The organism is uncultured Litoreibacter sp. (assembly GCF_947487515.1).
In the GTDB taxonomy this organism is placed as follows: Bacteria; Pseudomonadota; Alphaproteobacteria; order Rhodobacterales; family Rhodobacteraceae; genus Litoreibacter.
The window spans coordinates 676,624-732,657 of the sequence record NZ_CANKWO010000003.1; the positions used below are offsets into that span (position 1 = coordinate 676,624).

At 57.3% G+C, this 56,034-nt stretch carries 56 protein-coding genes (2 of these 56 cut by a window edge); 28 read left to right on the forward strand and 28 right to left on the reverse strand.

Annotated features, from left to right (window positions below; genetic code table 11):
* The 4 genes from glpX to Q0746_RS13270 all read right to left on the reverse strand — a co-directional run.
* On the reverse strand, positions 1–219 hold the beginning of the coding sequence (glpX, locus tag Q0746_RS13255) for a class II fructose-bisphosphatase (protein ID WP_298261014.1). 750 nt of this gene lie to the left of the window's left edge; 219 of the gene's 969 nt are visible here — the first part of the coding sequence; its start codon is at positions 217–219; its stop codon lies off the left edge, out of view.
* A 54-nt stretch (positions 220–273) separates the two neighbouring features.
* A complete protein-coding gene (locus Q0746_RS13260) occupies positions 274–954 on the reverse strand; it encodes a ceramidase domain-containing protein (protein ID WP_298261016.1) in 681 nt (226 codons plus the stop codon).
* A 6-nt stretch (positions 955–960) separates the two neighbouring features.
* Positions 961–2,244: a homoserine dehydrogenase gene (locus tag Q0746_RS13265; RefSeq protein WP_298261018.1), complete on the reverse strand. Its 1,284-nt coding sequence runs from the start codon at positions 2,242–2,244 to the stop codon at positions 961–963.
* Positions 2,245–2,318: 74 nt separating this feature from the next.
* Positions 2,319–2,618 carry a hypothetical protein gene (locus Q0746_RS13270; RefSeq protein ID WP_298261020.1) on the reverse strand — a complete coding sequence of 100 codons (300 nt, stop codon included), beginning with the start codon at positions 2,616–2,618 and terminating at the stop codon, positions 2,319–2,321.
* A 107-nt stretch (positions 2,619–2,725) separates the two neighbouring features.
* On the opposite strand from Q0746_RS13270, the gene Q0746_RS13275 reads away from it, so the two are divergent.
* Positions 2,726–3,361 (forward strand): TetR/AcrR family transcriptional regulator, encoded by a 636-nt coding sequence (locus Q0746_RS13275; RefSeq protein ID WP_298261022.1) that lies wholly within the window; start codon positions 2,726–2,728, stop codon positions 3,359–3,361.
* Between the two features lie 15 nt (positions 3,362–3,376).
* Complete coding sequence (locus Q0746_RS13280) at positions 3,377–4,276, forward strand: exonuclease domain-containing protein (RefSeq protein ID WP_298261024.1); 900 nt, start codon at positions 3,377–3,379, stop codon at positions 4,274–4,276.
* Positions 4,277–4,328: 52 nt separating this feature from the next.
* Here the strand turns inward: Q0746_RS13280 and glyA are convergent, their stop codons facing one another.
* On the reverse strand, positions 4,329–5,624 hold the full coding sequence (gene glyA, locus Q0746_RS13285) for a serine hydroxymethyltransferase (protein WP_298261026.1): 1,296 nt from the start codon (positions 5,622–5,624) through the stop codon (positions 4,329–4,331).
* Positions 5,625–5,807: 183 nt separating this feature from the next.
* Between glyA and Q0746_RS13290 the strand changes: the two genes are divergently transcribed.
* The gene (locus Q0746_RS13290; protein ID WP_298261028.1) at positions 5,808–6,575 is read left to right on the forward strand and encodes an NAD kinase; all 768 of its coding nucleotides are present in this window, start codon (positions 5,808–5,810) and stop codon (positions 6,573–6,575) included.
* Here Q0746_RS13290 and Q0746_RS13295 read toward each other — a convergent pair.
* A complete protein-coding gene (locus tag Q0746_RS13295) occupies positions 6,572–7,648 on the reverse strand; it encodes a cupin domain-containing protein (protein WP_298261030.1) in 1,077 nt (358 codons plus the stop codon). The genes Q0746_RS13290 and Q0746_RS13295 overlap by 4 nt on opposite strands.
* Before the next feature lie 135 nt (positions 7,649–7,783).
* Between Q0746_RS13295 and Q0746_RS13300 the strand changes: the two genes are divergently transcribed.
* On the forward strand, positions 7,784–10,078 hold the full coding sequence (locus Q0746_RS13300; RefSeq protein ID WP_298261032.1) for an NADP-dependent malic enzyme: 2,295 nt from the start codon (positions 7,784–7,786) through the stop codon (positions 10,076–10,078).
* 59 nt (positions 10,079–10,137) lie between these two features.
* Here Q0746_RS13300 and tyrS read toward each other — a convergent pair whose 3' ends face one another.
* The gene (gene tyrS / locus Q0746_RS13305) at positions 10,138–11,391 is read right to left on the reverse strand and encodes a tyrosine--tRNA ligase (RefSeq protein ID WP_298261034.1); all 1,254 of its coding nucleotides are present in this window, start codon (positions 11,389–11,391) and stop codon (positions 10,138–10,140) included.
* Positions 11,392–11,458: 67 nt separating this feature from the next.
* Here tyrS and Q0746_RS13310 point away from each other — a divergent pair, with 67 nt between their 5' ends.
* A complete protein-coding gene (locus Q0746_RS13310) occupies positions 11,459–12,571 on the forward strand; it encodes an anhydro-N-acetylmuramic acid kinase (RefSeq protein ID WP_298261036.1) in 1,113 nt (370 codons plus the stop codon).
* Between the two features lie 81 nt (positions 12,572–12,652).
* Here the strand turns inward: Q0746_RS13310 and eno are convergent, their stop codons facing one another.
* The 3 genes from eno to Q0746_RS13325 all read right to left on the reverse strand — a co-directional run bounded on the left by eno (position 12,653) and on the right by Q0746_RS13325 (position 15,993).
* Positions 12,653–13,930, reverse strand: coding sequence for a phosphopyruvate hydratase (gene eno, locus Q0746_RS13315; protein ID WP_298261038.1), 1,278 nt, complete (start codon positions 13,928–13,930; stop codon positions 12,653–12,655).
* Positions 13,931–14,053: 123 nt separating this feature from the next.
* Complete coding sequence (locus tag Q0746_RS13320; RefSeq protein WP_298261040.1) at positions 14,054–15,559, reverse strand: sulfotransferase family protein; 1,506 nt, start codon at positions 15,557–15,559, stop codon at positions 14,054–14,056.
* A gap of 26 nt (positions 15,560–15,585) precedes the next feature.
* Positions 15,586–15,993, reverse strand: a complete 408-nt coding sequence (locus tag Q0746_RS13325; protein WP_298261043.1) for a Fur family transcriptional regulator — start codon at positions 15,991–15,993, stop codon at positions 15,586–15,588.
* Positions 15,994–16,287: 294 nt separating this feature from the next.
* Here Q0746_RS13325 and Q0746_RS13330 point away from each other — a divergent pair, with 294 nt between their 5' ends.
* Together Q0746_RS13330 and Q0746_RS13335 are read left to right on the forward strand one after the other, a co-directional pair.
* Positions 16,288–17,625, forward strand: a complete 1,338-nt coding sequence (locus Q0746_RS13330) for a DEAD/DEAH box helicase (RefSeq protein ID WP_298261045.1) — start codon at positions 16,288–16,290, stop codon at positions 17,623–17,625.
* A 3-nt stretch (positions 17,626–17,628) separates the two neighbouring features.
* Positions 17,629–17,898, forward strand: a complete 270-nt coding sequence (locus tag Q0746_RS13335) for a methionine synthase (RefSeq protein WP_298261047.1) — start codon at positions 17,629–17,631, stop codon at positions 17,896–17,898.
* A 44-nt stretch (positions 17,899–17,942) separates the two neighbouring features.
* Here the strand turns inward: Q0746_RS13335 and ssb are convergent, their stop codons facing one another.
* A complete protein-coding gene (gene ssb, locus Q0746_RS13340; protein ID WP_298261049.1) occupies positions 17,943–18,464 on the reverse strand; it encodes a single-stranded DNA-binding protein in 522 nt (173 codons plus the stop codon).
* Positions 18,465–18,636: 172 nt separating this feature from the next.
* Here ssb and Q0746_RS13345 point away from each other — a divergent pair, with 172 nt between their 5' ends.
* Positions 18,637–19,263: a lytic transglycosylase domain-containing protein gene (locus tag Q0746_RS13345; protein WP_298261051.1), complete on the forward strand. Its 627-nt coding sequence runs from the start codon at positions 18,637–18,639 to the stop codon at positions 19,261–19,263.
* Here Q0746_RS13345 and aroB read toward each other — a convergent pair.
* Together aroB and Q0746_RS13355 are read right to left on the reverse strand one after the other, a co-directional pair.
* The gene (aroB, locus tag Q0746_RS13350; RefSeq protein ID WP_298261053.1) at positions 19,252–20,370 is read right to left on the reverse strand and encodes a 3-dehydroquinate synthase; all 1,119 of its coding nucleotides are present in this window, start codon (positions 20,368–20,370) and stop codon (positions 19,252–19,254) included. The two genes, Q0746_RS13345 and aroB, sit on opposite strands and share 12 nt — an antisense overlap.
* A complete protein-coding gene (locus tag Q0746_RS13355; RefSeq protein WP_298261055.1) occupies positions 20,367–20,924 on the reverse strand; it encodes a shikimate kinase in 558 nt (185 codons plus the stop codon). The genes aroB and Q0746_RS13355 overlap by 4 nt, the downstream gene beginning before the upstream one ends.
* Before the next feature lie 249 nt (positions 20,925–21,173).
* Here Q0746_RS13355 and Q0746_RS13360 point away from each other — a divergent pair, with 249 nt between their 5' ends.
* Positions 21,174–22,751 (forward strand): hypothetical protein, encoded by a 1,578-nt coding sequence (locus Q0746_RS13360; protein WP_298261057.1) that lies wholly within the window; start codon positions 21,174–21,176, stop codon positions 22,749–22,751.
* 14 nt (positions 22,752–22,765) lie between these two features.
* Complete coding sequence (locus tag Q0746_RS13365) at positions 22,766–23,686, forward strand: site-specific tyrosine recombinase XerD (RefSeq protein WP_298261059.1); 921 nt, start codon at positions 22,766–22,768, stop codon at positions 23,684–23,686.
* A gap of 1 nt (position 23,687) precedes the next feature.
* On the opposite strand, the gene Q0746_RS13370 is transcribed toward Q0746_RS13365, so the two are convergent.
* Positions 23,688–24,491 carry a metallophosphoesterase family protein gene (locus tag Q0746_RS13370; RefSeq protein ID WP_298261061.1) on the reverse strand — a complete coding sequence of 268 codons (804 nt, stop codon included), beginning with the start codon at positions 24,489–24,491 and terminating at the stop codon, positions 23,688–23,690.
* A gap of 79 nt (positions 24,492–24,570) precedes the next feature.
* Between Q0746_RS13370 and Q0746_RS13375 the strand changes: the two genes are divergently transcribed.
* The 12 genes from Q0746_RS13375 (at position 24,571) to Q0746_RS13430 (ending at position 38,293) form a co-directional block, all read left to right on the forward strand.
* On the forward strand, positions 24,571–25,878 hold the full coding sequence (locus tag Q0746_RS13375) for an HlyC/CorC family transporter (RefSeq protein ID WP_298261063.1): 1,308 nt from the start codon (positions 24,571–24,573) through the stop codon (positions 25,876–25,878).
* Entirely contained in the window at positions 25,875–26,819 is a 945-nt protein-coding gene (locus Q0746_RS13380) for a nucleoside hydrolase (protein WP_298261065.1), read from the forward strand. Before Q0746_RS13375 ends, Q0746_RS13380 begins: the two co-directional genes overlap by 4 nt.
* Entirely contained in the window at positions 26,816–28,231 is a 1,416-nt protein-coding gene (locus Q0746_RS13385) for a protein adenylyltransferase SelO (RefSeq protein ID WP_298261067.1), read from the forward strand. The genes Q0746_RS13380 and Q0746_RS13385 overlap by 4 nt, the downstream gene beginning before the upstream one ends.
* Before the next feature lie 111 nt (positions 28,232–28,342).
* Positions 28,343–29,605, forward strand: coding sequence for a sodium:proton antiporter (locus Q0746_RS13390; RefSeq protein WP_298261069.1), 1,263 nt, complete (start codon positions 28,343–28,345; stop codon positions 29,603–29,605).
* Positions 29,606–29,696: 91 nt separating this feature from the next.
* Complete coding sequence (locus tag Q0746_RS13395; protein ID WP_298261071.1) at positions 29,697–30,377, forward strand: DUF533 domain-containing protein; 681 nt, start codon at positions 29,697–29,699, stop codon at positions 30,375–30,377.
* 357 nt (positions 30,378–30,734) lie between these two features.
* Positions 30,735–32,627 (forward strand): propionate-CoA ligase PrpE, encoded by a 1,893-nt coding sequence (prpE, locus tag Q0746_RS13400; protein WP_298261073.1) that lies wholly within the window; start codon positions 30,735–30,737, stop codon positions 32,625–32,627.
* Between the two features lie 186 nt (positions 32,628–32,813).
* Positions 32,814–33,203, forward strand: coding sequence for a cytidine deaminase (locus tag Q0746_RS13405; RefSeq protein ID WP_298261075.1), 390 nt, complete (start codon positions 32,814–32,816; stop codon positions 33,201–33,203).
* 3 nt (positions 33,204–33,206) lie between these two features.
* On the forward strand, positions 33,207–34,520 hold the full coding sequence (locus Q0746_RS13410; protein ID WP_298261077.1) for a thymidine phosphorylase: 1,314 nt from the start codon (positions 33,207–33,209) through the stop codon (positions 34,518–34,520).
* Positions 34,517–35,656 carry a phosphopentomutase gene (locus Q0746_RS13415; protein ID WP_298261079.1) on the forward strand — a complete coding sequence of 380 codons (1,140 nt, stop codon included), beginning with the start codon at positions 34,517–34,519 and terminating at the stop codon, positions 35,654–35,656. The genes Q0746_RS13410 and Q0746_RS13415 overlap by 4 nt, the downstream gene beginning before the upstream one ends.
* Positions 35,653–36,627, forward strand: a complete 975-nt coding sequence (locus tag Q0746_RS13420; protein ID WP_298261081.1) for an adenosine deaminase — start codon at positions 35,653–35,655, stop codon at positions 36,625–36,627. The genes Q0746_RS13415 and Q0746_RS13420 overlap by 4 nt, the downstream gene beginning before the upstream one ends.
* Positions 36,624–37,262, forward strand: coding sequence for a uracil phosphoribosyltransferase (gene upp, locus Q0746_RS13425; protein ID WP_298261084.1), 639 nt, complete (start codon positions 36,624–36,626; stop codon positions 37,260–37,262). The genes Q0746_RS13420 and upp overlap by 4 nt, the downstream gene beginning before the upstream one ends.
* Positions 37,263–37,354: 92 nt before the next feature.
* A complete protein-coding gene (locus tag Q0746_RS13430) occupies positions 37,355–38,293 on the forward strand; it encodes a hypothetical protein (protein WP_298261086.1) in 939 nt (312 codons plus the stop codon).
* Positions 38,294–38,309: 16 nt separating this feature from the next.
* Here Q0746_RS13430 and Q0746_RS13435 read toward each other — a convergent pair whose 3' ends face one another.
* A complete protein-coding gene (locus tag Q0746_RS13435) occupies positions 38,310–39,326 on the reverse strand; it encodes a hypothetical protein (protein WP_298261088.1) in 1,017 nt (338 codons plus the stop codon).
* A 110-nt stretch (positions 39,327–39,436) separates the two neighbouring features.
* Positions 39,437–41,062, reverse strand: a complete 1,626-nt coding sequence (locus Q0746_RS13440) for an AMP-binding protein (protein WP_298261090.1) — start codon at positions 41,060–41,062, stop codon at positions 39,437–39,439.
* A gap of 95 nt (positions 41,063–41,157) precedes the next feature.
* Between Q0746_RS13440 and Q0746_RS13445 the strand changes: the two genes are divergently transcribed.
* The 3 genes from Q0746_RS13445 (at position 41,158) to Q0746_RS13455 (ending at position 43,452) form a co-directional block, all read left to right on the forward strand.
* The gene (locus Q0746_RS13445; RefSeq protein ID WP_298261092.1) at positions 41,158–42,084 is read left to right on the forward strand and encodes a DMT family transporter; all 927 of its coding nucleotides are present in this window, start codon (positions 41,158–41,160) and stop codon (positions 42,082–42,084) included.
* Positions 42,081–42,725: a sulfotransferase family 2 domain-containing protein gene (locus Q0746_RS13450; protein WP_298261094.1), complete on the forward strand. Its 645-nt coding sequence runs from the start codon at positions 42,081–42,083 to the stop codon at positions 42,723–42,725. Before Q0746_RS13445 ends, Q0746_RS13450 begins: the two co-directional genes overlap by 4 nt.
* Before the next feature lie 112 nt (positions 42,726–42,837).
* Positions 42,838–43,452 carry a Hint domain-containing protein gene (locus tag Q0746_RS13455; RefSeq protein WP_298261096.1) on the forward strand — a complete coding sequence of 205 codons (615 nt, stop codon included), beginning with the start codon at positions 42,838–42,840 and terminating at the stop codon, positions 43,450–43,452.
* Between the two features lie 17 nt (positions 43,453–43,469).
* Here Q0746_RS13455 and Q0746_RS13460 read toward each other — a convergent pair whose 3' ends face one another.
* The 11 genes from Q0746_RS13460 to Q0746_RS13510 all read right to left on the reverse strand — a co-directional run bounded on the left by Q0746_RS13460 (position 43,470) and on the right by Q0746_RS13510 (position 52,614).
* Positions 43,470–43,943 (reverse strand): tRNA (cytidine(34)-2'-O)-methyltransferase, encoded by a 474-nt coding sequence (locus tag Q0746_RS13460; protein ID WP_298261098.1) that lies wholly within the window; start codon positions 43,941–43,943, stop codon positions 43,470–43,472.
* Positions 43,944–44,109: 166 nt separating this feature from the next.
* Positions 44,110–44,466, reverse strand: a complete 357-nt coding sequence (locus Q0746_RS13465) for a hypothetical protein (protein WP_298261099.1) — start codon at positions 44,464–44,466, stop codon at positions 44,110–44,112.
* Between the two features lie 64 nt (positions 44,467–44,530).
* Positions 44,531–46,720 carry a 3-hydroxyacyl-CoA dehydrogenase NAD-binding domain-containing protein gene (locus tag Q0746_RS13470; RefSeq protein WP_298261101.1) on the reverse strand — a complete coding sequence of 730 codons (2,190 nt, stop codon included), beginning with the start codon at positions 46,718–46,720 and terminating at the stop codon, positions 44,531–44,533.
* A gap of 11 nt (positions 46,721–46,731) precedes the next feature.
* Positions 46,732–47,943 carry an acetyl-CoA C-acetyltransferase gene (locus Q0746_RS13475; RefSeq protein WP_298261103.1) on the reverse strand — a complete coding sequence of 404 codons (1,212 nt, stop codon included), beginning with the start codon at positions 47,941–47,943 and terminating at the stop codon, positions 46,732–46,734.
* Positions 47,936–48,277 (reverse strand): hypothetical protein, encoded by a 342-nt coding sequence (locus Q0746_RS13480; protein ID WP_298261104.1) that lies wholly within the window; start codon positions 48,275–48,277, stop codon positions 47,936–47,938. The genes Q0746_RS13475 and Q0746_RS13480 overlap by 8 nt, the downstream gene beginning before the upstream one ends.
* An 18-nt stretch (positions 48,278–48,295) precedes the next feature.
* Positions 48,296–48,766, reverse strand: coding sequence for a membrane protein insertion efficiency factor YidD (yidD, locus tag Q0746_RS13485; RefSeq protein ID WP_298261106.1), 471 nt, complete (start codon positions 48,764–48,766; stop codon positions 48,296–48,298).
* Between the two features lie 73 nt (positions 48,767–48,839).
* The gene (locus tag Q0746_RS13490) at positions 48,840–49,466 is read right to left on the reverse strand and encodes a glutathione S-transferase family protein (protein WP_298261108.1); all 627 of its coding nucleotides are present in this window, start codon (positions 49,464–49,466) and stop codon (positions 48,840–48,842) included.
* Positions 49,463–49,675, reverse strand: a complete 213-nt coding sequence (locus Q0746_RS13495; RefSeq protein WP_298261110.1) for a hypothetical protein — start codon at positions 49,673–49,675, stop codon at positions 49,463–49,465. The genes Q0746_RS13490 and Q0746_RS13495 overlap by 4 nt, the downstream gene beginning before the upstream one ends.
* Positions 49,676–49,722: 47 nt before the next feature.
* Positions 49,723–51,501, reverse strand: a complete 1,779-nt coding sequence (locus Q0746_RS13500) for an acyl-CoA dehydrogenase C-terminal domain-containing protein (RefSeq protein ID WP_298261112.1) — start codon at positions 51,499–51,501, stop codon at positions 49,723–49,725.
* Positions 51,502–51,533: 32 nt separating this feature from the next.
* Positions 51,534–51,935 carry a MerR family DNA-binding transcriptional regulator gene (locus Q0746_RS13505; RefSeq protein ID WP_298261114.1) on the reverse strand — a complete coding sequence of 134 codons (402 nt, stop codon included), beginning with the start codon at positions 51,933–51,935 and terminating at the stop codon, positions 51,534–51,536.
* A gap of 307 nt (positions 51,936–52,242) precedes the next feature.
* Complete coding sequence (locus Q0746_RS13510) at positions 52,243–52,614, reverse strand: MerR family DNA-binding transcriptional regulator (protein ID WP_298261116.1); 372 nt, start codon at positions 52,612–52,614, stop codon at positions 52,243–52,245.
* Positions 52,615–52,776: 162 nt separating this feature from the next.
* Here Q0746_RS13510 and Q0746_RS13515 point away from each other — a divergent pair, with 162 nt between their 5' ends.
* The 3 genes from Q0746_RS13515 to Q0746_RS13525 are packed head-to-tail and all read left to right on the forward strand — an operon-like array spanning position 52,777 to position 55,021.
* Complete coding sequence (locus Q0746_RS13515; protein WP_298261117.1) at positions 52,777–53,214, forward strand: PaaI family thioesterase; 438 nt, start codon at positions 52,777–52,779, stop codon at positions 53,212–53,214.
* A 3-nt stretch (positions 53,215–53,217) separates the two neighbouring features.
* Positions 53,218–53,709 carry a PaaI family thioesterase gene (locus tag Q0746_RS13520; protein WP_298261119.1) on the forward strand — a complete coding sequence of 164 codons (492 nt, stop codon included), beginning with the start codon at positions 53,218–53,220 and terminating at the stop codon, positions 53,707–53,709.
* Positions 53,699–55,021 carry an MATE family efflux transporter gene (locus Q0746_RS13525; protein WP_298261121.1) on the forward strand — a complete coding sequence of 441 codons (1,323 nt, stop codon included), beginning with the start codon at positions 53,699–53,701 and terminating at the stop codon, positions 55,019–55,021. Before Q0746_RS13520 ends, Q0746_RS13525 begins: the two co-directional genes overlap by 11 nt.
* On the opposite strand, the gene Q0746_RS13530 is transcribed toward Q0746_RS13525, so the two are convergent.
* On the reverse strand, positions 55,018–56,034 hold the 3' portion of the coding sequence (locus Q0746_RS13530) for a quinone-dependent dihydroorotate dehydrogenase (protein ID WP_298261123.1). 42 nt of this gene lie beyond the right edge of the window; 1,017 of the gene's 1,059 nt are visible here — the last part of the coding sequence; its start codon lies off the right edge, out of view; its stop codon occupies positions 55,018–55,020. The genes Q0746_RS13525 and Q0746_RS13530 overlap by 4 nt on opposite strands.

Here is a 56,034-nt window from a genome sequence, read left to right on the forward strand (position 1 = left end):
CATGGGCGCTTCGTCGCGTTCCCCTTCGCCGATGACCACGACACCCGCGATCTCCAGCATATTCAATTGCTCGCGCATCGCGTTGACGGCGGCTTGGTCAGCAGCCTTTTCGTCGCCGCGCCCGATAAGCTTGGCTGAAGCCAGTGCGGCGGCTTCGGAAACACGGGCGAGGCCCAGCGACAGCATACGGTCTTGGAATTGGTCGGAAGAGACGCTCATGGAAATATCCTTAGTTGGCAGTTATGTCCCGTTTAACGAGGGACGGGCGCGGGTTCAAGGATGCGCGGCGCGATGCCGGATCAGGGCTTGCAAGAGCAGGGCAATCATGACCCCGTTCAAAATGTGCCACATGAAGTGGGTGCCGACATGCAGGGCCTCGCAGGTATGAAAGTCAACGGTTCGAAACCCAAGGGACACGATGAAGATAGCGGTGGCGGAGACGAACCAATATCGCAACGGGTGGTTGCGCTTAAGGGAGAGGACCGACAGCACCAAGAGCGCAATGACCGCGGGCAGGTATTGCTCCGAGCCATTGCTCCAAGAGGCCTGTGTCGCTTGTGCGGTGTCGGCGGTGTCGAAGGCCAAAGTGCCAACAATAACGGCCGCGGCGATCCCGAGCGCAATGATAGCGATCCGTCTTGGTGGAACCCCCGCCCTGATGTGGATGCAGGCCATTATATAGACCGCAACGAAGGTCCAAATGGGAAGCGTGTCCGCAAGTTCGGACCATGCGTTCGCATAGGTGTGAAACAGAAACGACCCAATCCCGATACAAAAGGCAAGCGCTGTCAGCGCGACAAGAATGGGGCTCTGCGTGCCGGTGTTTCGCATGGTTCGCCACGCCCAAAGGGCCGCAATGATGAAGGCGGCGTTTGAGGCAGCATTCCACGGCTCCGCCCAAAACTCTGGACTAACCCGTTCGCAATAGATGTCGACTGGGGCGGTCCAGTTCACAAGGTTCTAGACCTCTTCGATCCGCAATGCCACGGGTTCGGAGGCCAGAACTTCTGTCTTGGGCAGTTTGGCCAATGCATCTTCCAATGCGTCACGCGACGTGGTGTGGGTGACGATCAAAACGGGCGCTTTGTCGTCCACGTGATCGTATTGGCGCATCCGGTGGATCGAAACGCTTGCGTCGCCCAAACAGGTCGCGACTTTGGCCAAGGCTCCGGGTTTGTCGTGAAGGGTCATGCGAATGTAGTAGGGGGCTGGCGCGCCCGAGTTCGCAGAGGGGGTTGTTCGAAGCGTGTCGGCAGGTTGACCGAAAGTCGCAAGGCGAAGGCCGCGCGCAACGTCGATGACATCCGACAAGACCGCCGAGGCCGTCGGGCCTTCACCCGCCCCTGCGCCCCGCAGCACGATTTGCCCGACATGGTCGCCTTCTAGGACAACCATATTGGTGCCGCCCTCCAACTGCCCCAGAGGGGACGTCGCGGGGACCAAGCAAGGGGACATGGATTGCACAAGCCCGCGCCCAGTCATCTGTGCAGTGCCAAGCAACTTGATTTTGTAGCCCATATCGGCGGCTTGGTGAATGTCCTCGATGGTGACGCGCCCGATGCCTTCGAGCTGCACCCCGTCGAATTTGACTTGTGTGCCAAAGGAAATGGCAGCCAACAGCGCCAACTTATGAGCCGCGTCAATGCCGCCGACATCAAGTTCGGGATCTGCCTCAAGGTAGCCAAGCCCGTCGGCTTCGGCAAAGGCTTCCTCATAGGTGAGATTGGCGTTTTCCATGCGGGTCAGGATGTAGTTGCACGAGCCGTTCATCACGCCCATGACGCGGGTGATGTCATTGCCCGCCAAGCCTTCGGTCAGCGCCTTAACAACAGGAATGCCACCTGCGACGGCGGCCTCAAAGCGCAGCACGCAGCCTTCGCTTTCGGCCAAAAGAGCCAGCTCTTGGCCGTGTTCCGCCATCATGGCCTTATTCGCGGTGACCACGTCCTTGCCAGCCTTCAAGGCGGCCTCGGTCGCGGCTTTTGCGGGGCCATCCGCGCCCCCCATCAGTTCCACAAAGACGTCAACGTCATCACGGGTGGCCAGCTGCACCGGATCGTCTTCCCACGCGTAGCCGTCCAAAGCCACGCCGCGATCTTTCTTAGAGCGGGCCGAAACGGCGGTAATCACGATTTTGCGTCCGGTGCGGGCCTCTAACAGCGCCGCCTTTTGACGAATTATGCGGACGACGCCGACGCCGACGGTTCCCAGTCCTGCAATGCCAAGGCGTAGAGGGTCAGACATAGGGAGGGCTCCGTCAAAATAAGGTGTTTCGCGCTGGTTAGCGTGTATTTCAAAGGGGTGCAATGCAGGGTCGCTTAGGTCGGGCGATCCTTGACGGCATTCAGCAGGCGCAAGCGCGTCGCCCCGTCTATGATGGTGCGCCCCTTAAGGGCACTGGCGCGGGCTTTCAGGCGGGCCACACGCGCAGCAAGGGCGTCGGTTTGCACTTCTATGGTGCTTCCCGCAGAAGAGCGGGCAATCAGATCGGGCAGGGGATGCAGGGCTGGGTAGTCCGCGTTGCGCGCCGCCTCGCCGATCGTGTCATCAATAGCGGGCAGTTTGGCGGTGCATGCAGGAAGCAGCGCGAGAACAAGAACAGATAAGGTGCAGCGCATTGAGAAACGTCCGATATAAACTGAGCCGCACAATAGGCCGAGGCGGCAGGGGCGTCCAGCGCCACATATAGGGTTGATGTGAACGTGTGTTCAGATAGGGTGATGGAATGGCACGTAAAACTGGTTCACATTCCGACATCACCGGCCCGCGCGTACGCGCCGCGGCGCTGAAACTTTTCGCAGCCCACGGGTTTGCAGCGGTCTCCATGCGCCAAATCGCGGCGGAAGTCGGCGTGCAGGCGGGGGCGTTGTATCTTTATACCCCAGACAAGCAATCGCTGCTGTTCGATTTGATGCGCGATCACATGCAAGATGTGTTGAATGCTTGGGCCGCTGAAGAAAAGCCGGAAGGTCCGGTTAAAGAGCTGGAGGCCTTTTCGCGCTTCCACATCCGCTTCCATTTGGGGCGGCCTGAAGAAGTCTTTATCTCCTACATGGAATTGCGCAATCTGGAGCCGGACAATTTTGAGGCACTGGGGGCCATGCGCCGCACCTACGAAGGCGTTCTAGAAGATATTTTGACGCGGGGGCAGGACGAAGGGCTATTCGACGTGGATGACGTCAAGCTGACCACATTGGCGCTGATAGCCATGTTGAACGGCGTCACCAGCTGGTACAAACCGGACGGTCGCCTGTCGTTGGCACGGGTGGAAGCGATCTATTCCGACATGGCGGGGAAATCCGTGCGCATGCCCCGTTGGAAGGAACGTCAACGCAAAGCTGAGGCGACGCAAATCGCATAATTGAGGGCTGTTGGCATGTCGTTTTCCAACGAAGCACGCGCCAGTCTTGACCACTTGACCGAACTGCCAAGTGGCAACTTCCGGTTTGTGGCGCTGGATGTCGAGACTGCGAATGCCGAAGCGGGAAGCATTTGCCAGATCGGCCTTGCCTGTGTGCAGCAAAATAACGAGGTTCAGTCCTTTTCCATGCTGGTGAACCCGCGCGGGACGTTTGAGCCGTTCAATGTGCAGCTTCACGGAATTTCGGCTGACATGGTGAAGGATGCGCCTGAATTTCCCGATGCCCTGAAGCAGATTTTGCCACTTCTGACGGCCCATCACTTAATCCAGCACAGCAGCTTTGATCAAAAGGCCATAGCATCGGCTTGCCGCGCCCACCGCTTGCCGACACCGGATTTGCGCTGGGATGATAGCGTAAAAATTGCGCGCCGCGCTTGGCCTGAATTGAAGGGCAATGGCGGCCACGGGTTGGCGAACCTAAAAAAGGTACTTGGGCTTGAGTTTTTGCACCATGACGCGGGCGAAGATGCGCGCGCCGCCGCTCAGGTTGTGCTTCTTGCGGAGGACCGGTTGGGCGTGCCCTTTGCGGATCTGATGACGCCAGCGCCCAAATCGCGCAGCAAGACCAACCCGAAGCGCGAGGCCAACCCTGACGGGCCGTTCTATGGGGCGATTGCGGTGATTTCCGGTCAACTGAACATGCCACGGGAGCGGGCCGCCAACTTTGCCGCCAAGCTGGGTATGGCAGTGCGCCCACGGGTGACGCGTCACACGACACATTTGATTGTCGGCGACGATTTTATGCCGCTGTTCACTGACAAGGGGGCGGATGCCGCTGCGGTGAACGACCATATTCAGGTGTTGGCAGAGGAGGAATTCAAGGCCCTTCTGCGCGCAGCAGGCCAGAACGTATAAGCCCCTCGCATATAGCGAAGGGCTTACACCATTGATAAAGCTGATCGACCGACTACAGGTTCGGATAGATCGGGAATTTGGCGCAGAGATCCAAGACTTTGGCCTTCACCGCAGCTTCGACATCGGCGTTTCCATCTTCCCCATTGGCCGCAAGGCCGTCGACGACCTCAACGATCAGATCAGCGATCTGCCGGAACTCGGCTTCCATGAAGCCACGGGTCGTGCCCGCCGGGGACCCAAGACGGATGCCGGAGGTAATAGTCGGCTTTTCGTCATCAAAAGGGATGCCGTTTTTGTTGCAGGTGATGAAAGCGCGCCCCAGAGCCTTTTCAGTCGCGTTGCCCTTCACATTCTTGGGGCGAAGATCAACCAGCATGACATGGGTGTCGGTGCCGCCCGTCACAATGTCCAAACCACCTTTGATTAGTTGGTCGGCCATAGCTTGCGCATTGGCGACGACCTGCTTTTGGTACTCTTTGAACTCTGGGCGCAAGGCTTCGCCAAAGGCCACGGCCTTGCCCGCGATGACATGCATCAATGGGCCACCTTGGATGCCTGGGAAAATCGCTGAGTTGATCTTTTTGGCCAGCGCTTCGTCGTTGGTCAGGATCATGCCGCCACGAGGGCCGCGCAACGTTTTGTGGGTGGTGGTGGTCGCAACATGGGCATGCGGGAAAGGCGAGGGGTGCTGACCACCGGCCACCAGACCGGCGAAATGAGCCATGTCCACCAGAAGGAACGCCCCCACTTTATCTGCAATTTCACGCATCTTGGCGAAGTTGATCTGACGCGGAATAGCGGAGCCACCGGCGATAATCAGCTGTGGCTTGTGCTCTAGCGCCAAGGCTTCGACTTGGTCGTAGTCCAGTTCCAGCGTGTCGGCGCGCACGCCGTATTGGATGGCGTTGAACCACTTGCCCGACTGGTTTGGCTTGGCCCCATGCGTCAGGTGACCACCGGCGTCCAGCGACATGCCCAAAATGGTATCGCCGGGTTTGATCAATGCTTGGAATGCGCCTTGGTTGGCCTGCGAGCCGGAATTCGGCTGCACGTTCACAAAGTCACAGCCGAACAGCTGCTTGGCACGATCAATGGCGAGGTTCTCGGCCACATCGACGTAGTGGCAGCCGCCGTAGTACCGGCGCCCAGGATAGCCCTCGGCGTATTTGTTGGTCAGAACGGAGCCTTGGGCTTCCATCACAGCGCGGCTTACGATGTTCTCGGAGGCGATCAATTCAATTTCGTCGCGCTGGCGACCCAGCTCGTTGGTGATGGCGCCGAAAAGCTCGGCGTCACGGGTTTCAATGCTTTCGGTGAAAAAGCCGTCATCACGGTGAGTGGCGTTCATGGTAGATCCCTTCCTTAGGAGGCAGCGCAAGAATTGAGGGCCTTTTAAGGGCAAATTACCAGAACCTAAAGCCATCAAAGCGACGGGTTGACGGCTTCTTACGCCCCAAAGTTGCCTATGATGTGCTTGTGTTTCCCGACAACCCACGCGAAGGTCTTGGAAAGACATGGAAACTTGAGCTTGATGATCGACGTAAACAAAATATCATTTCTGGCATCTGAGACGGATGTCGCCTGCGAAGCGCGCGCGGCCTTGATCGAGCGGTATGGCGACACGCCATTGGAAGACGCCGAAGTGATCGTGGCGTTGGGCGGCGACGGGTTCATGCTGCAAACTCTGCATAGCACGCAGCATCTTGATACGCCTGTATACGGGATGAATTGCGGAACCGTTGGGTTTATGATGAACGAGTATCAAGAACCCAACTTGCGCGCACGGTTGTCCGAAGCCGTGGAGGAAGACGTAAACCCCCTGCGCATGAAAGCGATCCGCGAAGACGGCACAGTCCATGAGGCCTTGGCCATCAACGAGGTGTCGCTACTGCGTGCAGGGTCGCAAGCGGCCAAGCTTCGCATCTTTGTAGATGGGCGCGAACGGTTGGAAGAACTTGTGTGTGATGGGGCGTTGGTGTCGACGCCTGCTGGTTCCACCGCATACAACTACTCGGCTCACGGGCCGATATTGCCCATCGGCTCCGAGGTGCTGGCATTGACGGCGATGTCTGCGTTCCGGCCGCGAAGATGGCGAGGGGCCTTGCTTCCCACGGCGGCAAAGGTGCGGTTTGACGTGTTGCAACCGAAGAAGCGCCCTGTCATGGCGGACGCGGATGGTCGGTCTGCGGGCAATGTTGTCTCGGTGGAAATCACCTCCGAGCCGAATGTCATACACCGAATTCTGTTCGATCCGGGCCACGGGCTGGAGGAACGCTTGATCCGCGAGCAATTTGCCTAAAGCGTGTTGAATGCCCCAGGCAAAGACACCTCGAGCAGCTCAAGGTCGTCTGACGCATCCATATATTTGGTCTTCATATCAGGTGGGATGACGAAGGCGTCCCCCGCCTGCAAGGAGTAGGGCTCTTTTCCTTCGCCGTGCAGGGTCATGCTGCCTTCCATGACGAAGGTGAACAAAATATCGGCCGTGTGGCTGGTCCAATCCGACGCGCCAGAGGCTTTGACAACCTGTACACCGGCCACCCCATTTGTGTTCTGCGCAATCGTTGTGTCGCGGCAGGTAAAGCCCTTGATCCGAAACGGCATCCAAGTGGCGTCTTCGGCCTTATGGTGCACAAACTTTTGCCCCTGAAACTCGCGGTCGGGGTTCACGCGGTCGTTGGGCAGCTCCATGTCGTGGTCAATGGTTGTGACATGCTCAGCTGGTACGCCAATCTCGATTACTTCTATGTTGTCGGAGGCGTAGAGCACGCGGTGGCGTATCTCGGGGGGCTGGATCACACAATTTCCTGCGTGTAGCCTGAATGGCGCACCCTGATCTTCATACACAAGGTCGACCCAGCCCCGATAACAAAAAATCAGCTGAAACCCGACCGTGTGGTAATGCACCATATCTGGCACCGGCCCGCCGTCGGGAATGCGAATATGCGACGCGATGATTGACCCACCCAATCGGTCAGGGATCAAGTCACGATACTGCATACCGGCGCGCCCGATGATCCATGGGGCCTGATCCGCGAGGCGGCGCACAACGAAAGCATGTTGAGTGTCGGGCATCGTCAATGGGGGGTGCCTGTCTTCGATTTCAATTTTTGTGCCATTGGGCGCCGTTAGTTGGCGTTCTCCGTTAGCAAATTCGTTAGGATTGTCAGTCAGGATGCGCAGCGTTCCAGCGGGCTCCTGCGCGCCTTTTTCGATGCGTAACCGAAGCCCATAACCCGAAAACACCGCGACCGTAGGATCGTCAGCGGGGTAAATCATGTCCATCCTCATGCCCAGCACTTTGGTATAAAACGGGATATCGTCTCGTAGCTCTCGGGTGGGCAGGCGAATTTCGGCAATGATGTCTGACATGTAACCTCCAGCTCAACACAGACTGGGCTTAGGCCGGAAGATATGCAAGTCTTGCTTCGCAGTGCGAATTACGCGACATAGTGAGATAGATTTCAAATTAGTTTAACATTAAACTAATTTTCAGGGAGAGACCGCATGACAGAAAAACGCAATGAGAAAGAGCGCCAGAATGCTCTTCGGCAGGCGGCCCTAGATTATCACCGCTTCCCTAAGCCTGGAAAGCTGGAAATCCGTGCGACCAAACCCTTAGCCAACGGGCGGGACCTGTCGCGCGCCTATTCTCCCGGAGTGGCGGAAGCCTGTCTTGAAATCAAAAGCGATCCCGATACCGCACAAGATTACACCTCGCGCGGAAATCTGGTTGGCGTGGTGTCCAACGGAACAGCCGTCTTGGGCTTGGGGAACATTGGTGCGCTGGCGTCCAAACCCGTTATGGAAGGGAAGGCGGTCCTGTTCAAAAAATTCGCCAATATCGACTGTTTCGACATCGAGTTGGATGAAAAGAACCCCGAAAAACTGGCCGAAATTGTCTGTGCATTGGGGCCAACCTTCGGCGCAATCAATCTGGAAGATATCAAGGCGCCGGACTGCTTTATCGTAGAAGACATCTGCCGCGAGCGCATGGATATTCCGGTTTTCCACGATGACCAACACGGCACCGCCATCGTTGTGGGGGCTGCGGCGACCAATGCCTTGAAGGTCGCAGGCAAGGCGTTCGAGGACATCAAGATTGTCTCCACCGGCGGCGGCGCGGCTGGGATTGCCTGCTTGAACATGTTGCTGAAATTAGGCGTGAAGCGTGAAAACGTCTGGCTGTGTGACATCGCCGGATTGGTGTACGAAGGCCGCACCGAGGAAATGACCCCGCAAAAGGCTGCATTCGCCCAAAAGTCAGACCTGCGGAGCCTGAGCGACGTGATCGCCGGCGCTGATATGTTTCTGGGCCTGTCGGGGCCGGGGGTGCTCAAACCAGAAATGGTGGCAGAAATGACGTCGCAGCCGATCATCTTCGCGCTCGCGAATCCGACGCCGGAAATCATGCCCGATGACGCCCGAAAAGTAGCGCCGGATGCGATAATTGCGACTGGGCGAAGCGACTACCCAAATCAGGTAAACAACGTTTTGTGCTTCCCCTTCATCTTTCGCGGCGCGTTGGATGTTGGAGCCACAACGATCAACGATCAGATGAAAATTGGCTGCGTGGAAGGCATCGCTGCCCTCGCGCGTGCCACGACCTCTGCTGAGGCCGCCGCGGCCTATCAGGGCGAACAGCTCACCTTTGGCGCGGATTACCTGATTCCCAAGCCCTTTGACCCACGCTTGATTGGGGTCGTGGCCTCCGCGGTGGCGAAGGCTGCGATGGAAAGCGGTGTGGCGAAGCGCCCTTTGGAGGATATCGAGAGCTACAAAGCAGAGCTTGATGGCTCTGTGTTTAAGTCGGCTATGATTATGCGCCCTGTGTTTGAGGCGGCGCGAACAGTATCGCGCAAAATTGTCTTCACCGAAGGGGAAAGCGAGCGTGTTTTGCGGGCCGCAAACGCGATGCTGGAGGATACAACTGATAAACCGATCCTCATTGGCCGCCCCGAAGTGATAGAGCGTCGTGCGGAACGTGCGGGGTTATCGATCAAGCCCGGTCGTGACTTTGAGCTGGTGAACCCCAATGACGACCCGCGGTATCGCGATTATTGGCAGACCTACCACCGGATCATGGCCCGCCGAGGTGTAACCCCTGATCTGGCGCGCGCGATCATGCGGACCAACACCACGGCGATTGGCGCAGTCATGGTTCATCGCGGTGACGCAGATAGCTTGATTTGCGGGACATTCGGTCAGTTTTTGTGGCACTTGAACTATGTGTCACAAGTATTGGGAGATGCCGAGCTACACCCCGTGGGAGCGTTGTCCTTAATGATCCTTGAGGATGGCCCACTGTTCGTCGCCGATACACATGTTCACCCCGAACCCACCTCCGAGCAGATTGCAGAGACCGTGATCGCTGCGGCCCGCCATGTGCGGCGTTTTGGGGTAGAGCCGAAAATAGCGCTTTGTTCGCACTCGCAATTCGGCAATTTGGAGTGTGACACCGGCCGCAGAATGCGCGGGGCTTTGGCGATACTGGACGCTCAGCCACGTGACTTCGCCTATGAGGGTGAAATGCACACCGATGCGGCATTGGACCAAGAGCTGCGTGCGCGAATTATGCCTGAAAGTCGCTTCGAAGGGGCGGCGAATGTGCTCGTATTCGCGAACACTGATGCCGCGTCTGGGGTCCGTAACATATTGAAAATGAAGGGCGGGGGGCTAGAGGTTGGCCCGATCTTGATGGGGATGGGCAACAAGGCCCATATCGTCACGCCGTCTATCACTGCGCGTGGTCTGCTGAATGTTTCAGCCATCGCAGGCACACCGGTCGCGCATTACGGATAGCGTGGCCTGCGTCGGGCGAGCTGGGGGCGCGCAAAGATGCGCATCCCCAGTGGTCTACACTACTTTTCCAAGGTGACTAGAGCGTGACGTTTTTTACCCGCTGACAGTTTTATGGGGGTCGCCAACAGATCCGCTGTGATGAACAATCCGGTTTCGGTCAGGGGCGCGTCGTTCATCTTGGCGCCATTGTCCGCAATGAGCCGTTTGGCCTCTTTGCCGGATCCCGCGAGCCCCGAACGCACGATCAGTTGCACGATGGAAATTCCCTCCCCCAGTTCGTCCGCCGTTAAGGCAAGGGTAGGCAAGCTGTCGCCCGTGCCGCCCTTTTCGAACACCTCGCGCGCCGTGGCTTCGGCTGCAATCGCCGCGTCACGCCCATGCAAAAGCGCGGTCACCTCATTTGCCAAGGTGACTTTCGCCTCGTTGATCTCTACGCCTTCAAGTGCGCCAAGACGGTTGCATTCCTCCACCGGCATCTCCGTGTAAAGCTTCAAGAACCGGCCAACATCCGCGTCAGTTGTGTTTCGCCAGAATTGCCAAAACTGGTAGGGGCTGAGCAGATCACCATTCAGCCAAACTGCGCCATCTTGGCTTTTGCCCATTTTCTTACCGTCGCTTGTGGTCAGCAAAGGGGAAGTCAGACCAAAAATCTGGCCGTCCAGAATGCGCCGTGTCAGATCAATCCCGTTGACGATATTTCCCCATTGATCCGAGCCGCCCATTTGCAATGCGCAGCCGTAGCGACGGTGCAGCTCCATGAAGTCATAAGCCTGCAAAATCATGTAGTTGAACTCTAGGAACGACAAGGATTGTTCACGGTCCAAACGCGACTTGACGCTTTCAAAAGCCAGCATGCGGTTGACCGAGAAATGGCGGCCAACATCACGAAGAAAGTCGAGGTAGTTCAATCCGTCCAGCCATTCAGCGTTGTTTTTCATCATGGCGTCGGTTGGCGCGTCCCCAAAGGAGACGTAATGCGAGAACACCGATTTGATGCCTTCAATGTTTTGATCGATTTGCGCGGGAGTCAGCAAAGGGCGCTCATCCGCACGAAAGCTCGGATCGCCGACTTTGGTGGTGCCGCCGCCCATCAAAACAATGGGTTTGTGGCCAGTTTTTTGCAGCCAGCGCAGCATCATGATCTGGATCAACGACCCGACATGCAGTGACGATGCGGTCGCATCAAAGCCGATATATGCAGGGACCACACCCGAGGCCAAGGCCTCGTCCAAGCCTTGATAGTCGGTGCAATCGGCTAGAAAGCCACGCTCCATCATGACAGATAGGAATTCAGATTTGGCATGGTAAGTCATTGGGGTATCGTCCCTGTGAAACAGTATCCTGCGCCTTATAGGCGTGAGGGGCACGAAGGGGAAGACATTGAAGATCACCGGTTCAATTTGGGCGCTTGGCGCGATGTCGGGAACCTCTCTGGATGGAGTGGATGCGGCTTTGCTGTTCACAGATGGCGAGGTGATATCGGCCTTCGGTCAAAGTGACTACCGCGCCTTCAGCGCAGCTGAGCGCGCTTCGATTGCAAGGGCTTTGGGGCAATGGCCGGATGGGGCGGATGTAGCGCAAGCCGCTGAAACCGTTGAGACAGTTCATGCGGCGCTCTTGTCACGTATGATGCGGGCGGACCCTGAGCAATCCCCACAAATCGTCGGGTTTCACGGCCAAACCTTAGCCCATGATCCCGACCGCCAGCGCACACATCAAACAGGGGATGGCGCGTTGCTAGCGCATATATTGCAATGCCCCGTTGTCTGGGATTTCCGCAGTGCTGATGTGCAGTTGGGCGGGCAGGGCGCGCCCTTGGCGCCGTTCTTTCATTTTGCCTGCGCTCAGTATTTGTCTCTAACGGCCCCGACGGTGTTCCTCAATCTGGGGGGGGTGGGCAACGTCACCTATGTCGACCCGAGCTATGATGCCCCCCAAGACACAGGCGCGTTGCTGGCCTTTGATACGGGGCCCGCGAATGCTCCGATCAATGATTTGATGCAAGCGCGTCAAAATCTGCCCTATGATCAAGACGGCTCTCTTGCAGCACAGGGGCACGTTGACGCGACAACCGTCGAGAGCTTCATGTCGCACGCCTATTTCCACAAAGTGCCGCCCAAATCGTTGGATCGGGACGATTTCACACAGCTTCCTCCCATGGTCGCCAAGCTTTCGGATGCAGACGCTGCGGCCACTTTGGCCGAATGCTGCGCCGCTTCGGTGGCCCGCGCGATGGAGCATATGCCAAAATCCCCCGCGCAAATTCTGGTGTGCGGAGGAGGGAGGCGAAATGCGCATATCATGGCCCGCCTCAAGGCTTTGACCGGCGTGCAGGTTCAAGACGTTGATGAATATGGCTTGGATGGCGACATGCTCGAGGCGCAGGCCTTTGCCTATCTCGCCGTCCGCGTCGCGCGTGGCTTGCCGACAAGTTGCCCAAGCACAACCGGCGTTGCGGCAAATGTTGGTGGAGGAACGGTCAGCCAACCCTAGGGGGCGAAACCAACCGCAGCATTGCGCTGCGATCGGTGATTGTCATGTACCGCGCGTACGTTAAGGGCACGCGGGTGTCAGTTATCCTTTGAGGATTGAACGACCGGCATATTCAGCCGTCTCGCCCAGCATCTCGTCGATGCGGATCAACTGGTTGTATTTCGCCAAACGGTCAGAGCGCGACAGCGAGCCGGTTTTGATTTGGCCACAGTTGGTCGCCACGGCGAGGTCCGCGATCGTTGCGTCCTCGGTCTCGCCCGAGCGGTGCGACATCACGTTGGTGAAACCCGCGCGGTGCGCCATTTCTACGGCTTTCAAAGTCTCGGTCAATGTGCCGATCTGGTTCACTTTGACCAGCATGGAGTTGGCAGAACGCTTCTGGATACCTTCGGCCAGACGGGCTGGGTTGGTTACAAACAAATCGTCGCCAACCAGCTGGATTTTGTCGCCAAGTTTCGCGGTCAGGGCGGCCCAACCGTCCCAATCGTCTTCGCCCATGCCGTCTTCAATCGAGATGATCGGGTAGTCCGCAACCAAAGCCGCCAGATAGTCGACGTTCTCTTCGGAAGACAAAACTTTGCCTTCGCCTTTCATGTCGTATTTGCCGTCGCGGTAGTATTCGGTCGCGGCACAATCAAGGGCAAGATGGATGTCTTCGCCTGGCTTGTAGCCAGCTTTTTCGACGGCTTTCAGGATGAAGTCCAAGGCTTCGCGTGACGACGAAATCGCTGGTGCAAAGCCGCCCTCGTCGCCGATCCCTGTGGAATAGCCGCCGTCGGACAGCTCTTTTTTCAACGTATGGAAAACCTCTGACCCCATGCGCACGGCTTCGCGGATGTTTTCCGCAGCGACTGGCATGATCATGAATTCTTGGATGTCGATCGGGTTGTCAGCATGCTCGCCGCCGTTGATGATGTTCATCATTGGAACCGGCAATACCCGCGCCGAGGTGCCGCCGATGTAGCGGAACAAAGGCTGCGAGGTGAAATCGGCTGCGGCTTTCGCGGCTGCCATGGAGACACCCAAAATGGCGTTTGCGCCCAAGCGGCCTTTGTTGTCTGTGCCGTCCAGATCAATCATCAATTCGTCAAGGCCAACTTGATCCAGCGCGTCTTCGCCCAGCAGGTTTTCCGCCAACTCACCGTTCACCGCAGCAATCGCGTCCAAAACGCCTTTGCCCATGTAGCGCGACTTATCACCATCACGTTTTTCGACCGCCTCATATGCGCCCGTTGAAGCGCCCGATGGAACCGCTGCACGACCCATTGTGCCGTCCTCAAGCATGACGTCCACCTCCACGGTCGGGTTGCCCCGGCTGTCGAGGATTTCGCGGGCGTGGATGTCGATAATTGTGCTCATAGCAGGGGCTTCCTTAGCGTCAGATTACAGTTGTGGCAGGGTATAGAGGCGCAATGTGACAAGGGCAAGTCACGTGCCGTTAGCGCTAACGAAATAATGTCGCGGCAAGCGAGACTAGCGGTCCTACCGGCGCGCGCCCAATCCATCCAAGAGAGGCCCGAGGTGGGCCTCGTAGTTCCGCCACGCTTCAGAACTGCCTTGGTACATAGCGCGTCGCACTTGGGTTGAGGACACGGTCATAACCGCCCGTTTGTTCTTGTGAAATTCGAGACAGCCGTCTTCCCAATCCACCCCAGTAAATTCCAACAAACGTTCGGTTTGCCGTTTTTGGTTTTGGGTCAGATGTTCGTAGTCCATGTCCAATATCCGCCCTGGAAAGCGTTCATGCCAGAAAGCCATAAGATCTTGGTACATGTGGTAATATTGGGCAATATTTGCCATTGAATGCTGGTAGCTGTTCCCCGTGGTTGCAAATCCGTGGCGGAAGATTGACCAGCACACAGCGCGTGCATCACGAGAACAATGAATGATCTTAGCCTCGGGCAGGGCTTTGAGGATGAACCCGATCCAACGGAAATTCAGCGGCAGCTTGTCGGTCACGATTGGGGCGTCCGTTTCAATGTCGCCTATTCCACCAAGATATCCTGCGCGTATCTCGCGCAGGAGGGGCTCGCTCATGGGTTGCTCAAAGATACGGGCCCGTTGCAGCACATTCTCCAGCAGGTCCAGCTCTCCGGCCCCGTGTACCTGCGAATGGCTTGCTAGAATTTGTTCGGTCAACGATGTGCCGGAACGCGGCATCCCAACAATGAAAACAGGCCGTGGCGAAGCCGTTGGTATCCGCAGTTCAGGCACTGATTGACCGAAGGTCGCCTTCAAGCTTTGAAACAACCTTTGATCAGCAACGGGCGAATAGGGTGTATGGGCGTCCAACACCGCGTTCGCCTTCTCGAAATAGTCAAACGCGCGGTCATAGTCGGCCATGTCGTCATATGCCTTGCCCAACGCAAACCCCAAAGAGCCTTTGCCGGTAGGGTCCAACGCGTCAGAGGACCAAAGTGTCTCCATCTCTTGGATGTGCGGATTATCAGCGGTGTACTTTTGGCATACAGACAAATTTCGATGAGTTGGGGCGAAGTTCGGCGATAGGTCTATGGCGCGGCGTAACTCTTTGGCGGCGGCGTCATAGTCGCCCAAATGCAGCAACACATCCCCTTTGTTGGAAATGGCTTCGACGTAATCCGGCATCAGGGCAATGGCGCGGTCTAGTAGGGCAATTGCATCCTTGCTGCGGTTCATATCCTTCATCAGACAGCCCAGATTGTTCAAAGCCTCTGCGTAGTTCGGGTTCTGTTCAATCGCTGCTAGGTAATGCGTTGCGGCTTCCTTGAGACGGCCAAGATCACCTAACACAACCCCCAGGTTATTTTGCGCCTCGGCATAGTCCGGTCGCTGGGCAACTGCTGCCCTGAGGGGGGCCAAAGCGTCGACCAGCCGGCCCATCTTCGCCAAAATTAAGCCCGTCAAGTTTTGCGTGATTGGGAAGTCTGGGAATAGCTTGTCCAATGCCTGCGCCTTCGCCAGCGCGTCCTCTAATGCGCCGTCTTGGAAGGGTGCGACAATTTCCATCAGTTGTTCTTGAGTGGGGCGCGTGATCATGTGTCTTTTACCCCGTAAAGTTCAAGCCGGTGGCCTTTCAGCTTGTAGCCAAGGCGATTTGCGATTTTTTCTTGAAGCTCTTCGATTTCGGGGTCCACGAACTCGATCACCTCGCCGGTTTGCATGTCAATGAGGTGGTCGTGATGGTCGCGCTCGGCGTCTTCATAGCGGGCGCGCCCGTCGCCGAACTCCAGCCGTTCCAAAAGACCAGCTTCTTCAAACAACTTGACGGTGCGATAGACAGTGGCAATTGAGATACCTGCATCCAAAGCAGACGCCCGCGCGTGCAATTCCTCCACGTCAGGGTGATCGACAGCCTCTTCCAAAACCTGCGCGATCACGCGGCGTTGTCCAGTCATCCGTAAGCCGCGTTCTGTGGAACGGCTTATAATGGATTTTGCCATGTCGTCGGCCCCCTTCGTCTTTTGGGTGCATTTTAGGCGCGGCAGAGCGCTTCCTCCAGCCCTAATACGGGCTCAGGCTTGACTTATGTTGGCACAAGGCGCATTTGCCCTCCAAGCTTGCGCAATTATGGTGCCGCGTGAGTTCCGCATATTCGCGGGGCATCGCACCGCCGCAGCACACACGTTCCCGAAATTCACGCGAATGGGTCCGGTGGAGGAGACGCCTCCACGACCATTTTAACGCGACCCTGCCGCCTTTTGGGCGCGGGGCCACATGTCACGAGAGGACATGACTTGAATAAGTTTGAAGCATTGGGGATTTCCCCGAAAATCGCCGAGAAGTTGGAAGACAACGGCATAACAACACCAACGCCGATCCAAGAAGAGGCCATCCCGATCATCCTGACCGGCCGCGACGTCATGGGCCTTGCCCAAACCGGCACGGGTAAGACGGCGGCTTTTGGTCTGCCAATGATCCACAATCTGGTAAAAATTGGCACGAAGCCTGCGTCACGTACTGTGCGTGGCCTCATTCTTGCGCCCACCCGTGAGTTGGCCAAGCAAATCTGCGACAACCTGAAGATGTTCCAAGGCGGCGGACACCTGAAGATCAATATGGTCGTCGGCGGTGTCTCGATAAACCCGCAGAAAAAGGCGCTAGAGCGCGGGACCGACATTCTGGTCGCAACACCAGGGCGACTGATCGATCTGCTGCAACAAAAGGCGGTTGTGCTGGGGGACGCCCAGTATCTGGTGCTGGATGAGGCGGATCAAATGCTCGACATGGGCTTTATCCATGCGCTGCGCCAAATCGCACCTTTGCTGCCGAAAGATCGTCAAACGCTGTTGTTCTCGGCCACCATGCCGAAACTGATGGAAGAGTTGGCCGCGACCTATCTGGATCATCCGCGCCGCGTCCAAGTCGCAGCTCCGGGTAAAACCGCTGACAAGATCACGCAATCGGTTCACTACATAGCCAAGGCGGCTAAGAACGATTTGCTGCTTGAGCTGATGGACAAGCACCGCGATGACCTCGCACTTGTGTTCTGCCGCACCAAGCATGGTGCGGAAAAGCTGATGAAGCTTCTGGACAAGAAGGGCTTTGCGGCCGGATCCATCCACGGCAACAAGTCGCAAAACCACCGTGATCGTTCCTTGGCGGCGTTCAAGGCGGGGGATTTGAAAATCCTCGTGGCGACCGATGTGGCCGCGCGTGGTATCGACATTCCTGGTGTGGGGTTTGTGTATAACTACGACCTTCCGAATGTGCCCGAAAGCTATGTCCACCGCATTGGACGGACCGCGCGTGCAGGCCGCGAGGGCGAGGCGATTGCATTTTGCGCGCCCGACGAAATGGGCGAGCTGAAGGACATCGAGAAGCTGCTCAAAATCACCATTCCATTGGGTGGTGGTCGTCGCTGGGAACGCCACGAAGAGGAAAAGAAGCCCGCACGCGGAGGCGGCGGCAATCGTGGTGGCGGTCGCCCGGGTGGTGGTGGAGGCGGTCGTCGCGGCCAAGGCAAGCCGAAGCCTGCAGGCGGCGGTGGCGGCGATGCCCCATCCGGTGGCGCGCCGAAACGCAAGCGCAATCGTCGTCGTCGGGGGCAAGGTCCGGCAAACGCTGCGGCGTAAGTTATGAGCACCCTTCAAAAGGTCATGGCGATTATTATGACCCTAGTCACAGTCTGCTTCGGTGGGCTGTGGGCGCTGGGCTATATGTACACCATGGCGATGGCCTGTGCGTTCGGAAACCCCTCAGGCAATTGCTCCCCTCCCTTGCCTTGGCAAATGCATGGTGAAGACCTGCAGATTTTTGTTTTGGTTCCGGGGGCGATATTCTTGGGATTGCTCGGTGTGACAATACTGCTCTGGCGATCCAAGCCGGACGCCGACAGCGAGACATGAAAAAGGGGCCGCGAGGCCCCTTTAATTTTGTGCAGTTCTAATTTTTAGAACGGGATTTCGTCGTCGATATCGCTGGACGGGCTGGGTTGTCCGCCGCCACCGCCAGAGGGTCCGCTGTCATAGCCGCCACCCATCGGGTCGCCACCATAACCGCCGCCACCACCGCCACCAGCGTAGCCGCCGCCACCACCGCCGCCGCCTGAACCGCCACCATTCGGGCCGTCGAGCATGGTCAGCGTGCCGCCAAAGCCTTGCAACACAACCTCGGTGGAATAGCGGTCAGCGCCGCTTTGATCTTGCCATTTGCGCGTTTGCAGCTGGCCTTCGATGTAGACTTTGGAGCCTTTGCGCAAATATTGCTCTGCGATGCGGACCAAACCCTCTTGGAAGATCGCAACAGAGTGCCATTCGGTTTTTTCACGACGTTCGCCGGTGTTGCGGTCTTTCCAAGTCTCGGAAGTGGCGATGCGAAGGTTGCAGACCTTGCCGCCGTTTTGGAAATTTCGAACTTCTGGGTCGCGCCCCAAGTTGCCGATGAGAATGACTTTGTTAACTGAACCGGCCATATGCTTGCGTCTCCCGAATCTTGCTTTTGTGAACTTATACACGTCGGTATTTGGTTCATGGAAGACTTACAACCACACTCTGTAGTGGGCAGGAATTTGCGCAGGGGGTGGTTAATACATTTGAAACATCTATATTGCGCAAACGTGCTGGTGGTGAATGGAACTGAAAACTATGCGTAAGCTATTGGTGGCATTGATGGCATTTTCGATTGCCGCGCCGGTTTTACCGGACATGGGGCAGGCTGAAGGCTTGGTTGCTTCGGGATCCAGCAGCAATCGTGGATCGCTTTTCAAATCTCAGGCGCGCCTATTGGATGGGCGCTTGTCGAAGCAGTATAAATCATCTGCCAAGTTGCGGCCGGGCAGGGCCTCTTTGGCCTCTCTCAATAGCGGCTCTTTGCGATCGACATCGATCCCCCGCTACACCGGCTCACAGAAAAGCACCTATTTGGGGGATGCGAAACGTGCTGCGCGCAAGCATGGAATCCCACAAGATTTGTTTTTGCGTCTGATCCAACAAGAAAGCGCATGGAAGCCGCAAGTGGTGTCCCACGCAGGCGCAATTGGTCTGGCGCAATTGATGCCGGGAACTGCGCGGCTGTTGAAGGTGAACCCGCGTGACCCCAAGCAAAACCTAGAAGGTGGCGCGCGCTACCTGAAGCAAATGTACCGCAAATTCGGCAGTTGGCGTTTGGCGCTTGCGGCTTATAACGCTGGCCCTGGAGCGGTTGAAAAGCACGGCGGCGTGCCCCCCTACAAAGAAACGCGCAACTACGTGCGCAAAATTCTAGGAAGCTAGGGCGTCACTTAGGGTCGCTTTGACGATCTTGGGGTCCACCTCTGACGTGACAAACGCCTGTCCTATGCCGCGGGTCATAATGTAGTTCAGGGTGCCTTGGGTGACCTTTTTGTCTTGGCCCATCAGTGTCATCAAGGCCGCTGCGTCTGGCAGGTCACCTTCTATATCGCTGAGATCGGTTTTCATGCCCATGTCCTTAAGGTGGGCACGAACACGGCTTGGGTCTTCTTGCGAACACAGACCAAGGCGGGAGGAGACCTCAAACGCAAGCGCGCAACCGATGGCCACCCCTTCACCGTGCAACAATCGGTCAGAGTACCCTGTGGCGGCCTCTAATGCGTGCCCGAAAGTGTGCCCCAAGTTGAGCAAGGCTCGGTCACCTTTTTCGGTTTCGTCACGCTCTACGATATCGGCCTTCATCTGGCACGACCAGCGCACGGCTTCGATCCGCTTGGCAATATCGCCTTTGGCCAGAGCCGGCGCATTGCCTTCAAGCCAGTCAAAGAATGCGGCATCGCCCAAAAGTCCGTATTTTACGACTTCGCCGTATCCCGCAAGGAAATCACGCTCGGTCAAAGTTCCAAGTACCGCAACATCCGCCAGAACCAAAGAGGGCTGGTGAAACGATCCGATCAGGTTTTTCCCATGAGAGGAATTGATCGCAGTTTTTCCGCCTACAGAACTGTCCACCTGTGCCAGCAAGGACGTCGGTATCTGCACGAAACGTACCCCACGGCGCAAAATGGCCGCGGCAAAGCCAACCAAATCCCCGATGACGCCGCCGCCAAAGGCCACGACCATATCACCGCGCTCTACCTTTTGCTCCAGCAGCCATTCAACCGTTTCGGTCAGGTAGCGCCAGCATTTGGTGGCCTCCCCTGAGGGCAGGGTCAGATGCACCATCTCCACTCCTGCGGCACGTAAGCCATTGCGCAAGCTGTCCAAATGCAGGGGCCCCACAGTGTCATCCGTGATAACGGCAACCTTTGGGCGCGACAGAAATGGGGCGACCCAATCGCCTGCATTAGCCAGCAACCCGTGGCCGATTTCTATGCGGTAGCTGCGCTCGCCCAAGGCAACTTGGACGGTTTCATGCGGTTGGCTCATGTGTTGGTCTCTTTTAGCAGGTTAGCGGTGTTCAGCGTTTCTATGACCTTTTGCGCCATATCTTCGATGGAGTACTCGGGCTGGGCTTCGACGAACATCGCCGCTTGTTCATAGATCGGGGTGCGGGCGTTAAATATTTCGGTCAATGTGGCCAGCGGGTTGTCTGTCTGCAACAAGGGGCGTGTCGTTTTATGCCGTACGCGCGACCATAACAGTTGCAAGTCCGCCTTCAGCCAGATCGCCACGCCTTTTTCGGCAATCAGCGCACGGTTTGTATCACTTAGAAACGCCCCGCCACCGGTTGACAGAACCGCAGGCTCACCCTCCAGCAGCCGCGCTATGACCTCCGTTTCCCGCGCACGGAAAAACGCCTCGCCATCGCGCTCGAATATCTCGGCAATCGAGCGATCAGCTGCCCGCACCAGTTCTTCATCGCTGTCGATGAACGGGACGTCCAAGATACGTGCGACGGCCCCGCCTATGGCGGTTTTTCCGGCGCCCATCATGCCCACGAGGACCAAGGGGCGGGTCAAAGTCATGGTTTTCGGTGGCATTCTCTCGCTCAATTTGTCGAATTCTGTCCTGAATGGCGTGAACTTGTCGGAAAAGCCATATATGATTCACTCAACAGGTACAAAAGACGGCACTAAAAAGTGCCCAGACAAAAGGCAGACGCAGCGTGGTAAGGCTTTTAAAAGCTCTGATTTTTCTAATCGTGATAGGTGTTATCGGCATAATCGGCTATGCGTATCTGGGCGATCTTAGCCCAAGCCGAGTCGAAGTGAATCAACCGGTTACTTTGGATGCGAATTAGAAAGACGGCAGCATTCTTGGCCATTTTTGGCTGCATGGCGACCTCAGTTGGGGGGCTGCGCGCCGAAGAGCCATTGTCAGCCATCGATTGGTTGTCAAATGCCGTCGAAGCACCCAAGGTCGTAGTCCCGCCGGTCATTCCACAAGCAAAACCCGTGGACGATGTGTCGCGCAACGCCACCCCAGAGGCCGTTGTCACCACCAAGCTGGGCGCGCCAAGCCGCGATGCGGTCGGCCTTGTTCCCAGTTCGGTCACGGGCTTGCCAACCCGCTTTTGGGGGACGAGCAGCTCGCAGTCTCTTGCGGCGGAGCTGAACAATTTACGTCCCGACCTGCCTCCGCCGCTTGCCGAACTTATACGGCGGGTGCTGTTGGCGGAATTGGCCCCGCCCATCGACAGCGGATCAGCCGAGGTGTTGTTCCTTGCGCGGGTCGATGCGTTGCTTGCTTTGGGCGCGTTGGATCAGGCGAAAGCGCTGCTGGACCGCGCGGACCCCGGAACGGTTTCGCTGTTCCAGCGCTGGTTTGATGCAAGCTTGCTGATTGGCGATGAAGATGCCGCCTGCGCACGCATGTTGCGTCAGCCCGATTTGTCGCCCACCTATCCGGCCCGCATATTTTGTATGGCGCGTGCCGGTGACTGGACGGCTGCAAATTTGACCCTGAGTACCGCTAAGGCTCTAGACGCCATTCCCCTAGCAGAGGACGCGCTACTCGCGCGGTTTCTAGACACTGAGCTGTTTGAGGGGGAAGCGCCCTTGCCGGTACCCACCCGCGTCACGCCTTTGGCCTTCCGCATGCATGAAGCGATCGGGGAGCCCTTGTCGCTGTCCACATTGCCCAACGCTTTCGCCTTTGCAGCCCTTTCGGAGAATGGCGGCTGGAAGCCACGGATCACGGCCGCCGAACGTCTGGCCCGTACGGGGGCCATTCCCCCTTCAAGGCTTTTGGCCAGCTATAGCGAGCGCCAGCCCGCCGCCTCTGGTGGGGTTTGGGACCGTGCCGAAGCCGTGCAAGCCTTTGAAGTGGCGCTGATCGCGCGTGACCCAAATGCTGTCGCGACACAATTGCCCAAGGCCGTTCGCACGATGCGCCGCGCAGGTTTGGAGCCTGCATTGGCGGCGATGTTTGGCGAAGCATTACTGGGGCTGCCTTTGCCCGAAGCGACGCGGAAGGCTGCGACCCGATTGATGATGTTGTCCCCCGCATATGAAGCGGCGGCGCAGGCTGACGTTCTGGCCACCGACACGGCCGAAATTTGGACAGCGGTTGCAACAGGCGACACGGCGGCGCTGTCGCGTTTGCAACAAACCGGACATCTGGACGCGGTGGAAACAGCTGTCGCGGCAGCCTTTACCACGGATGAGATATCAACACCGATGGGGGCGTTGATAGAGGGCGGCAATCTGGGATTGGCAACCCTCAGATCGGTCAAGATGATGGAAGACGGCACCAGCGCTGACCCCAAGGCCTTGGAAGACGGCCTGCGCAGCCTGCGCCGTTTGGGGCTGATTGACATAGCGCGACGCATGGCATTGTTCGTCTTGATCACGCGGCCTGGCGAGTGATCCTTTCGGCGGATATGTCGCGTTGGATCCAGACCTTTCTGGATGCCCAAGCCGCTGAATTGGATGCCTCCGAGAACACTTTGCTGGCCTACGGGCGTGATTTGATCAGTTTTGCCGAATGGCTGACCGACCGTGGGCCTACCTTCGAAACCGCTTCTCGGGCGGATGTGGAGGACTATTTGATCCATTGCGACGATCAGGGGCTTGCACAATCCACGCGGGCGCGAAGACTGTCGGCCATCAAGCAAATTTACCGGTTCGCCTATGAGGAAAACTGGCGAGAAGACAATCCGTCGATCCAGATTAAGGGGCCAGGGCGCAAGAAGTCCCTCCCCAAGACGCTAAGCGTGGAGGAAGTCGACAACTTGCTTGGTGCGGCGCAAACCTCTGCGCGCAGGCAGGAAGACCGGTTGCGCAACACCTGCTTGATGGAGCTTCTCTACGCCACAGGCATGCGGGTTACGGAGCTGGTGACCTTGCCCGTCTCCGCCGCGCGCGGCGATCCGCGCATGTTGTTGGTCAAAGGGAAGGGCGGCAAGGAACGTATGGTGCCATTGGCGGCCTCCGCCCGTGATGCGCTGGCAGTCTGGATCGAGGTGCGCGACGAGTTGGATGCGGCCGCACAAGCCAAAGGCAAGCCTGCGTCCCAATTTCTCTTCGCGTCTCGCAGCAAGGCCGGTCACCTGACGCGCCACCGCTTTTACTTGTTGATCAAGGAATTGGCTGTGGCAGGCGGGGTGGACCCCGCAAAAGTGACACCGCACACCTTACGCCACGCCTTTGCGACGCATCTCTTGGCCAATGGGGCCGACTTGCGCGCCATTCAAACGTTGCTCGGACATGCGGATATTTCAACGACCGAAATCTACACACATGTTTTGGATGAACGCTTGAAAGAGCTGGTGTTGGATCACCACCCCATGGCAAACGGTTAGCTTACTGCCTAAGTGATTGCGGAAGAACATCCTCGCTGGGCCAAATGCCAGTGCTGAGCGCAGTATCATAGCCCAAAGTTAGCCCCGCACGCGCCATGGATGCCGCCGCTTGCTCAAAATCATATTCCAACGGGTGAAAGCGAGGGCCGTCGGCGGATAGGACCGCGTAGCGGGTCTGGGGGCGCCCATCATGGGGGGGCATTCCGATAACACCCGCATTGATCCACGCCTTACCGTGGATAGAGCGTTCAAAGGGAATACCGCAATGTCCCGCGATCACCGCATCGACCGATCCGGTTTGCGCTTCGATCAGCGCGATCTGCTCAGCAAAGACCTGCGTCCTGTCATCGGGCCAAAGGAACTGGGCGACATCACGCGCGCCGCCGTGGATCACCGCATAGCGCTTGCCCAAATGGGTGAATACCAACCAATCGGGGGTGGTGCTCCAAAATTCGCGCGCGCGTGTTCCGATCTGCTGCGCGGCAAATGTATACCATGACTTCGAAGCTAGATCGCAGGCGCTGCCATCTTCAAATCCGCAGCCACAATCGGATGCACCGTCCAACAATTGCTGTTCGCAATTGCCAAGGATCGCAGGGCACCCCCAAGCGGCCAAGCGTTCGGCACAAATCAACGGATCGCCGCCATAGGCCACTACATCGCCGGTAAAGATGCAATTTGACGCCGGAATGCCTTGTTGCTGTGCGACGTCCAAGAGCCGCTCCAAAGCCTGAGCATTGGAATAGATGCCGCCAAACAACACGACATCGCCGTGCAATTCCCCTAAGCTCTGGATGGTGGTCATATGGCGGTTTCCCTTGAAGCAGCGGGCATGTCGCCGCATAACTCTCATTTAGCTTTCTTTTACAGGACCGAAAACCCGAATGGACGACGCATCAACAATCTTTGATACCGCCTTTTGGCTCACCTCTGCTGGCATCGTGGTGTTGCTTTTGTTGTCGGCGTTTTTCTCCGGCTCCGAGACGGCGCTGACCGCCGCCTCGCGAGGCAAGCTGCGTAGCAAGGCGGACAAAGGGTCGCCCGGCGCGGAGCGCGCGTTGCAAATCACCGAAGACAACGAGCGTTTGATCGGCTCGGTTCTACTGGGCAACAACCTTGTGAACATTCTTGCGGCCTCGTTGGCGACGGCGCTATTCACCAAAGCTTTTGGTGAAAGTGGGGTGGCTTGGGCCACTTTGGTGATGACTTTGCTGGTGCTTGTGTTCGCCGAGGTGCTGCCAAAAACTTATGCGATCACCAATTCGGAAACCGCCGCTGCGCGCGTGTCCGGCCCCATTTCAGTGGTCGTGCTGATCTTCGCCCCGATGGTGACAGCGGTGCGGGCGCTGGTGCGCGGTATGTTGAAGCTGTTCGGCGTCGAGATTGACCCAGATAGCCATATCTTGTCGGTGAATGAGGAAATCGCCGGTGCATTGGCCTTGGGCCATGAAGAAGGCGTGGTCCACAAAGAACAACGCGACCGCCTGTTAGGCGCGTTGGATTTAAATGAGCGCGACGTCGAAGAGATCATGCTTCACCGCTCCGAAATCGAGATGATTAACGCCGAAGACAAGCCTGACAAGATCATAAGCCAATGTCTGCAAAGCAACTTTACCCGCATCCCCGTCTACCAAGGGGAGCAGGAAAACATCGTGGGCGTCATACATGCGAAAGACCTGTTGCGCGCCGTGGACAAAACCTTGCGCGGGCCGGAAGGCATAACGCGCGATCTGAGTGACTTTGATGTGATGAAGGTCATGCGCGAGCCGTATTTCGTGCCAGAAACCACCGCTTTGGATGACCAGATGCGCCAGTTTTTGAAGCTACACACGCATTTTGCGCTGGTGGTGGATGAGTATGGCGCCTTGCAGGGGCTGATTACCCTTGAGGATATTCTCGAAGAGATCGTCGGCGAGATCACCGATGAGTTCGACGATGCCGAAGTGGAGGCTTTGAAGCCGGAAACTGACGGGAATTACATTGTCGAAGGTGCCATGACCATTCGTGACTTGAACCGAATGGCCGATTGGTCTTTGCCCGATGAAGAGGCGAACACCGTCGCAGGGCTCGTGATCCACGAGGCGCAATCGATCCCGACGGTGGGGCAGGTCTTCTCGTTCCACGGTTTTCGCTTCGAAGTGATCGAACGTCTGCAAAACCGCCTGACAAAACTGAAAGTAAGACCCCTATGAGCACGCCTCGCAAAATTATTATCGATACGGATCCAGGGCAGGATGATGCCGTGGCAATCTTGTTGGCGCTTGGCTCTCCAAAGGAGTTGGACGTTTTGGGCGTGACCGCCGTCGCAGGAAACGTGCCTTTGGCGCTGACGCAAAAGAACGCCCGTATCGTGTGTGAACTTGCAGGCCGGCCGGACATGAAGGTCTTTGCAGGATGTGGCGCCCCGATGGGCCGCAAACTGGTGACCGCGGAACATGTCCACGGCAAGACAGGGCTCGACGGCCCCGTCATGCCCGACCCGACCATGCCGCTTCAAGACATGCATGCGGTGGAATTCATCATTGAAACCCTGCGTGCGGAGCCCGCGGGGACTGTCACATTGTGCGTTCTAGGGCCGCTGACCAACATTGGCACTGCCTTTGAGCGTGCACCGGACATCATTGATCGAGTGCAAGAGATCGTGTTGATGGGCGGGGCATATTTTCAGGTTGGAAACATCACACCTGCGGCCGAGTTCAACATCTATGTCGACCCTGATGCGGCCAAAATCATCTTTGGCGCTGGTGTGGATATCGTGGTGATGCCTTTGGATGTCACCCATAAAGCCCTTACCACGCGCCCGCGTGTAGAGGCGTTTCGGGCGTTGGGAAATGAAGCCGGCCGCATGGTTGCGGAATGGACCGACTTCTTTGAACGGTTCGACAAAGACAAATACGGCTCCAAGGGCGCGCCGCTGCATGATCCCTGCGTGATCGCATATTTACTGAAGCCAGAATTGTTTTCCGGCCGCCATGTAAACGTGGAAATCGAAGTCACCTCGGACCTGACTTTGGGGATGACTGTGGCCGATTGGTGGGGGGTGACACATCGCCCTGCCAACGCCTTGTTCATGGGGGATTTGAATGCCGAGGGCTTCTTTGAACTCTTGAACGAGCGGATTGCACGTTTGTGAACCCGCCCCGTTTCGACAATTCTTATGCGCGTTTGCCGCAGCGGTTTTACACCAAGTTGCAGCCAAAACCTGTGGCGTCGCCGTCGGTGATCGCGGTGAATGATGCGCTGGCCGCGCAGATGGGGCTAGACGCGGATTGGTTGCGCTCGGATGACGGCGTGGCGATGCTTGCGGGCAACGCAATGCCTCACGGTGCCGATCCCTTGGCGCAGGTCTATGCAGGACACCAGTTCGGCGGTTGGTCGCCACAACTGGGGGATGGGCGCGCAAATGTTATAGGCGAAGTTCTGGGGGCTGATGGCGGGCGTTGGGATATCCAGCTCAAAGGCTCTGGCCCGACCCCTTACTCACGGCGTGGAGACGGGCGGGCCGGATTGGGGCCGGTGTTGCGCGAGTATATCGTCAGCGAGGCGATGCACGCGCTGGGTGTGCCGACCACTCGGGCCTTGGCTGCGGTCCAGACGGGTGAACGGGTGCAACGTGAAACCGGTGTCCCTGGCGCAATACTAACCCGCGCAGCGCGGTCACATATTCGGGTCGGGACGTTCCAGTTCTTTGCCTCTCGTGATGATCAAGAGGCGGTGTCCCTGTTGCTTGACCACGCGATTGAGCGCCACTATCCGGAGGTCGCTTTGGGCGACGCCTTGGGGTTTTTAACTGCGGTTATCGCGGCTCAGGCCAAGCTTGTGGCCAAATGGATGGGGTTGGGATTTATCCACGGCGTCATGAACACGGACAACACGCATGTGGGCGGGTTGACCATCGATTATGGCCCTTGCGCCTTCATGGATGCCTATCATCCGGCCAAGGTGTTTTCGTCCATCGACCAACAGGGGCGATACGCCTACCAAGGTCAGCCCGAAGTTTTGGTGTGGAACCTTGCGCAACTGGCGACCAGTTTGTTGCCCCTCATTGATCCCGATCGCGACAAGGCTGTGACGGCGGCGCGCACCGCGCTGGAAAGCTTCGGGGATTATTACACCGCGGCATGGAAGCAGGTGTTCTTCGCCAAAATCGGTTTTGCCACAGGCGGCGACGCTCAGGTTGTGCTGATACAGGATCTATTGACCCGCATGTCAGACAATGGCGCAGACTTTACACGGGTGTTTCGAGCCATGGCCCGAGGGCAGGGCGCCCGAGACGAATTTGTAGACCCGACCAGCTTCGATCACTGGGAAACCCGATGGGGTGGCGGAGACACGGAGCTTATGATGGCGTCCAATCCGGCAATCATCCCGCGCAACCACCGTGTCGAAGAGGCCATACAAGCAGGGCTGCAAGGGGATTTTGCGCCCTTCAACCGGCTCAACGCGGCCCTGGCCCTCCCGTTCAAAGACGTGGCAGAGCACGCTGATTTGGAAGCCGCCCCAAGCAACCAACAACTGATACATCAAACCTTCTGTGGGACGTAAAGCTGATTTGGGTCAGTTTGCGACTGGCCTGTTGGCCGGAATGGGGTAGGTTGGCGGAAACATCGCCCACACGGGCAGATTAATCGAACGGTAACACGGAGCCCTCGACGAATGGATCTATTGCAAATCGCATCACTTTTGTTGGTGCTTGCCGCTGCTTTCGGCACAATTAACTACTTGTTTCTCAAACTGCCGTCCTCGATCGGGATTTTGATTGTCGCCTTGCTGGCCTCTATGGGGGTGCTGGCTGTTGATGGATTTGCGCCTCACCTTGGGGTGGCAGATCAGGTGCGGGCTTTGGTGAAATCAATCGATTTCTCCGAGGCGCTGTTGGAAGGCATGTTGGGTTTGCTGCTGTTTGCGGGGGCCTTGCATGTCAAACTGGCCGACCTGCGCGGCGAATGGCGTGTGGTTGCGCTCATGGCGACTTTGGGCGTTGGGCTGTCCACAGTGATTGCCGGTTTCGGGTTCTCATGGATCACCGGCATGCCGATCATGATCGCGCTGGTGTTTGGGGCATTGATTTCACCCACAGATCCGGTGGCCGTGCTGGGTGTGTTGCGTCAGGCGAATTTAAAGAAAAGCATGGAGACCAAAATCGCAGGCGAAAGCCTGTTCAACGACGGCGTCGGTTATGTGGTGTTCTTGGTGCTGGTCGGTTTGGCCTTTCCAGCGATTGATGCGCATGGCGAAAGCCACGGTGGTGGCGGATTGGCTGATGCGGCGATGTTGTTCTTGCAAGAAGCCGTAGGCGGAGCGCTGTTGGGGGTCGTCCTTGGCTGGCTGACATTCCGAGTGATGCGCCGCATCGACGACTACTCGCTTGAGGTGCTGATCACCCTAGCGCTGGCCTTCGGTGGATACTCTTTGGCGGTATATCTGCATATTTCGGGGCCGGTCATGGCGGTTTGCGCGGGCTTGTTCATTGGGGATGTCGGGGCAAAATACGGCATGTCAGAGGTCACCCGCGAGTATGTGGACAGCTTTTGGAAGCTGATCGACGAAATCTTAAATGCAGTGTTGTTCTTGCTGATTGGCTTTGAGGTCTTCGCGGTGGCCTTCACCATGGATGGCGTTATGGCTGGTTTTCTTGCTATTGCTCTGGCCTTGGTGGCACGACTTTGCGCCGTTGCGGTGCCGATTTTACTGCTACGCCCGTTCCGAGAGTTTTCGCGCGGGGTGATTCCGATCATGACGTGGGGCGGCCTGAAGGGCGGCATCTCGGTCGCACTTGCGTTGTCCTTACCCGATAACGAGTGGAAGCCGCTGATCCTGACTGCCACCTATGTGGTCGTGATATTCTCGATCATCGTGCAAGGACTTACCGTGGCCCCATTGGCCACCCGACTTGGGCGGGAGCCGGAACTCGTTTGACTTTCCCCCTAGACGGTTTGCCGCTGGGCCCCCATCTTCATACCGAAGAGCCCCACTGCGGTGGCTTGCTGCGTTGTTGGGAGAATAAACAATGTCATTGATGAATATGATCACCAAAGTCGCGATTGGTTTTGCCGTTGCGAAGGGGATGCAAAAGGTCCAGCAATCCGGCGGGATTGGGAAGGTAATGGAAAGCCTCAAAGGGGCAGCTGGTGCCGCGACAGCGGGAACCGGCGGTCTGGGCGGTATGCTTGGCGGATTGACCGGCGGTGCCGCGAGCGGCAATGCGGGTGGTCTTTCCGGCGGATTGGGCGGTATCGGCGGCCTGTTGGGCGGATTGGCGACCGCACGCGGTGGCCAAGGCAGCTCGCTGGAAAGCCTGCTCAGCCAAGACAACCCCTCACAAGAGCCGTCCGAAGAAGACACCGCCGGTTTGATGATCCGCGCCATGGTTATGGCCGCACGGTGCGACGGCGAAATCGACGCGACCGAAAAAGAGACGCTGATGGCCACCATCGGTGAGGACGCCACCGAAGCCGATATGGCATTCGTGCGCGACGCAATGTCAGAGCCGGTCGATGCCGCGGCGCTGGCACGGGACACCCCGCAAGGGTTGGAGACACAGGTGTACTCGATGTCGGTGATGTCGATTGAGCCGGACAATAACGCCGAGGCCAAGTATCTGCACGAATTGGCCACCGCATTGGGCGTCAGCCAAGCGACGGCAAACGAAATCCATGACAGCTTCGGGGTGCAACGGCTTTACAGCTAAATCGCCCGCGCAGTCGTGATGAAAAGGGCGGCGATCTAAAAGCGCACGCCACTGGTGTCACCTTTGATAAGGCCCGCGCAACATTGCAGCGGGCCTTTTCTTTTATACCGGTCGCGGTCTTTGCCTCCGATCGGTCATGTTGCATCGGCACAGACCAGTGTCATGATGCCATGGCCTTTTGTTCTGCGCCGCGCGTGAAAAATGTGTCACGGTGCTCAAAAGGCGATGCAGAAAATGGCGACCAATGGATGCGGTCGCAGTTTTTGGGGCCAGAGATTGCGCAAACTGCGGCATCCTGCGCCTTGCGCCCTTTTGGTTCAGCGGCTTTAGTTATGCGTGGGAAGAGGAGGGACCACCATGACATATGCCGATATCTACAAGCGCTCGATTGACGACCCGAACGGGTTCTGGATGGAACAGGCCGAGGCGATTGACTGGGTTACTCCGCCGACCAAAGCGCTCTTCTCTGACAAGGCACCGCTGTACGAATGGTTCAAGGATGCTGAAGTTAACACTTGCTACAACGCCCTAGACCGCCATGTCGAAGCCGGAATTGGCGACCGTGTGGCTGTCATTTATGACAGCCCCGTCACCCAAACCAAACAAAAAATCACCTACTCCGAATTGCTGACGCGCGTCTCGTCCCTTGCGGGGGCCTTGCGCGCCAAAGGGGTGGAGAAAGGCGACCGCGTCATCATCTATATGCCCATGGTGCCCGAAGCCTTGGAGGCCATGTTGGCCTGCACGCGGATCGGGGCCGTACACTCGGTGGTTTTCGGCGGGTTCGCGGCAAATGAACTGGCTGTGCGTATCGATGATGCGACCCCCAAAGCCATCATTGCCAGTTCTTGCGGGATAGAGCCGGGGCGGGTGGTGCATTACAAACCTTTGCTGGATGGCGCGATTGACCTTGCAACGCATAAGCCCGATTTTTGTGTGATCCTTCAGCGCGAGCAAGAACGGGCGCAGCTCATTGAGGGGCGCGACTTCGACTGGCACAGCTTTCAAGACGGGGTCGCGCCTGCCGAATGCGTGCCTGTGTCCGGCGATCACCCTGCTTATGTCTTGTATACCTCCGGCACAACCGGCCAACCCAAGGGCGTTCTGCGCCCGACGGCGGGGCATTTGGTAGCGCTGAACTGGACCATGAAGAACCTCTATGACGTTGACAGTGGCGACGTGTTTTGGGCCGCGTCAGACGTGGGGTGGGTCGTGGGCCACAGCTATATTTGCTACGGCCCGCTGATCCATGGCAACACCACGGTGGTGTTCGAGGGCAAACCCATCGGCACCCCCGACGCAGGCACATTCTGGCGTGTGGTAGAGGAACATAATGTCAAAAGCTTCTTCTCCGCCCCCACGGCCTTTCGCGCGGTCAAGCGCGAGGACCCGCAAGGCGAATTGATTAAAAACTACGATCTGTCGTGTTTGAAGAATGTCTATTTGGCAGGGGAGCGCGCAGACCCTGACACGATAGAATGGATGCAAACCCATCTGGGCAAGCCGATCATTGATCACTGGTGGCAAACCGAAACAGGCTACGCCATTGCGGCCAATCCCATGGGGATCGAGGCGCTGCCGGTCAAGGTCGGCTCCCCGACGGTGGCGATGCCTGGGTATGATGTGCAAGTGCTGGATGAAGGCGGTCACCAAATGAAGGCGGGCGAATTGGGCGCAATCGCGATCAAGCTGCCGCTTCCTCCGGGCACATTGCCGAACTTGTGGAACGCCGAAGCACGTTTTGTGAAAAGCTACCTCACCACATTTCCCGGCTACTATGAGACCGGTGACGCGGGCATGATCGACGAAGATGGCTACCTCTACATCATGGCGCGTACCGATGATGTGATCAATGTGGCCGGTCACCGGCTGTCTACCGGCGCGATGGAGGAGGTTTTGGCCGGCCATCCGGATGTGGCCGAATGTGCGGTTATCGGAGTGTCCGACGCGCTGAAGGGGCAAATGCCTATGGGCTTTGTCTGCCTGAACGCGGGCGTGGATCGTGCGCATGAAGATGTGGTTCAGGAAATAGTCAAACGGGTGCGCGACCAGATTGGCCCCGTGGCTGCGTTTAAACTGGCCTGCGTGGTGGACCGTCTGCCGAAAACCCGCTCGGGCAAAATTTTGCGCGGCACGATGGTCTCGATTGCGGATGGCAAAGACTACAAAATGCCAGCCACGATTGATGACCCGGCGATCCTCGACGAGATCACCGAGGCGTTGAAAGAACTTGGCTATCCGCAAGGGTAGCCAAGAGGCCAAAATCTGATTTTTGCGTCAAGTTCAGCGCGCATTTTTGCATTTCGCAACGGGCGGGTCAGAAAACTTCTATAAGCCTTCGTTTTTCCCCGTTTTTCCCCGTGTTTCCCAGCGGGGAGGCATTGAATATCTTGTCCGCTCACTTCAATATCGCATGAAACGTCTTGGGGGACATTCATGTCTGATTTGCTGCCATCTGCGCTGGCTGTTCGCGAGAACGCCCATGCGCCATATTCCAAGTTTCAGGTGGGGGCTGCCCTGCGCGCGTCATCTGGCGCGATCTATGTGGGCTGCAATGTGGAAAACGTAGCTTATCCCGAAGGGACATGCGCGGAGGCTGGTGCGATTGCGGCTATGGTTGCAGCGGGCGAGCGCGAGATCGCGGAAATTTGCGTCGTGGCCGGTTCTCCGACCCCTATTCCCCCTTGTGGCGGGTGCCGTCAGAAGATCGCGGAATTTGCTGCGGGCGGTGTTCCAGTGATCCTTGCCACCACATCCGGCGCGCAAGAGAAAACAACCGTAGCCGCATTGTTGCCTGGCGCGTTTGATGCGGGGCATATGGCTTAACCGATGGATGCAGCACAGATCATAGGTAAAATTCGCACTCGCCAACCGGTGAGCACTGCCGAATGCCGCTGGTTCGGCAAGGCTCTGGCTGAGCAAAGCGGCGTAAGCGATGCGCAGGCCGGTGCGTTTGCGATGGCTGTGGCGATGGAAGGCCTCGGCGCGGACGGCCGCGTCGGCTTGACCGAAGGTATGCGCGATAGCGGAGAGATGCTGCGGTGGAAATTGCCGGGGCCGGTTCTTGATAAGCATTCCACCGGCGGGGTCGGAGATCCGGTATCGATGGTTTTGGCCCCTGCTTTGGCAGCCTGCGGGGCCTATGTTCCGATGGTGTCAGGTCGTGGGCTTGGGCACACAGGCGGCACATTGGACAAGCTGGAGGCGATCCCCGGGTTTGTCAGCACAGTAAGCACGTCCAAGTTTCAACATGTGGTGCGCGAAGTAGGATGTGCCATTGTCGGCGCATCGGGGCAGGTGGCCCCAGCAGACCGCCGCCTTTACGCCATTCGGGATGTGACGGCGACAGTGGACAGCATCGATCTGATCACGGCCTCCATTTTGGCCAAAAAGCTGGCGGCGGGCATCCAAGGGCTGGTGTTGGACGTGAAGGCTGGCAATGGCGCGATCATGCAAGATTCTGCGCAGGCCAAGCGGCTGGCCTTTTCGCTGGTGGAGGTCGCCGCAGGCGCTGGCTGCCCGACAACCGCATTGATAACAGATATGTCGCAGCCCTTGGCAACGGCCGCAGGTAACGCAGTTGAGATGCGCGCCGTCATGGAAGCACTCAGTGGAACGGGCCAAAAGCGTCTGCGCGAGGTCGCCCTTGCCCTAGGTGCCGAAGTTCTGGCCAGCAACAAACATATGAAGATCGACGCGGAGGCCGCGTGGGTAATGCTGAACGACACGATCAACAGCGGCGCCGCGATGGAGCGGTTTTGTCGGATGGTTGCCTATCTTGGCGGCCCTACGGACTTTGACCAAAGCTGGCGCTTTTGCCTTCCCGAAGCCAATATCGTGCGCGAGGTGCTGCCGCTTGCGACGGGCTACATTCGCGCAATTGACACCCGCTCCTTAGGGGTGGCCGTGGTGGAGCTGGGCGGCGGGCGCCGTCGCGAGTCCGACAAAATCGACCCCTCCGTCGGCCTGTCTGGCTTCAAGCGTATCGGCGAGGCCGTTGATAAATCCACCCCGCTTGCAATGGTCCACGCCGCCACCGAGGAGGCGGCCGCCAAAGCCGAACGGGCGGTGCGCAAAGCCTTCCAGATCGGGGCCGCCAAAGTCACCACGCCAGACTTGTTCATTGATCGGGTATCCGTTTGAGCCGTGCCTTCCTGATCGTGCTGGACTCTGTGGGCTGCGGCAACGCACCCGACGCCGCCAAGTTCGGGGATGAAGGGGCCAACACGCTGCTGCACATTCACCAGAACGTCGGCCTGAAGATGCCCAATCTGACCCGCCTTGGGTTGGGGTTGGCCGCGGGGCTGTCTGACAAGCCGGCACAAGGAATGTACGGGGTCGCGACCGAAGTCTCTCAGGGCAAGGATACCCCCTCAGGCCATTGGGAATTGAGCGGTGTGCCGGTGCCGTGGGATTGGCGCTATTTTCCGGATCGCACCCCAAGTTTCCCGCCCGAAGTCGTGGCAGAGGTGGCAAAGTTCTGCGAAACCGACGGGATATTGGGGAATTGCCACGCTTCGGGCACCGTCATCATCGAGCAGCTCGGCGAAGAACATATGCGCAGCGGCAAGCCGATTTGCTACACTTCTGCCGATAGCGTCTTCCAGATCGCGGCTCATGAAGACAGTTTCGGTCTCGAACGTTTGCAGCAACTTTGCGCGCATATGGCACCGATGTTGCATGGAATGAATGTTGGTCGGGTCATTTCGCGCCCCTTCATCGGCACAGATGCCGCCAGTTTCAAACGCACCAAAAACCGTCACGACTATGCTATGGAAGTGCCGTCTCCTGCCTTGCTGGATTGGGCAAAGGCGGATGGCCGCGCGACCTATGGCATTGGCAAGATTAGTGACATTTTTTCGGGGCGCGGCGTGGATGACAGCCGTAAGGGGTTCGATAATGTCTTGATGGCGCATTTATCGGACGTGATGGATGAAGCCCCAGAAGGCGCGCTGGTTTTCGCCAATTTCGTGGAATTCGACAGCCTTTATGGGCATACGCGCAACCCAAAAGGTTATGCCGCGCATCTGGAATGGTTCGACACGCAGGTCGCATCTCTTTTGGGAAAAATGCAGGACGGCGACATAATGATTTTTACGGCCGATCACGGCAACGACCCCACATGGACAGGAACCGATCACACGCGCGAACAGGTGCCTGTTGTGGTCGCGGGGGCCGGTGTGAAGGATTTGGGCAACGTCATGTTCGTTGATGTGGCGGCGTCTATAGCAGATCACTTGGGGCTGTCACAACGCGGCCCCGGAAGGAGCTTTTTGTGACCGTCATCCCCAAGATCGAACTTCATCTTCACATCGAAGGCGCTGCCCCTCCGGCGTTCATTCGCGGCTTGGCGCAGGAAAAGGGTCTGAACCTTGAAGGCGTGTTCAACGATGACGGCTCTTATCGTTTCGAGAATTTCAACCAATTCCTAAGCGTCTACGAAGCGGCCTGCACGGTGCTCACAGGACCAGAGGAATTTGGCCGCCTGACCACCGCGGTTCTAGAGCAATCGATAGAGCAAGGGGTGATCTACACAGAGGCCTTTCTATCCCCTGACTTTTGCGGCGGAGGGGATGTGGGAGCATGGCGCGAATATATGATCGCCATGCAGGAAGCTGCGGCCAAGCTGCCAGAGATCGACATGCGCGGGATTGTCACCTGTATTCGCCACTTCGGACCGGAGCAGGCTAAGACTGCAGCACTTTGCGCTGCGGAAACCGCGGGTGACTTCATCACCGGTTTCGGGATGGGGGGCGACGAGATGGTCGGCGCTCAGGGGGATTATGCCTATAGTTACGACATGGCCCGCGAGGCTGGCCTGCGTTTGACTACTCACGCCGGTGAGTGGGGCGGGGCGGCATCCGTATGGCAAGCCCTGCGGGACCTAAAAGTAGAACGCATAGGCCATGGGGTGAACTCCATAGAAGATCCCGCATTGGTTGATCATCTGGCCGAGCATCAGATTGTTTTGGAGGTCTGCCCGGGTTCTAATGTGGCCCTTGGGGTGTATCCCGACTGGCAATCCCATCCGATAGAGAAACTGCGAGAGCGCGGGGTGCCTGTAACGGTCTCGACGGATGATCCGCCCTTTTTTCACACGACCCTCAGCCGTGAATATGACTTGCTGGCCGACACATTCGGCTGGGATGATGAGGTCGTGCGTGACGTCAATGTAGCAGCTGCGAAGGCCGCATTTTGCGATGCGGCCACCCGTGAAAAATTACTCAAACAACTGGAGCCTACCTCATGAGTGCGTCCCCTCATTTGACAGTCGTTAATCACCCTCTGGTTCAGCACAAGTTGACCTTGATGCGGGAAAAGGGAACCTCCACTGCAGTGTTTCGGCAATTGCTGCGCGAGATAAGCCAGTTTTTGGCCTATGAGGTCACACGCGATTTGCCGCTGGAAACCAAGCACATTGAAACTCCGGTTCAAGCGATGGATGCCCCGACGCTGGCGGGGCGTAAGCTGGCGCTGATCTCAATTCTGAGGGCTGGAAATGGTCTGTTGGACGGGATGTTGGAGCTGATCCCATCGGCGCGCGTGGGCTTTGTGGGCCTGTACCGCGATGAAGAAACGCTGCAACCTGTGCAGTATTACTTCAAGGTGCCAGAGCACATGGATGACCGCATGGTGATTGCTGTGGACCCAATGTTGGCGACGGGTAATTCATCGGTGGCGGCGATTGATTTGTTGAAGAAATCGGGCGCAAAAAACATCTGTTTCTTGTGTTTGCTGGCTGCTCCGGAAGGCGTTGCGCGGATGAAGGAAGCCCACCCAGACGTGCCGATTGTAACGGCTTCAGTAGATAGTCACTTGAATGACAATGGATATATTGTTCCTGGGCTAGGGGATGCGGGCGACCGTATGTTCGGTACAAAATAAGGTAGTTTCTGACTTTACTTGATAGTGTCTCTGTTGCATTGTGACCACTATATTTAGTGGGGACTAATATGCGACTTTTGCGGTTACTGTCAGTGTCAATTCTAGCTTTAAGCATGGGCCTTATCGGCGCAGATGCGCAAAATTTGCGCAGCAACAGTGGCCCTGCGGAGAACCCTCCTGCATCCTTTAAAGGCAAGCAATATGTGGACAGCCGCGGCTGTGTTTATATTCGCGCGGGCTTTAGCGGGAATGTGACTTGGGTGCCTCGGGTAACGCGGTCGCGCAAGCTGGTATGCGGGCAAACGCCAAGTTTGAAGTCCGCGTCACGCACAGCCAAAGCGGCGCCACGTGCAGCGAAAGCCCCTGCCCAAAACGTGGTGCGCAAATCCGTTGCACCAAAGATACCCAAAGGTGCGAAGGTCGTCCGCCAAACGACCACAGTCATCCCCGCCGCGCCAAAACCAACAACGCGTGTCGTTCGCAAATCTGTCGCGGCCCCCAAGCCGCAAACCCGCGTAGTGCGCAAACAGGTAGCCGCACCAGCGGCGCAACCGCGCGTCGTCCGCAAATCTGTAGCAGCCCCGCAGCCACAAGCCCCTGTCGTGCGTAGGCAGGTGAAGAAAGGGCGGGCAACCGCGCAGCCTAAGGTGATCTACCGCTGTGGCGACGCCAGCGATTTCAGCTCTCAGTTCATCAATGACGGAGCGCGCTGCGGCCCGCAAAATGCGCGAACCCGCAGCGTGATCCGCGAAGAGGTTTCACCCCAAAGCCACAACCAAGCCCCACAAGGTCAACGGGTTGGACCAAAAGGGGCCAATCGCAAGATTGCGGAAGCCAGCCTTCCTATTCCGAAAGGTCACAAGGCCGCTTGGAAGGATGATCGCTTGAACCCGCTGCGCGGCGTTGGCACCACGTCTGGCAAGGCGCAAATGAATTTGGTGTGGTCCAACACCGTACCGCGCTACCTTATCGATCCGGCGACGGGAAAGAGGGCGACAGCCAAGCAAATGCGGGTCCTAGGGATTTTCTAAGCCCCCGCTTGATAAGCTATTCTGCGCAAATTTCCTGCAAGCTGATCCAATCCCCATCCGAGATAAGCCGTGGGGCTTCTGTGTCACGGTAGGGATCGGCCTCGATCAGGTTCAGGGTGGTTTCCCCTGTGACATCAACAGCGTAGGCATAGGGGCTAGCGGCCACCTTTGCAGTCGCAAAACGATCAAGAAGCAGATCGGAATTGGGCGCAGGCAAAGGTTTGGCCAGCAGTGTTTCGGCATAGTCGCGCAACACTTCATCCTTGATCTGCCCCGTGGTGAGAAGGTGCAGCATTGCCGCCCCTCCGGCCTCTTCGAGCAGCAATTCCATCGGGTCTATGTGGCTCGCTTGCTCTGTTGCGGCCAGCATATACCCTGCGACAACATCCGCTGCGTCATGGTCCTCGACCAACGTGCGGTTCAGCAAAAGCAACCCACCAGGAAGATAGAGCGCCCCATCAGGTCCTGACGGCACCACATAGGCTTTGCGCAGGCCATCCCCTAGCACGCGCGCCTTCAGTCGCGCTAAGGCCGCAGCCCCGAGGTTGGACCGGCAGGTATCACCTGTAAGACGTGTCATATGCCCCAGCAGTGCGGTGCCCACCGCGAGGCGTTTGCTGTCGGGAACTACAGAAACCGTATGGCGAACCAATGCGCCCGGAAGCCAAAAGTAGCCCAAAGCACCAATCGCGGCGATAAGGCCGGTGAACACGTAAAGCCGCAGACGCCCACGGTGGGGGCGGCGTCGCTCCACGGTTTTGCGGATTTTCTCAAGCGCGTTGATAAGCGTGTCATCGTCGAGTTCCAGCTCTTCGCCGGCATCAGGGCCAGGGCGAAACAAGGCGGGGCGCGCACCTGGGTTCAGACGCTCGATAGCTGGCAGCGACCAATGCGCCAGCGCGGTGTCAGTTTTATCTTGAATGACTAAAGTGGCGTCCCCAAAGGAGACCAGAACGTCACGACGTTGGGCATCTGGGCTTTCGCGCCAAATGCCTGTTGTTTCCAGACGATCATATTCTTTCAACGCCGTCATTCGCCGCGGCTGCCTGTTTTATTATGCTATCCCGATAGAATAGCTTGAAATCCGTGCTGGCTCAACGGGTTTACAAGCAACGATGTGCGAATTCACGCAGGCGACCTATCTCACAGCGCCTTGGCGACGTCCCGCAATTCAAACTTCTGGATCTTTCCGGTCGAGGTTTTGGGAAGCTCTTGAAACACGATGGCCTTGGGTGTTTTGAACCCCGCCAGATGGGCGCGGGCATGGGCGATCATTTCTTCCTGAGTAGCCTTGGCGCCTGCTTTCAGCTCGATAAACGCGCAAGGCACTTCGCCCCATTTGTCGTCCGGTTTGGCAACAACCGCACAAAGAGAAACGGCAGGATGGGACATTAACACACCCTCGACCTCGACAGAGGAGACATTTTCCCCGCCAGATATGATGATATCCTTGGCGCGATCAGCAATCTGAATATGCCCGTCAGGGTGCTGAACAGCAATATCGCCGGAGTGGAAGTGGCCGCCTTCAAAGGCTTCCTGCGTGGCGGCGGGGTTTTTGTAGTACCCTTTCATCACCGCGTTCCCTCGCATGACGATCTCGCCTTGGGCCGAGGCATCCATCGGCACTTGGGTGTTTTGCGCATCCACGACGGTGACATATTCCATCATTGGCATGGCCACCCCTTGGCGGGCCTTCAAGGCCGGTTTTGCGTCGTCGGGCTGCGCATCCCAATCAGGGTTCCACAAAGATTCCGTCACATGCCCATAGGTCTCCGTAAGCCCGTATACCTGCGTGACATTGAAGCCCAAGGTTTCAATCTTTTGCAGCGTTGCGGGAGCAGGGGGCGCGCCTGCGGTGAAGACTTCTACCTGCTGATCGAAGGGCTTGCGGGCCGTATCAGAGGCGTTGACCAACATGTTCAAAACAATAGGAGCCCCGCCGAAATGCGTGACGCCTTCCTCCGCGACGGCTGTATATATCGCGTCGGCGGTGACATCGCGGCAGCAATGCACAGTGCCCCCCAAAACCGGCATCATCCACGTGTGGTTCCAGCCGTTGCAGTGAAACAGCGGCACGATGGCCAAAAACTTGGGGAACAACTGCATGCGCCAAGACACAACGGTGCCCATGGTCATCAAATAGGCGCCGCGGTGGTGATAGACGACGCCCTTTGGTCGCCCCGTTGTCCCAGAGGTGTAGTTAAGCGCGAGGCTTTCCCATTCGTCTTGTGGCATCTGCCAAGGGGCATCTGGATCCCCGTCTTCTAGTAGTTGTTCATAGGTTGGATGGCGGCCAGTGGCAGGATAGCCCGCTTGCGCGTCTGGCACTTCGATGATTTCGGGGCCGCCGCCCGCGCAGGCAGCTTTGGAGGCCTCGACCATGGGCAAGAACTGCGTGTCACATAGAATGACCTTCGCGCCTCCGTGCTCAAAAATATAGGTGACTGTGCTGCTATCAAGGCGGGTGTTGATGGTGTTGAGCACCGCACCGCAAGCAGGCACGCCGAAATGCGCTTCGGCTTGCGCGGGCAAATTGGGCAGGGCAGTTGCAACGACGTCCCCAGACGCCACCCCGCGTTTGGACAGCGCAGAAGCCAGCCGCGTCACGCGTGCATGATACTCAGCGTAGGTCTGGCGGATATTGCCGTAGACGATGGCCTCGCGGTCCGCAAAGACCTCGCGCGCACGGTTGAGATGTGAAAGTGGGGTGAGCGGGACATAGTTTGCCTCGCGCTTTTCCAAACCTGTCTCGTCAGTCATCCAGCCCATTGTCTTTCCCCCCTTAGTAGGCAACTCTGGAGGGGGAGATTGCCCAAGTCACAGCCGCTTGGGAAGAGGGTTTTTGCAACATAAGGGGTAAATGTATGACAATTGACACGATCCCCGAGCGCGCATCGCGTTATGACCCGCGTCAAGCGGCGATTCTGGCAGTGTTTGGCATGGTCAGCCTCTCATTCATTGATAATTTCGTTCCGGTGATCGCGCAGGACATTGGGCTTTGGCAGTTCCACGCCAGTCGCTCTGCAATGGTTTTGACGGGGGTGCTGCCGGTGGCGTTGATCATGGGGTGGCGTCTGAAAGCTCTAAGCTGGCGCGCCGTTGCTTGGCGGTCCTTTTGTATTTCCTTGGCGATGATCTTGTACTTCGGAGCGGTGGCATCCCTGTCTGTGGCGCAAGTTGCGGCGGGGCTTTTGACGTCACCAATTTTTGTGTTGCTGATTTCTTGGGGGTTTTACGGCGCAAGCATCGGGCGGTGGCGGGCAATGGCCGCGATCCTTGGCTTTGTTGGAGTGATGCTGGTGTTACGCCCGTTCGGGCAGGATGTGTCTTTGATGAATTGTGTCCCCGTCGCAGCGGGGATTCTATACGCCTTGGGGGCCATCGCGACCCGTCAATACTGCGCAGATGAAAGCGAAACCGTGCTGGTGCTATCCTTCTTCGGCGCGTCTGCAATCTGGGGTGTGCTCGGTCTTGTGATCCTGAGCGCAAAGGTCACGACCCCTGAAATCGACGGATTTTTTGGAACCGGATGGCAAGATTGGACCGCGCAGGCCCTCTTTTGGACAGCCGCGCAAGGGGTGGTTTCAGTCATAGGCATTGCTGCCCTGTTTCGGGCCTATCTGCTGGCAGAGGCCAGTCATGTGGCGGTTTTCGAATATTCCTTTCTTATTGCCGCGGGGCTTTGGGGATATGTGCTTTGGGGGACAGTGCCAGATGTGTTGGGAGTGCTGGGGATGGTCTGCATTATCGGGGCAGGGGTGGTCATCCTTCGGCGCAGTGAGGCGGTATGATCATCTCGCAGGGACGCAATTATATCTTCGTGCATATTCCCAAGACCGGCGGGACGTCTATGGCGCTTGCGCTGGAGGCAAAGGCGCGCGCGGATGATATCATGTTGGGGGATACGCCCAAGGCGGTGAAACGACGACGCAGAGTGAAGGATGTGCAAGCCGCGGGGCGGCTTTGGAAGCATTCTACGCTGCGCGATATTGTGGGGTTGGTGTCACAAGAGCAGATAGACGCTGCCAATGTCTTTACCATGGTGCGCAACCCATGGGACCGCGCGGTGAGCTACTATCACTGGTTGCGAATGCAGTCCTTTGACCACCGCGCGGTGCATTTGGCGCAAGAGTTGGACTTCAGCGGTTTCCTGAACCACCCGCATACAGTCGCGTCGCTTCAAGCCTCGACCTACGGCAGTTATGTGACAACGGCTTCAGGCCGAGAACACTGCGCGCATTTTGTGAGGCTGGAGCATCTGGCCGAAGACTTGCCCCATGTCGAAAGGCTTATTGGTTGCAAGCTAGGGACATTCCCTCATGATAATAAGTCGACACGTGGCAACTACCGCGAGGCCTATTGTCCGCTTGATCGCGATTTGATCGCGCAGGTCGCCGCGGCGGATATCGCGCGATTTGGCTACAAATTTTGATTGTTACCATTTTGGACACAATTTGCCCCAAAATGACCTTTTTGCCGCCGAATCCCTGACTCTTGCAAAAGCTATCCCTACCAAATCAACAGTAAGCAGACAGGTGTGGGACATGTTTTTTAAATCAAATCGCAAAGCTTCCAAAGTCGAACCATTGGTGCTGACGACTGCTCCAAGTGCTGGCATATTCGCTGGGACCAAAATTGCAACGCGTCACAGCTGGACTGCTATCGAAGACCTGAGCGTCGGCGACAAGGTTCTGACAGCCGAGCGGGGCGAACAGGAAATCACCCATATCGAAACCCGCGATCTTAGTCTCGCGTCCGCCAAAGCCGCCGCAGGTCAATGGCCGCTGTTGGTTCCGGAAGGTGCAATTGGCAATGATCACGCGATGCTGGTGTCCCCTGATACGCGCTTGGTCATCGAAGACGAGGCCGCAGGCGTATTGTTTGGCGAGGCATGTGTGACGGTACGCGCAGAGAATCTGATTGGGTACCGCGGCATTTCGCGGGCACGGGTCAACGGCGATCTGACACATGTCACCCTTCGCTTTGAAGATGCGCAAACATTGGTTGCTGAGGGGGGCGTGTTCTTGGACATTCCTGCGCCAAATGGGCTGTACCGCTTTACGCCACTCAATGACCGGCAGTCCCGCCTGCTGGTTCGCAATATGGGCGAAGTCGACCGCAAAGAGCGCGCGCGCCCTGTGGCCGTGGGCTGGATCTAACCAGAGCTCCGGCCGATTTACCCGCCGAGTTGCGGGCGCATCGCCTGATAGATTACGGCGGTTGCTACATTTGCCAAATTGAGCGAGCGCACAATCGGATTGCGCATGGGGAGGCTGATAATGCGGTCCTTCACGCCATCTAGGATTTCATCCGGCAAGCCTTTGGATTCGCACCCAAACACCAAATATGCATCTTCTTGATAGTCGGGTTCATAGACGTTTCGGGCACCGTGTTCCTCAAAGAAGTAGAGGGCGTCGCGCGGTGGCTTGCGCTCCTCCAGAAAGGTCTCCCAAGTTTCATATTCGCTCAGATGAACATGCTTCCAATAGTCCTGTCCCGCACGCCGCACCGCTTTTTCATCCAAAGAAAACCCATAAGGCTTGATGAGGATAAGTTCCAACCCAAGCGCCACGCATGTGCGCCCAATTGCACCGGTGTTATAGGGAATTTCAGGGGTGACCAGAACGATTTTCAAACGCGGATCAGACATTGGGTGCGGTGACCTTCTAGCTCGCGAGCGTAGGATCAGCCCGTCTTGCAGGTGGTGTTATCTTGCTTGCGCGTGTTTTGCTACTCCCAAGGCATCGAAGTGCAAGATACGAAAAATCCGGCCAAAAGGCCGGATTTAGATACTGTGTTTCAAAGATTCGTCTGGTTTACTTGGTTACGTAAACGACGGATTTACCCTTGCCTTGATCGCGCGTTACACGAATTTGCTTGCCGTTTGTTTCGACGATCTGGCAATCGCTGCCGAGATCCTTTTTGCCCAAGGAGGCGGACCGGCATGCGAAGCCCTTGGACCACTTCCATTTTCCCTTGAGCTTGGCCTCGCCGAATTTCCCACTCATCTTGCCGTTCTTACGAACCTTCCAGCAACCGGTTTCGTTGCAGTAGTTTTTCCCTGCGACCTGCTCAATGTAGTCCTCTTTGGATGTGATCCGCTTGAATCCATCTGCCTGAGCAACACTGGTCAAGAGGGCAAAAGAGGCTAGGGTCGTAATAATCGCACGCATGAGTTTTTCCTGTTTCAAAATACAATGCGCGTAGAATACTCATGCATGCGATGGTTTCAATCGATTATGCTGCCTTAGCCGGGTTAAAACGCCCGTAGAAGCTTTGGTTCTTGGCTGCCATGTCCTCCAACAGATCGGGTGCTTTGAAACGCTCGCCGTGTTGTTCGGCCAAGGCATTGGTGGTTTCTGCCGCCCAAGGGGTACCGACCATATCCAACCAAGACAGTGGACCGCCAGACCAAGGCGCAAACCCCCAGCCCAAGATCGCACCAACATCGCCTTCACGGATGTCCATCAGCACATCCTCTTCGAGTGCGCGAACGGCCTCCAAGACTTGCGCGAACAACAGACGGTTCTGAACCTCTGTCAGATCGGGTTGGTCGTCTGCCAAGGGGTATTTGGCCTCTAGCCCGTCCCACAGCAACTGACGTTTGCCTTTGTCGTTATACGCGTAGAAACCTGCGTTGGTTTTGCGACCTAGGCGGCCCTCATCGGCCATCCAAAACAAGATTTCATCTACAGCGTCATCATAGGCGTCGCCCATGGCGGCTTTGGTCGCCTTGGCGATTTTTACGCCCAGATCGATGGAGGTCTCGTCCACCAGTTGCAGAGGCCCCAACGGCATGCCGACCAGCTTGGCCGCATTTTCGATCAAGGCAGGGTTCACGCCTTCTTTGACCATGCGCATGCCCTCGTTGATGTAAGGGATAATGCAGCGGTTGGCGTAGAAGAAGCGTGCGTCATTGACCACGATTGGTGTTTTACGGATTTGGCGGGTGAAGTCCAAAGCCTTGGCCACCGCCCGATCGCCCGTTTCTTGGCCCTTGATGATCTCGACCAGCATCATCTTCTCAACTGGCGAGAAGAAGTGAATGCCGATGAAGTTCTCTGCACTTTCGGAGGCTTTCGCAAGTTCGGTGATCGGCAGGGTCGATGTGTTGGTCGCGAAGATGCAGTCAGGGCCAACCACGGCTTGCACCTTCTTGGTGACCTCGGCCTTGACGGCCACATCCTCAAACACGGCCTCAACGATCAAGTCGCAGCCTTTAAGCGCATCGTAATCCACCGTCGCGTTGATCAGGCCAAGCACGGTCTCTTTCTTCTCGGGCGTGGCCTTCTTGCGGGCAATGCCTTTGTCCATATAGGCCTCGGCGTAGGCTTTGCCTTTGTCTGCGGATTCTTGTTTGGCGTCGATCAGCACCACTTCTATGCCAGCCATAGCGGAGACAAGCGCGATGCCAGCCCCCATCATGCCCGCGCCAATGACACCGACCTTTTTGACCTTCTCATCCGCCACATCAGGACGCACCGCGCCCTTTTCCAAGGCTTCCTTGTTGATGAACAAAGACCGGATCATATTGGCCGAGCTTGGGTTCATCAGGACATGAGTGAACCAGCGGGCTTCGATCTTCAGGGCCGTATCAAATGGCACCATGGCACCTTCATAGACGGCTGACAGCAGCGCTTTGGCCGCGGGGTAGACGCCTTTGGTGTTGCCGTTGACCATTGCAGAAGCCCCGACGAAGGTCATGAATCCAGCGGGGTGATAGGGCGCACCGCCGGGCATTTTGTAACCCTTTTCGTCCCATGGCTTTACGATCTTTGGCTCGGACAAGACCCAAGCTTTTGCCGCAGCCAGCAGCTCGTCAGCCGGAACCACTTCATGCACCAAACCGGCCGATTTGGCTTTCTGCGGGTTGGACAATTTGCCCTCCAGCAGGAATGGGGATGCCCCCATGGCCCCCAACATGCGTGTCACACGGGTGGTGCCGCCCATGCCTGGGAAGATGCCAACCATGATTTCCGGCAGGCCGATTTTGGCCTTGGGATTGTCGGCCACAAAGATACGGTGGCAGGCCAGCGGAATTTCAAAGCCGATGCCGAGCCCCGTGCCTTGCATCGCGCAGGCAATCGGTTTGCCACCTTTGTTTTTGTCATCCATACCGCCGCGTTCGATCTTGCGGAGGATTTTATGGGTGTCCATCAATCCGTTCATCAAGCCTTTGGCGGGGTTGTCGCCCGCACTTTCCTTCATTTTAGCGATGATGTTGAGATCCATGCCGCCAGCAAAGCTGTCCGGCTTGCCAGAGGTGAGGATCACCCCCTTGATGGTGTCATCGGCCAAGGCCTGATCAATCAGCGCGTCGAGATCCAAGAACCCTTGTTGGTTCATGACGTTCATGGATTTGCCCACGGTGTCCCATGTGATGATGGCCACGCCGTCAGCGTCGGTTTTCAGTGTGAAATCGGTCATGTCCCTAATCCTCAAACGCGTTCGATAATGGTGGCGGCACCCATGCCGGAGGCGACGCAAAGTGTGGCCAGCCCCACCTCTTTGTCAGAGCGTTCCAACTCGTCCAGCAATGTGCCGATAATGATCGCGCCGGTTGCCCCTAACGGGTGGCCCATCGCGATAGAGCCGCCGTTAACGTTGACCTTGCTGTTGTCCACATCGAAGGCCTGCATGAAGCGCAATACGACAGAGGCGAAGGCCTCATTGACCTCGAACAGGTCAATGTCGGAAATCGCCATACCAGACTGCTTCATAATGTGCTCGGTCACTGGGACGGGGCCGGTCAACATGATGGTGGGGTCGGTGCCGATCTTGGCGGTGGCCCGAATTCGTGCGCGTGGCTTCAAACCATGCGCCTCGCCAAACTCCTTGGAGCCGATCAAAACAGCCGCGGCGCCATCAACGATGCCCGAGGAGTTCCCTGCGTGGTGGATGTGGTTCACCTTCTCAAGATGCGGGTATTTCATCAGCGCAACCTTGTCGAAGCCAGGCATGACTTCCCCCATGGCTTGGAAGGCTGGGTTCAAACCGCCGAGACTTTGCATGTCAGTCTGGGGGCGCATGTATTCGTCATGGCTTAGGATTTCCAAGCCGTTTTGATCCAACACCGGCACGATAGATTTGGCAAAGCGGTTGTCGTCCCACGCGGCCTTTGCGCGGCGTTGGCTCTCGACACCCAATTGGTCCGCTTGTTCGCGGGTAAAGCCGTATTCGGTCGCGATGATGTCGGCTGAAATGCCTTGTGGCACAAAGTAGCTGTCCATGGCGATGCTTGGATCCACAGCAATGGCCGCTCCGTCTGATCCCATCGGCACGCGGCCCATCATTTCCACACCGCCGGCGATATAGCCCATGCCAGCGCCACCTTTGATTTGATTGGCCGCAAGGTTTACGGCCTCCATGCCGGAGGCGCAGAAGCGGTTGATCGACAGACCGGGGATGCGTTCGTCCAGCTCCGAGGCCAAAACAGCCGTGCGCGCAAGGCAGCCGCCCTGTTCCATGACTTGGGTCGCATTGCCCCAGATCACGTCCTCTACAGCGTGGCCTTCCAACCCGTTGCGCGATTTGACCGCATTCAGGATGTTGGCGGACAGGCGTGCGGCGGTGACCTCGTGAAGGCTGCCGTCTTTTCGGCCTTTACCGCGCGGGCTGCGCACGGCGTCATAGATATAGGCTTCAGCCATAGGGAATTTCCTCCATCAGATTTAGGATCCCGATCCAAGCGGCAACGCTGCACAGCAACGCCGCAACTCCAATGGGAAGTTTATACGAAGCCAAGGCGTGTAGCCTTCGGCCGAATGTGTCGGTGGATCGCAGCGCCAGCACCGCGGCGCCTGCGATCGCGGGCAGCACCAGCCCCAATCCGTAGAGGCCAGCCATCAGCAGCATGCCAAAGGCACACCAAGCGCAAAACATGGCGGCCGCGGAGCCGAATTTATCGAATGTGTCTTCTGCGCGGATCAACGCGAGGGCGAGGCCGCAAAAGGTCATGCCGGTCAAGAATGCAGCGAGGATCATGGGCGATCCTCACGGTGATTAGCAGCTCGGAGAGCAGTCACACCCTGGTGTGCAATCGCAGCCGCCGCCACCGCAGTCCGCCCCGTAGCAACTCCCCCCTGCGGCATCCGGTGCCGCGGCAGGTGTGGCCGACGCCATGCTGCAGCAGGCTGCCGCATCGCACCCGCCCCAGCAACACCAGTCGAGCTTGTTGTACCAGCGATCTTTGCGGCGGTAGTTTTCCAATTCTTTACGCTCGTCTTCATCCAACTGCTGTGAATGAACCGCGCATTTAGACTTGGTGACAAGATGGGCCGCTTTGCAGTCGCGGAACCGCTGCGTGATCTTCGGCCAAGCGGCCCAAATCCCGTGGTCGCGGATCGCGTGTTTGACGTAGCCAGAGCACCCCGTGCCACCATGCACAACAGAATAGGCGCAGCGGTAACCCTTTCTGGGGGATAGATATTGTTGGTAGGCCCAGATGCCGCCAAGTGCCAATTTGCTGAACATAAACTCTCCGAAATACGAGGCGCAGAATTGCGCTCATAGGCAGAGAAATCCAGCAAAAAGTTAACCTGCGTGGTCATGCGGTGAACGCCGGTTTCATGAGGTCATAAGGATGCTTCCAACCTGGCAATTGAGAGATACGTGTGAGCCACGCGTCAATATGGGGCCAGTCAGCACGATCAAAGCCGAAGGGTTCATCGTAGAACAGATAGCTGCAGCACGACAGATCAGCCGTGGTCACCCCATCGCCGACGATCCAGTCCCGACCCGCGAGGTGATCGTTCAGCACAGCATAGGCGGCCTTGGTGCGCCCCAGCATAAAGTTGATCACCTCTTGCGGGCGTTTATCTTCGGGCAGGAAATTCATTAAGAACCGGAGCGGCCCAATCTGCGAAGAAAACTTGTGATTGTCCCACAAAACCCAACGAAGCACTTCGTATTTGTTTTCTGAGGTTCCGCCGAATTTTCCGGTTTGATCGACAACATATTGTTGAATGACCCCCGATTGGGTCAGGGTGATATCGCCGTCGACGAAGGAAGGAACCTCCCCCATCACGTTGATTTCTTTGAAGGCGTCAGAGCGGGCTTCTCCCTTAAAGAAATCCACAAAAACCGGCTCCCAGTCCATGCCCGACAGTTCAAGCGCAAGTGCGGCCTTGTAGGCGTTTCCACTTTCGCCAAAGCAATACAGTTTTGCGGTCATTTCTTACGGGCCTCCAGTTCAGAATTAAAAATGCGCAGGCGATGGGTCAGATTTGTTTCATCCGTCACGCTGCCGAAGTTTTCGAACAGAAACGACAGTGCCTCACCTTCGTCCAAGCCCGCCTCCGTGCTGAATTTCTTCAGTTTGCGCCATGCGTCTTCAGTCATGGCAAGGTTTACACGTCGGGTTAGTTTCAGGCGTTTGGGCATAGTCGTCTCCGCAAATTTGATGGGGCAGGGGGTGCCCTGCCGCCACTTTAGAAACTCGCCGCGTCGAGCGCCATAACCGTATCGGCTCCGCTTTCAATTCGCGCCAAATGCATACCCGTCGCGGGCAGTTGCCGCGCCATGTAGTATTTGCCGGTTGCGATCTTGGTTTCGTAGAAAGCCGTGTCTGACGCGCCGTTTTCCAATGCATCCATCGCGGCTTTGCCCATCTTCGCCCACATCAACCCGAGGCAGACATGGCCAAACATATGCATGAAGTCATAAGAGCCAGCCAAAGCGTGGTTCGGGTTCTTCATTCCGTTTTGCATGAAATACATGCCTGCGGCTTGAAGGTCTTTAGAGGCGGCTTTTAGCGGGTCGAGGAAGGATTTTTCATATTCCTCATTGCCGCTGTTTTCCTTGATAAAAGATTTGACGATCTCAAAGAAAGCCATCACGTGCTTGCCGCCGTCTTGCGCCAACTTGCGGCCCACCAGATCTAAAGCTTGAACACCATTGGCGCCCTCGTAGATTTGGGTGATCCGTGCGTCGCGGGCAAACTGCGACATGCCCCATTCCTCAATATAGCCGTGGCCGCCGTAAACCTGCTGGGCGGCTGTCGCATATTCGAAACCTTTGTCGGTTAGAAAGCCTTTGATCACAGGGGTGATCAGCGAAACGATGCCATGGGCGGCGTCATCATCGGCGCGCACATGCTGGTCGATCATATTGGCGCCCCAGAAGGTAAAGGCCCGCGCGCCCTCGATGAAGGACTTTTGGTCCATCAAATTGCGCCGAATGTCCGGATGCACGATCAGCGGGTCAGCTGGCCCGTCAGGGTTCTTCGCGCCGGTTACATCGCGGCCTTGCAAACGATCATTGGCGTAGATCACCGCGTTCTGATAGGCGGCTTCGGCTTGGGCGTAGCCTTGCAGGCCAACCCCGATGCGCGCTTCGTTCATCATGGTGAACATCGCACGCATGCCTTTGTGCTCGGTCCCCAGAAGGTAGCCAGTGGCCTCGTCGTAGTTCATCACGCATGTCGAGTTGCCGTGGATGCCCATCTTTTCTTCAATCGAGCCCACAGAAACGCCATTGCGCTCTCCAAGAGAGCCGTCTTCTTTGACGATGAACTTCGGCACAATAAACAAAGACACGCCCTTGATGCCCTCGGGGCCGCCTTCGATTTTGGCCAACACCAGATGGATGATGTTGTCTGACATGTCGTGTTCGCCCGCCGAGATGAAAATCTTCTGGCCGGAAATCTTGTAGCTCCCGTCGTTTTGAGGCGCAGCTTTTGTACGCATCAACCCCAAGTCGGTGCCGCAATGGGGCTCCGTCAGGTTCATCGTGCCGGTCCAGTCGCAAGACACCATCTTTGGCAGGTAGGTTGCCTTTTGCGCGTCTGTGCCATGCGCGTGGATTGCAGAGTAGGCGCCATGCGTCAGGCCTTGGTACATGTTGAACGCCATATTGGCTGCGGTGAACTGCTCCCCCACGGCCACGGCCAGAACATATGGCATGCCTTGGCCGCCATATTCGGGATTGCAATCCAGGGCGGTCCAACCGCCTTCTTTCATTTGGTCGAAAGCTGCCTTGAACCCCGTCGGTGTCCGCACAACCCCGTTTTCCAGTTTGCAGCCCTCTTTGTCCCCCACGACGTTGAGCGGTTGCAGCACTTCGGAGGCGATTTTGCCCGCTTCATCCAGAACGGCGGAGGTGAAGTTGGCCTCCAGCTCATCATAGCCAGGCACGGTTTGCGCGGAGACTTTCAGAACGTCATGTAGGACGAATTGCATATCTTTGACTGGGGCGGTGTAGCTGGGCATAGGGGCCTCTTTGCGAATTTGGTTACGTGGATTTAGGAGTTGGCCGCCTTGGGTAGGCTGCGCGAGGCGATCATTTTTTCTCCCCATTGCAGTTGGGCAGTCAGATCTACAATGGCTTCGTTCAATTCGTCGCGCTGTTTGATCATGTCGGCCAGTCGCTTTTGGCCAATCTCATAGGTCAGGGCAAACTGCGTCGCCTGCTGGTCGCCGATGTGATATAGATCCAGAAGCTGGCGAATTTCTTCCAGCGAAAAACCGAAGCGTTTGCCTCGCAAGATCAGTTTCAGTCGGGCGCGGTCGCTTTTGGTGAAAAGGCGGCGTTGCCCCTCTCGGATCGGGAACAGTAGTTCTTTGGATTCGTAGAAACGTAAAGTACGCGGAGTTACTCCGTATGCGTCACACATTTCACGAATGGTCATAGTATCCTCAGACATTTGATGTCCTTTACTTCTACTTCGCGGTTTCGATGCATTGGACATGTTGAACGTGATCCAACCATACAAGCATTGTTGACGTTAACGTAAATGTAACGTGGCGTCAGAACTGAGGTGACGTAATGTCAGGAAATTTTTAGGGGGATTTAGCGCAACTTTTGCAAACCACCGCCTGACAAGATAGTGACGCCTTGTGAACAGATTTCCCCGTAAAGCCCATATAAATAAGGGGGAACTGCAAGGGGTATTTCCCCGCAACTGCATTTGGCAAGGGTTCGGATTGGGGCGCGCCACGGATTTTAGGGGACTACAATCCTGCTGCCACCTGATCGCGAAGGGTTTGAAGTTCAGCGATTGATTCTTCGATCTGTTGCTTGCGGCTGAGCAGTTCGCCCATCTGTTTGTCCGCAAACTCGATCACGGCTTCCATCTGAGCGCGGTTCTGGGGGTCCGAATTGTACATATCAAGCCACTGGCGGATGTCCTCCAAGGGAAACCCGAATTTGCGGCCTCTCATGATCAACTTCATGCGCGCGACCTCGCGTGGGTGGTAAAAGCGCGACCGGCCTTCGCGTTCCGGGCTTAGAAGTTCGATGTATTCGTAGTAACGAAGGGTCCGCGGTGTCACGTCGAACTGGGCACACATTTCTTTAAAGGTCAGGCGGCTGTCAGATGCCATAAGCAGCTCCGTATCTCATCCGGTATCCCTTCATGCAGGTTTCGTCACGAATACCTTTGCATAGGTAACGCGACCATTCTAGTCGCCCTTGGGTGGGAATTTTCAAACTTATCAGCAATGCGCGCCTTGGCGCTGGTGCGGAAAGCTGCCACAAATGTGCATATGAGTACAAAAACAGACCGCATGACATTCGCCCGCCAGTTTTTGGACGCCATTCCGCACTCCCGCGCTTTGGGGATGTGTTTGGACGAGATCGGGGAAGGGTATGCTGTGTTGTCGATGCCCTATGACGAGCGATTCATTGGCAACCCGTCAACTGGTGTGATCCACGGTGGGGCTGTGTCGGCCTTGATGGATACATGCGGGGGGACTGCTGTGATGTCGCATCCGCAGGCGCACGGGGGAACCGCCACGATTGACCTGCGCATCGACTACATGCGTGCCGCAACGCCTGGCCAGCGTATTCGCGCAAGGGCGGAATGCTATCACGTCACGCGCTCTGTAGCCTTTGTGCGTGCGACGGCCTTGGATGACGATACGGAAAACCCTGTGGCGTCCGCCACCGGTGCGTTCACATTTCAACGGGCGAAAGGGGCTTAGGTCATGCGTAAACCCGAACCGGTTCAGGTGATCAAAACGCGCCGAGATGCCGCCTTGCACGGCTTGGTTCAAAGCGTGCCCTACATTCAGTTTCTGGGCGTCGAATTCGACCGGCGAGGGGATGAGCTGACGGCTGTCTTGCCGTACCGCGAGGAACTTATCGGGAATCCGATGCTGCCGGCCTTGCATGGGGGGGCGACGGCGGCCTTCTTGGAAATTACCTCGATCATCGGGCTGACGTGGTCCACCATGTGGTCCGATATGGAAGACGGCAAACTTCAAGATGGGGCACTGCCGGTTATTCCCAAGACCATCGACTTTACTGTGGACTACCTTCGCTCTGGCCTGCCGCGCGATGCTTATGCGCGGGCTCGGGTGAACCGGTCGGGGCGACGCTACGCTTCGGTGCATGTAGAGGCGTGGCAGGACAATCGTGATCGTCTATTTGCCCAAGCAACTGGGCATTTCTTGATGCCAACACCTGATGGCAGCTGACCCCGCCGCGCAGGACCTAACCCACGGGCGGGTTCTGAAAATAGCTCTTCCCATTGTGATTTCAAATGCCACCGTCCCGATCCTTGGGGCGGTGGACACTGGGGTTGTGGGGCAAATGGGGCTCGCCGCGCCCATTGGGGCAGTGGGGATCGGCGCGATTATTCTGTCGGGGCTGTATTGGTTGTTCGGCTTCCTGCGCATGGGGACCGCGGGGCTCACCGCGCAAGCCCATGGAGCAGGGGAGACCGGCGAGGTCGCAGCACTGCTGTCACGCTCGTTGATGATCGGGGTCGCGGCCGGACTTGTGATCATGGCCTTGCAAATTCCGTTGTTTTGGGGGGCGTTCCAGCTTTCCCCTGCCAGCGCCGAGGTTGAAGACCTTGCCCGAGACTACATGGGCATTCGTGTGTTTTCCGCCCCTGCCGCGATTGCGATTTACGGAATAACCGGCTGGTTGATCGCATTGGAGCGCACCAGAGCGGTATTGGTGCTGCAGGTTTGGATGAACGGGCTGAACATCGTTCTCGACTTGATCTTTGTTTTGCAATTGGGCTGGGGCGTCGAGGGCGTGGCCTTTGCGACGTTTCTGGCGGAATGGTCCGGTCTGGGCCTTGGGCTTTGGCTGTGCCGCGACGCCTTTCGCACACCGGCTTGGAAAGACTGGCCTCGGGTGTTTGACCGGATGCGCCTGACACGCATGGCGGCGGTGAATTCGGACATCATGTTGCGGTCGATCCTGTTGGAGGCCGCGTTTATTTCCTTCTTGTTCTTTGGGGCGGACTTTGGCGATGTGACGCTGGCGGCGAACCAAATCCTGCTTCAGTTCTTGCATATAACGGCTTTCGCATTGGACGGGTTTGCCTTCGCCGCCGAGGCCTTGGTGGGACAGGCGTTGGGCGCACGCAACCGGTTGCGTTTGCGGCGCGGCGCATATCTGACAACGCTTTGGGGGGTGATTGTGACGGCTGGGCTGGCGCTGTGCTTCGCGCTGTTCGGGGGGCAGATTATCGACGTGATGACCACCGCCCCCGAAGTGCAAGACGAGGCGCGCAGCTACCTGATCTATATGGTCGTAGCCCCGTTGATCGGCGTCTATGCGTGGATGTTGGACGGAATATTCATCGGGGCTACGCGCACGCGCGACATGCGCAATATGATGGCGGTATCCTTCGTGGTGTATTGCGGCGCCTTGGCTGTGCTGATGCCGGTCTTGGGCAATCACGGCCTATGGGTCAGCCTGCTGATTTTATTCGTGGCGCGCGGGATAACGCTGGGTTTGCGTTACCCCGCATTGGAGGCAGAGGCGACTTAAAGCCAGTCGTTGCGCCCTGTTCCTACGGCATCCGCGATATTGGCAAAGCCGTCGCGCTCCAAGAGGGCGTCGAGCCCTTGGGCGATGTCACCGGCCAAGGACAAACCGCCGTAAACCATTGCCGTATAGATCTGCACCGCGGATGCGCCCGCACGGATCTTGGCATAGGCCTGATCCGCCGAGCCAATCCCGCCTACGCCCACAAGGGGCATTGCGCCATCCAGAAGCTGCGACAGGCGGGCCAGCACGCGGGTGCTTTTCTCGAAGACCGGTTGCCCCGAAAGACCTCCTGCTTCGGATCTATAGGGGGATTTCAGGCCGTCGCGCGACAAGGTGGTGTTGGTCGCGATGATGCCTGCCAAACCGGCCTCAACGGCGACCTCGGCAATTTCACCCAAAGCGTCATCGTCCAGATCGGGCGCGATTTTCAGGAATACGGGGATCGGAACACGCAATTCCGCCCGCGCCGACATGACACCCGACAATAAGGTCGACAGTGCAGCGCGGCCTTGCAAGTCGCGTAGCTTTTCGGTGTTGGGTGACGAGACATTCACCGTAGCGAAATTCACATGCGGCCCGCAATGACGCAACACGGTCGCGAAGTCCTGCGCGCGGTCTTCGCTGTCTTTGTTGGCCCCAAGATTTAGGCCGACCGGTACGCCAACAACCCGTGATGCAAGGCGCTCTGCGATGACATCCATACCCTCGTTGTTGAAGCCGAAGCGATTGATCGCGGCTTGGTCTTCGGTGAGGCGAAACAGGCGCGGCTTCGGGTTGCCTGGCTGCGGACGCGGGGTCGCGGCGCCGACTTCCAAAAAGCCGAAGCCAGCTTGAGCCAAAGGTCCGACAACTTCTGCATTTTTGTCAAACCCTGCTGCCAATCCAACAGGGTTTTTCAATTCCATGCCCGCCAATGTGGTGGACAGGCGGGGGGAAAGAATGGGGCCTTGTCCAAACCCAAGCCCCATTTTCAACGATTGTATGGCCAAGCCATGTGCGCGTTCAGGGTCGAC

What these genes read in the sequence shown, in the direction of transcription:
- Q0746_RS13265 (WP_298261018.1), bottom strand. Translation starts at nt 2,244, where the DNA reads ATGTCTGACCCTCTACGCCTTGGCATTGCAGGACTGGGAACCGTCGGC.
- Q0746_RS13270 (WP_298261020.1), bottom strand. Translation starts at nt 2,618, where the DNA reads ATGCGCTGCACCTTATCTGTTCTTGTTCTCGCGCTGCTTCCTGCATGC.
- Q0746_RS13275 (WP_298261022.1), top strand. Translation starts at nt 2,726, where the DNA reads ATGGCACGTAAAACTGGTTCACATTCCGACATCACCGGCCCGCGCGTA.
- Q0746_RS13280 (WP_298261024.1), top strand. Translation starts at nt 3,377, where the DNA reads ATGTCGTTTTCCAACGAAGCACGCGCCAGTCTTGACCACTTGACCGAA.
- glyA (WP_298261026.1), bottom strand. Translation starts at nt 5,624, where the DNA reads ATGAACGCCACTCACCGTGATGACGGCTTTTTCACCGAAAGCATTGAA.
- Q0746_RS13290 (WP_298261028.1), top strand. Translation starts at nt 5,808, where the DNA reads ATGATCGACGTAAACAAAATATCATTTCTGGCATCTGAGACGGATGTC.
- Q0746_RS13295 (WP_298261030.1), bottom strand. Translation starts at nt 7,648, where the DNA reads ATGTCAGACATCATTGCCGAAATTCGCCTGCCCACCCGAGAGCTACGA.
- Q0746_RS13300 (WP_298261032.1), top strand. Translation starts at nt 7,784, where the DNA reads ATGACAGAAAAACGCAATGAGAAAGAGCGCCAGAATGCTCTTCGGCAG.
- tyrS (WP_298261034.1), bottom strand. Translation starts at nt 11,391, where the DNA reads ATGACTTACCATGCCAAATCTGAATTCCTATCTGTCATGATGGAGCGT.
- eno (WP_298261038.1), bottom strand. Translation starts at nt 13,930, where the DNA reads ATGAGCACAATTATCGACATCCACGCCCGCGAAATCCTCGACAGCCGG.
- Q0746_RS13320 (WP_298261040.1), bottom strand. Translation starts at nt 15,559, where the DNA reads ATGGAAATTGTCGCACCCTTCCAAGACGGCGCATTAGAGGACGCGCTG.
- Q0746_RS13325 (WP_298261043.1), bottom strand. Translation starts at nt 15,993, where the DNA reads ATGGCAAAATCCATTATAAGCCGTTCCACAGAACGCGGCTTACGGATG.
- Q0746_RS13335 (WP_298261047.1), top strand. Translation starts at nt 17,629, where the DNA reads ATGAGCACCCTTCAAAAGGTCATGGCGATTATTATGACCCTAGTCACA.
- ssb (WP_298261049.1), bottom strand. Translation starts at nt 18,464, where the DNA reads ATGGCCGGTTCAGTTAACAAAGTCATTCTCATCGGCAACTTGGGGCGC.
- Q0746_RS13345 (WP_298261051.1), top strand. Translation starts at nt 18,637, where the DNA reads ATGCGTAAGCTATTGGTGGCATTGATGGCATTTTCGATTGCCGCGCCG.
- aroB (WP_298261053.1), bottom strand. Translation starts at nt 20,370, where the DNA reads ATGAGCCAACCGCATGAAACCGTCCAAGTTGCCTTGGGCGAGCGCAGC.
- Q0746_RS13355 (WP_298261055.1), bottom strand. Translation starts at nt 20,924, where the DNA reads ATGCCACCGAAAACCATGACTTTGACCCGCCCCTTGGTCCTCGTGGGC.
- Q0746_RS13360 (WP_298261057.1), top strand. Translation starts at nt 21,174, where the DNA reads ATGCGAATTAGAAAGACGGCAGCATTCTTGGCCATTTTTGGCTGCATG.
- Q0746_RS13365 (WP_298261059.1), top strand. Translation starts at nt 22,766, where the DNA reads ATGTCGCGTTGGATCCAGACCTTTCTGGATGCCCAAGCCGCTGAATTG.
- Q0746_RS13370 (WP_298261061.1), bottom strand. Translation starts at nt 24,491, where the DNA reads ATGACCACCATCCAGAGCTTAGGGGAATTGCACGGCGATGTCGTGTTG.
- Q0746_RS13375 (WP_298261063.1), top strand. Translation starts at nt 24,571, where the DNA reads ATGGACGACGCATCAACAATCTTTGATACCGCCTTTTGGCTCACCTCT.
- Q0746_RS13380 (WP_298261065.1), top strand. Translation starts at nt 25,875, where the DNA reads ATGAGCACGCCTCGCAAAATTATTATCGATACGGATCCAGGGCAGGAT.
- Q0746_RS13390 (WP_298261069.1), top strand. Translation starts at nt 28,343, where the DNA reads ATGGATCTATTGCAAATCGCATCACTTTTGTTGGTGCTTGCCGCTGCT.
- Q0746_RS13395 (WP_298261071.1), top strand. Translation starts at nt 29,697, where the DNA reads ATGTCATTGATGAATATGATCACCAAAGTCGCGATTGGTTTTGCCGTT.
- prpE (WP_298261073.1), top strand. Translation starts at nt 30,735, where the DNA reads ATGACATATGCCGATATCTACAAGCGCTCGATTGACGACCCGAACGGG.
- Q0746_RS13405 (WP_298261075.1), top strand. Translation starts at nt 32,814, where the DNA reads ATGTCTGATTTGCTGCCATCTGCGCTGGCTGTTCGCGAGAACGCCCAT.
- Q0746_RS13410 (WP_298261077.1), top strand. Translation starts at nt 33,207, where the DNA reads ATGGATGCAGCACAGATCATAGGTAAAATTCGCACTCGCCAACCGGTG.
- upp (WP_298261084.1), top strand. Translation starts at nt 36,624, where the DNA reads ATGAGTGCGTCCCCTCATTTGACAGTCGTTAATCACCCTCTGGTTCAG.
- Q0746_RS13435 (WP_298261088.1), bottom strand. Translation starts at nt 39,326, where the DNA reads ATGACGGCGTTGAAAGAATATGATCGTCTGGAAACAACAGGCATTTGG.
- Q0746_RS13440 (WP_298261090.1), bottom strand. Translation starts at nt 41,062, where the DNA reads ATGGGCTGGATGACTGACGAGACAGGTTTGGAAAAGCGCGAGGCAAAC.
- Q0746_RS13445 (WP_298261092.1), top strand. Translation starts at nt 41,158, where the DNA reads ATGACAATTGACACGATCCCCGAGCGCGCATCGCGTTATGACCCGCGT.
- Q0746_RS13450 (WP_298261094.1), top strand. Translation starts at nt 42,081, where the DNA reads ATGATCATCTCGCAGGGACGCAATTATATCTTCGTGCATATTCCCAAG.
- Q0746_RS13455 (WP_298261096.1), top strand. Translation starts at nt 42,838, where the DNA reads ATGTTTTTTAAATCAAATCGCAAAGCTTCCAAAGTCGAACCATTGGTG.
- Q0746_RS13460 (WP_298261098.1), bottom strand. Translation starts at nt 43,943, where the DNA reads ATGTCTGATCCGCGTTTGAAAATCGTTCTGGTCACCCCTGAAATTCCC.
- Q0746_RS13465 (WP_298261099.1), bottom strand. Translation starts at nt 44,466, where the DNA reads ATGCGTGCGATTATTACGACCCTAGCCTCTTTTGCCCTCTTGACCAGT.
- Q0746_RS13470 (WP_298261101.1), bottom strand. Translation starts at nt 46,720, where the DNA reads ATGACCGATTTCACACTGAAAACCGACGCTGACGGCGTGGCCATCATC.
- Q0746_RS13475 (WP_298261103.1), bottom strand. Translation starts at nt 47,943, where the DNA reads ATGGCTGAAGCCTATATCTATGACGCCGTGCGCAGCCCGCGCGGTAAA.
- Q0746_RS13480 (WP_298261104.1), bottom strand. Translation starts at nt 48,277, where the DNA reads ATGATCCTCGCTGCATTCTTGACCGGCATGACCTTTTGCGGCCTCGCC.
- yidD (WP_298261106.1), bottom strand. Translation starts at nt 48,766, where the DNA reads ATGTTCAGCAAATTGGCACTTGGCGGCATCTGGGCCTACCAACAATAT.
- Q0746_RS13490 (WP_298261108.1), bottom strand. Translation starts at nt 49,466, where the DNA reads ATGACCGCAAAACTGTATTGCTTTGGCGAAAGTGGAAACGCCTACAAG.
- Q0746_RS13495 (WP_298261110.1), bottom strand. Translation starts at nt 49,675, where the DNA reads ATGCCCAAACGCCTGAAACTAACCCGACGTGTAAACCTTGCCATGACT.
- Q0746_RS13500 (WP_298261112.1), bottom strand. Translation starts at nt 51,501, where the DNA reads ATGCCCAGCTACACCGCCCCAGTCAAAGATATGCAATTCGTCCTACAT.
- Q0746_RS13505 (WP_298261114.1), bottom strand. Translation starts at nt 51,935, where the DNA reads ATGTCTGAGGATACTATGACCATTCGTGAAATGTGTGACGCATACGGA.
- Q0746_RS13510 (WP_298261116.1), bottom strand. Translation starts at nt 52,614, where the DNA reads ATGGCATCTGACAGCCGCCTGACCTTTAAAGAAATGTGTGCCCAGTTC.
- Q0746_RS13515 (WP_298261117.1), top strand. Translation starts at nt 52,777, where the DNA reads ATGAGTACAAAAACAGACCGCATGACATTCGCCCGCCAGTTTTTGGAC.
- Q0746_RS13520 (WP_298261119.1), top strand. Translation starts at nt 53,218, where the DNA reads ATGCGTAAACCCGAACCGGTTCAGGTGATCAAAACGCGCCGAGATGCC.
- Q0746_RS13525 (WP_298261121.1), top strand. Translation starts at nt 53,699, where the DNA reads ATGGCAGCTGACCCCGCCGCGCAGGACCTAACCCACGGGCGGGTTCTG.